Annotated in this window: 61 protein-coding genes, 1 tRNA gene, 1 pseudogene and 1 riboswitch (1 of these 64 cut by a window edge); of the genes and pseudogenes, 19 read left to right on the top strand and 44 right to left on the bottom strand. The window is 43.1% G+C overall.

Annotated features, from left to right (window positions below; genetic code table 11):
- A protein-coding gene (gene msrB / locus SLH55_RS18170) for a peptide-methionine (R)-S-oxide reductase MsrB (RefSeq protein ID WP_320324194.1) crosses the window boundary here: on the bottom strand, nucleotides 1-652 show its 5' portion. It extends 287 nt beyond the left edge of the window; the window shows 652 of its 939 coding nt (coding positions 1-652); it begins with the start codon at nucleotides 650-652; its stop codon lies off the left edge, out of view.
- Between the two features lie 39 nt (nucleotides 653-691).
- Entirely contained in the window at nucleotides 692-1,021 is a 330-nt protein-coding gene (locus SLH55_RS18165; protein WP_320324193.1) for a CHY zinc finger protein, read from the bottom strand.
- A 138-nt stretch (nucleotides 1,022-1,159) separates the two neighbouring features.
- Here SLH55_RS18165 and SLH55_RS18160 point away from each other — a divergent pair, with 138 nt between their 5' ends.
- Nucleotides 1,160-1,774, top strand: a complete 615-nt coding sequence (locus tag SLH55_RS18160; RefSeq protein WP_320324192.1) for an SDR family oxidoreductase — start codon at nucleotides 1,160-1,162, stop codon at nucleotides 1,772-1,774.
- Nucleotides 1,775-1,825: 51 nt separating this feature from the next.
- On the opposite strand, the gene SLH55_RS18155 is transcribed toward SLH55_RS18160, so the two are convergent.
- Nucleotides 1,826-2,494, bottom strand: a complete 669-nt coding sequence (locus SLH55_RS18155) for a haloacid dehalogenase type II (protein WP_320324191.1) — start codon at nucleotides 2,492-2,494, stop codon at nucleotides 1,826-1,828.
- Between the two features lie 159 nt (nucleotides 2,495-2,653).
- On the opposite strand from SLH55_RS18155, the gene SLH55_RS18150 reads away from it, so the two are divergent.
- The 7 genes from SLH55_RS18150 to SLH55_RS18120 all read left to right on the top strand — a co-directional run bounded on the left by SLH55_RS18150 (nucleotide 2,654) and on the right by SLH55_RS18120 (nucleotide 12,205).
- A complete protein-coding gene (locus SLH55_RS18150) occupies nucleotides 2,654-3,997 on the top strand; it encodes an MFS transporter (protein ID WP_320324190.1) in 1,344 nt (447 codons plus the stop codon).
- 134 nt (nucleotides 3,998-4,131) lie between these two features.
- Nucleotides 4,132-5,601, top strand: coding sequence for a phospholipase D family protein (locus tag SLH55_RS18145; protein ID WP_320324189.1), 1,470 nt, complete (start codon nucleotides 4,132-4,134; stop codon nucleotides 5,599-5,601).
- A gap of 72 nt (nucleotides 5,602-5,673) precedes the next feature.
- A complete protein-coding gene (locus SLH55_RS18140) occupies nucleotides 5,674-5,931 on the top strand; it encodes a GlsB/YeaQ/YmgE family stress response membrane protein (RefSeq protein WP_219169618.1) in 258 nt (85 codons plus the stop codon).
- Between the two features lie 575 nt (nucleotides 5,932-6,506).
- Nucleotides 6,507-7,661, top strand: coding sequence for a CdaR family transcriptional regulator (locus SLH55_RS18135; RefSeq protein ID WP_219165506.1), 1,155 nt, complete (start codon nucleotides 6,507-6,509; stop codon nucleotides 7,659-7,661).
- 134 nt (nucleotides 7,662-7,795) lie between these two features.
- Nucleotides 7,796-8,926, top strand: coding sequence for a glycerate kinase (locus tag SLH55_RS18130; RefSeq protein ID WP_219165507.1), 1,131 nt, complete (start codon nucleotides 7,796-7,798; stop codon nucleotides 8,924-8,926).
- A 20-nt stretch (nucleotides 8,927-8,946) separates the two neighbouring features.
- Nucleotides 8,947-10,302 (top strand): GntP family permease, encoded by a 1,356-nt coding sequence (locus tag SLH55_RS18125; RefSeq protein ID WP_320324188.1) that lies wholly within the window; start codon nucleotides 8,947-8,949, stop codon nucleotides 10,300-10,302.
- A 130-nt stretch (nucleotides 10,303-10,432) separates the two neighbouring features.
- Complete coding sequence (locus SLH55_RS18120; protein ID WP_320324187.1) at nucleotides 10,433-12,205, top strand: metallophosphoesterase family protein; 1,773 nt, start codon at nucleotides 10,433-10,435, stop codon at nucleotides 12,203-12,205.
- Nucleotides 12,206-12,299: 94 nt separating this feature from the next.
- Here SLH55_RS18120 and gvpU read toward each other — a convergent pair whose 3' ends face one another.
- From gvpU to SLH55_RS18030, 18 genes are all read right to left on the bottom strand, one after another.
- Nucleotides 12,300-12,695, bottom strand: coding sequence for a gas vesicle accessory protein GvpU (gvpU, locus tag SLH55_RS18115; RefSeq protein ID WP_219165510.1), 396 nt, complete (start codon nucleotides 12,693-12,695; stop codon nucleotides 12,300-12,302).
- An 18-nt stretch (nucleotides 12,696-12,713) separates the two neighbouring features.
- Nucleotides 12,714-13,511: a YtxH domain-containing protein gene (locus SLH55_RS18110; RefSeq protein ID WP_320324186.1), complete on the bottom strand. Its 798-nt coding sequence runs from the start codon at nucleotides 13,509-13,511 to the stop codon at nucleotides 12,714-12,716.
- 15 nt (nucleotides 13,512-13,526) lie between these two features.
- Nucleotides 13,527-13,856 carry a gas vesicle protein gene (gvpJ, locus tag SLH55_RS18105; protein ID WP_219165581.1) on the bottom strand — a complete coding sequence of 110 codons (330 nt, stop codon included), beginning with the start codon at nucleotides 13,854-13,856 and terminating at the stop codon, nucleotides 13,527-13,529.
- A 22-nt stretch (nucleotides 13,857-13,878) separates the two neighbouring features.
- Nucleotides 13,879-14,163 (bottom strand): gas vesicle protein K, encoded by a 285-nt coding sequence (locus SLH55_RS18100; protein ID WP_034764925.1) that lies wholly within the window; start codon nucleotides 14,161-14,163, stop codon nucleotides 13,879-13,881.
- Nucleotides 14,129-14,395, bottom strand: a complete 267-nt coding sequence (locus tag SLH55_RS18095; protein ID WP_219165512.1) for a gas vesicle protein — start codon at nucleotides 14,393-14,395, stop codon at nucleotides 14,129-14,131. The genes SLH55_RS18100 and SLH55_RS18095 overlap by 35 nt, the downstream gene beginning before the upstream one ends.
- 23 nt (nucleotides 14,396-14,418) lie before the next feature.
- The gene (locus tag SLH55_RS18090) at nucleotides 14,419-15,225 is read right to left on the bottom strand and encodes a GvpL/GvpF family gas vesicle protein (protein ID WP_320324185.1); all 807 of its coding nucleotides are present in this window, start codon (nucleotides 15,223-15,225) and stop codon (nucleotides 14,419-14,421) included.
- Nucleotides 15,226-15,235: 10 nt separating this feature from the next.
- Complete coding sequence (locus SLH55_RS18085; protein WP_044340210.1) at nucleotides 15,236-15,490, bottom strand: gas vesicle protein GvpG; 255 nt, start codon at nucleotides 15,488-15,490, stop codon at nucleotides 15,236-15,238.
- On the bottom strand, nucleotides 15,490-16,254 hold the full coding sequence (locus tag SLH55_RS18080) for a GvpL/GvpF family gas vesicle protein (RefSeq protein ID WP_219165514.1): 765 nt from the start codon (nucleotides 16,252-16,254) through the stop codon (nucleotides 15,490-15,492). Before SLH55_RS18080 ends, SLH55_RS18085 begins: the two co-directional genes overlap by 1 nt.
- 14 nt (nucleotides 16,255-16,268) lie before the next feature.
- Nucleotides 16,269-17,192: a gas vesicle protein GvpN gene (gvpN, locus tag SLH55_RS18075; RefSeq protein WP_320324184.1), complete on the bottom strand. Its 924-nt coding sequence runs from the start codon at nucleotides 17,190-17,192 to the stop codon at nucleotides 16,269-16,271.
- A 29-nt stretch (nucleotides 17,193-17,221) separates the two neighbouring features.
- Nucleotides 17,222-17,488, bottom strand: coding sequence for a gas vesicle protein GvpO (gene gvpO, locus SLH55_RS18070; RefSeq protein WP_034764910.1), 267 nt, complete (start codon nucleotides 17,486-17,488; stop codon nucleotides 17,222-17,224).
- 80 nt (nucleotides 17,489-17,568) lie between these two features.
- Nucleotides 17,569-17,829 carry a gas vesicle protein GvpJ gene (gene gvpJ, locus SLH55_RS18065; protein ID WP_034764908.1) on the bottom strand — a complete coding sequence of 87 codons (261 nt, stop codon included), beginning with the start codon at nucleotides 17,827-17,829 and terminating at the stop codon, nucleotides 17,569-17,571.
- Nucleotides 17,830-17,850: 21 nt separating this feature from the next.
- Nucleotides 17,851-18,324, bottom strand: a complete 474-nt coding sequence (gene gvpQ, locus SLH55_RS18060; RefSeq protein WP_320324183.1) for a gas vesicle protein GvpQ — start codon at nucleotides 18,322-18,324, stop codon at nucleotides 17,851-17,853.
- Between the two features lie 24 nt (nucleotides 18,325-18,348).
- Complete coding sequence (gene gvpT, locus SLH55_RS18055) at nucleotides 18,349-18,840, bottom strand: GvpT/GvpP family gas vesicle accessory protein (protein ID WP_320324182.1); 492 nt, start codon at nucleotides 18,838-18,840, stop codon at nucleotides 18,349-18,351.
- A gap of 50 nt (nucleotides 18,841-18,890) precedes the next feature.
- Nucleotides 18,891-19,151 carry a gas vesicle structural protein GvpA gene (gene gvpA / locus SLH55_RS18050; RefSeq protein WP_219165518.1) on the bottom strand — a complete coding sequence of 87 codons (261 nt, stop codon included), beginning with the start codon at nucleotides 19,149-19,151 and terminating at the stop codon, nucleotides 18,891-18,893.
- A gap of 340 nt (nucleotides 19,152-19,491) precedes the next feature.
- Nucleotides 19,492-20,085 (bottom strand): hypothetical protein, encoded by a 594-nt coding sequence (locus tag SLH55_RS18045; RefSeq protein ID WP_320324181.1) that lies wholly within the window; start codon nucleotides 20,083-20,085, stop codon nucleotides 19,492-19,494.
- 9 nt (nucleotides 20,086-20,094) lie between these two features.
- Nucleotides 20,095-21,273, bottom strand: coding sequence for a ParM/StbA family protein (locus SLH55_RS18040; RefSeq protein WP_219165520.1), 1,179 nt, complete (start codon nucleotides 21,271-21,273; stop codon nucleotides 20,095-20,097).
- Nucleotides 21,274-21,834: 561 nt separating this feature from the next.
- The gene (locus SLH55_RS18035; RefSeq protein WP_320324180.1) at nucleotides 21,835-22,611 is read right to left on the bottom strand and encodes a 3-hydroxybutyrate dehydrogenase; all 777 of its coding nucleotides are present in this window, start codon (nucleotides 22,609-22,611) and stop codon (nucleotides 21,835-21,837) included.
- 19 nt (nucleotides 22,612-22,630) lie between these two features.
- On the bottom strand, nucleotides 22,631-23,917 hold the full coding sequence (locus SLH55_RS18030) for a GntP family permease (protein WP_320324179.1): 1,287 nt from the start codon (nucleotides 23,915-23,917) through the stop codon (nucleotides 22,631-22,633).
- A gap of 182 nt (nucleotides 23,918-24,099) precedes the next feature.
- Here SLH55_RS18030 and SLH55_RS18025 point away from each other — a divergent pair, with 182 nt between their 5' ends.
- Together SLH55_RS18025 and SLH55_RS18020 are read left to right on the top strand one after the other, a co-directional pair.
- Nucleotides 24,100-24,975: a LysR family transcriptional regulator gene (locus SLH55_RS18025; RefSeq protein ID WP_320324178.1), complete on the top strand. Its 876-nt coding sequence runs from the start codon at nucleotides 24,100-24,102 to the stop codon at nucleotides 24,973-24,975.
- 103 nt (nucleotides 24,976-25,078) lie between these two features.
- Nucleotides 25,079-25,480 (top strand): carboxymuconolactone decarboxylase family protein, encoded by a 402-nt coding sequence (locus SLH55_RS18020; RefSeq protein WP_320324177.1) that lies wholly within the window; start codon nucleotides 25,079-25,081, stop codon nucleotides 25,478-25,480.
- A 340-nt stretch (nucleotides 25,481-25,820) separates the two neighbouring features.
- Here SLH55_RS18020 and SLH55_RS18015 read toward each other — a convergent pair whose 3' ends face one another.
- A complete protein-coding gene (locus SLH55_RS18015; protein WP_320324176.1) occupies nucleotides 25,821-26,831 on the bottom strand; it encodes an NADP-dependent oxidoreductase in 1,011 nt (336 codons plus the stop codon).
- A gap of 183 nt (nucleotides 26,832-27,014) precedes the next feature.
- Between SLH55_RS18015 and SLH55_RS23285 the strand changes: the two are divergent.
- Nucleotides 27,015-27,137 (top strand): annotated as a pseudogene (locus SLH55_RS23285) (VOC family protein); the annotation flags it as partial.
- A gap of 62 nt (nucleotides 27,138-27,199) precedes the next feature.
- Here SLH55_RS23285 and SLH55_RS18010 read toward each other — a convergent pair.
- Nucleotides 27,200-27,829, bottom strand: coding sequence for a hypothetical protein (locus SLH55_RS18010; protein ID WP_320324175.1), 630 nt, complete (start codon nucleotides 27,827-27,829; stop codon nucleotides 27,200-27,202).
- Nucleotides 27,830-28,005: 176 nt separating this feature from the next.
- On the opposite strand from SLH55_RS18010, the gene SLH55_RS18005 reads away from it, so the two are divergent.
- The 4 genes from SLH55_RS18005 (at nucleotide 28,006) to SLH55_RS17990 (ending at nucleotide 32,490) form a co-directional block, all read left to right on the top strand.
- Nucleotides 28,006-28,692, top strand: a complete 687-nt coding sequence (locus SLH55_RS18005) for a response regulator (RefSeq protein ID WP_413787117.1) — start codon at nucleotides 28,006-28,008, stop codon at nucleotides 28,690-28,692.
- A complete protein-coding gene (locus tag SLH55_RS18000; RefSeq protein ID WP_320324173.1) occupies nucleotides 28,689-29,693 on the top strand; it encodes a sensor histidine kinase in 1,005 nt (334 codons plus the stop codon). The genes SLH55_RS18005 and SLH55_RS18000 overlap by 4 nt, the downstream gene beginning before the upstream one ends.
- A gap of 99 nt (nucleotides 29,694-29,792) precedes the next feature.
- Nucleotides 29,793-30,554, top strand: a complete 762-nt coding sequence (locus SLH55_RS17995; RefSeq protein ID WP_219165530.1) for an ABC transporter ATP-binding protein — start codon at nucleotides 29,793-29,795, stop codon at nucleotides 30,552-30,554.
- Nucleotides 30,544-32,490, top strand: coding sequence for an ABC transporter permease (locus SLH55_RS17990; protein ID WP_320324172.1), 1,947 nt, complete (start codon nucleotides 30,544-30,546; stop codon nucleotides 32,488-32,490). The genes SLH55_RS17995 and SLH55_RS17990 overlap by 11 nt, the downstream gene beginning before the upstream one ends.
- Nucleotides 32,491-32,540: 50 nt before the next feature.
- Here the strand turns inward: SLH55_RS17990 and SLH55_RS17985 are convergent, their stop codons facing one another.
- On the bottom strand, nucleotides 32,541-32,666 hold the full coding sequence (locus SLH55_RS17985) for a hypothetical protein (RefSeq protein ID WP_268788410.1): 126 nt from the start codon (nucleotides 32,664-32,666) through the stop codon (nucleotides 32,541-32,543).
- Between the two features lie 30 nt (nucleotides 32,667-32,696).
- A complete protein-coding gene (locus SLH55_RS17980) occupies nucleotides 32,697-33,164 on the bottom strand; it encodes a hypothetical protein (protein ID WP_320324171.1) in 468 nt (155 codons plus the stop codon).
- Between the two features lie 277 nt (nucleotides 33,165-33,441).
- Here SLH55_RS17980 and SLH55_RS17975 point away from each other — a divergent pair, with 277 nt between their 5' ends.
- Nucleotides 33,442-33,897 (top strand): hypothetical protein, encoded by a 456-nt coding sequence (locus SLH55_RS17975; RefSeq protein ID WP_320324170.1) that lies wholly within the window; start codon nucleotides 33,442-33,444, stop codon nucleotides 33,895-33,897.
- A 74-nt stretch (nucleotides 33,898-33,971) separates the two neighbouring features.
- Here the strand turns inward: SLH55_RS17975 and SLH55_RS17970 are convergent, their stop codons facing one another.
- Both SLH55_RS17970 and SLH55_RS17965 read right to left on the bottom strand, forming a co-directional pair.
- Entirely contained in the window at nucleotides 33,972-35,255 is a 1,284-nt protein-coding gene (locus tag SLH55_RS17970; protein WP_320324169.1) for an ammonium transporter, read from the bottom strand.
- Nucleotide 35,256: 1 nt separating this feature from the next.
- A complete protein-coding gene (locus SLH55_RS17965; protein WP_320324168.1) occupies nucleotides 35,257-35,652 on the bottom strand; it encodes a hypothetical protein in 396 nt (131 codons plus the stop codon).
- A gap of 152 nt (nucleotides 35,653-35,804) precedes the next feature.
- On the opposite strand from SLH55_RS17965, the gene SLH55_RS17960 reads away from it, so the two are divergent.
- The gene (locus SLH55_RS17960; protein WP_320324167.1) at nucleotides 35,805-37,271 is read left to right on the top strand and encodes a L,D-transpeptidase; all 1,467 of its coding nucleotides are present in this window, start codon (nucleotides 35,805-35,807) and stop codon (nucleotides 37,269-37,271) included.
- Nucleotides 37,272-37,662: 391 nt separating this feature from the next.
- Nucleotides 37,663-38,856: an MFS transporter gene (locus SLH55_RS17955; RefSeq protein ID WP_320324166.1), complete on the top strand. Its 1,194-nt coding sequence runs from the start codon at nucleotides 37,663-37,665 to the stop codon at nucleotides 38,854-38,856.
- 41 nt (nucleotides 38,857-38,897) lie between these two features.
- On the opposite strand, the gene SLH55_RS17950 is transcribed toward SLH55_RS17955, so the two are convergent.
- From SLH55_RS17950 to yiaA, 3 genes are all read right to left on the bottom strand, one after another.
- Complete coding sequence (locus SLH55_RS17950) at nucleotides 38,898-39,884, bottom strand: HAAS signaling domain-containing protein (protein ID WP_320324222.1); 987 nt, start codon at nucleotides 39,882-39,884, stop codon at nucleotides 38,898-38,900.
- The gene (locus tag SLH55_RS17945) at nucleotides 39,884-40,222 is read right to left on the bottom strand and encodes a PadR family transcriptional regulator (protein ID WP_219165538.1); all 339 of its coding nucleotides are present in this window, start codon (nucleotides 40,220-40,222) and stop codon (nucleotides 39,884-39,886) included. The genes SLH55_RS17950 and SLH55_RS17945 overlap by 1 nt, the downstream gene beginning before the upstream one ends.
- A gap of 430 nt (nucleotides 40,223-40,652) precedes the next feature.
- Nucleotides 40,653-41,123, bottom strand: coding sequence for an inner membrane protein YiaA (gene yiaA, locus SLH55_RS17940; protein WP_219165539.1), 471 nt, complete (start codon nucleotides 41,121-41,123; stop codon nucleotides 40,653-40,655).
- A 328-nt stretch (nucleotides 41,124-41,451) separates the two neighbouring features.
- Here yiaA and SLH55_RS17935 point away from each other — a divergent pair, with 328 nt between their 5' ends.
- Nucleotides 41,452-42,447, top strand: coding sequence for a tRNA dihydrouridine synthase (locus SLH55_RS17935; RefSeq protein ID WP_219165540.1), 996 nt, complete (start codon nucleotides 41,452-41,454; stop codon nucleotides 42,445-42,447).
- Between the two features lie 147 nt (nucleotides 42,448-42,594).
- Here SLH55_RS17935 and SLH55_RS17930 read toward each other — a convergent pair whose 3' ends face one another.
- From SLH55_RS17930 to SLH55_RS17865, 14 genes are all read right to left on the bottom strand, one after another.
- A complete protein-coding gene (locus SLH55_RS17930; RefSeq protein ID WP_320324165.1) occupies nucleotides 42,595-43,575 on the bottom strand; it encodes a Gfo/Idh/MocA family oxidoreductase in 981 nt (326 codons plus the stop codon).
- Between the two features lie 51 nt (nucleotides 43,576-43,626).
- Nucleotides 43,627-44,967: an amino acid permease gene (locus SLH55_RS17925; RefSeq protein WP_219165542.1), complete on the bottom strand. Its 1,341-nt coding sequence runs from the start codon at nucleotides 44,965-44,967 to the stop codon at nucleotides 43,627-43,629.
- A gap of 120 nt (nucleotides 44,968-45,087) precedes the next feature.
- A riboswitch (glycine riboswitch) is annotated at nucleotides 45,088-45,168 on the bottom strand.
- Between the two features lie 384 nt (nucleotides 45,169-45,552).
- Entirely contained in the window at nucleotides 45,553-46,215 is a 663-nt protein-coding gene (locus SLH55_RS17920; RefSeq protein ID WP_320324164.1) for a DNA-binding response regulator, read from the bottom strand.
- Between the two features lie 103 nt (nucleotides 46,216-46,318).
- Entirely contained in the window at nucleotides 46,319-46,780 is a 462-nt protein-coding gene (locus SLH55_RS17915; RefSeq protein WP_320324163.1) for a hypothetical protein, read from the bottom strand.
- Nucleotides 46,781-47,085: 305 nt separating this feature from the next.
- Nucleotides 47,086-47,565: a 23S rRNA (pseudouridine(1915)-N(3))-methyltransferase RlmH gene (gene rlmH / locus SLH55_RS17910; protein WP_320324162.1), complete on the bottom strand. Its 480-nt coding sequence runs from the start codon at nucleotides 47,563-47,565 to the stop codon at nucleotides 47,086-47,088.
- 95 nt (nucleotides 47,566-47,660) lie between these two features.
- Entirely contained in the window at nucleotides 47,661-47,819 is a 159-nt protein-coding gene (locus SLH55_RS17905; protein ID WP_320324161.1) for a CxxH/CxxC protein, read from the bottom strand.
- Between the two features lie 122 nt (nucleotides 47,820-47,941).
- The gene (locus tag SLH55_RS17900; RefSeq protein ID WP_219165547.1) at nucleotides 47,942-49,183 is read right to left on the bottom strand and encodes a S1C family serine protease; all 1,242 of its coding nucleotides are present in this window, start codon (nucleotides 49,181-49,183) and stop codon (nucleotides 47,942-47,944) included.
- A gap of 368 nt (nucleotides 49,184-49,551) precedes the next feature.
- On the bottom strand, nucleotides 49,552-50,346 hold the full coding sequence (locus tag SLH55_RS17895) for an MBL fold metallo-hydrolase (RefSeq protein WP_219165548.1): 795 nt from the start codon (nucleotides 50,344-50,346) through the stop codon (nucleotides 49,552-49,554).
- Between the two features lie 11 nt (nucleotides 50,347-50,357).
- Nucleotides 50,358-51,161, bottom strand: coding sequence for a two-component system regulatory protein YycI (locus SLH55_RS17890; RefSeq protein WP_320324160.1), 804 nt, complete (start codon nucleotides 51,159-51,161; stop codon nucleotides 50,358-50,360).
- Nucleotides 51,162-51,164: 3 nt separating this feature from the next.
- The gene (locus SLH55_RS17885; protein ID WP_320324159.1) at nucleotides 51,165-52,481 is read right to left on the bottom strand and encodes a YycH family regulatory protein; all 1,317 of its coding nucleotides are present in this window, start codon (nucleotides 52,479-52,481) and stop codon (nucleotides 51,165-51,167) included.
- Complete coding sequence (gene walK / locus SLH55_RS17880) at nucleotides 52,478-54,304, bottom strand: cell wall metabolism sensor histidine kinase WalK (RefSeq protein WP_219165551.1); 1,827 nt, start codon at nucleotides 54,302-54,304, stop codon at nucleotides 52,478-52,480. Before walK ends, SLH55_RS17885 begins: the two co-directional genes overlap by 4 nt.
- A 6-nt stretch (nucleotides 54,305-54,310) precedes the next feature.
- A complete protein-coding gene (gene yycF, locus SLH55_RS17875) occupies nucleotides 54,311-55,018 on the bottom strand; it encodes a response regulator YycF (RefSeq protein ID WP_098351380.1) in 708 nt (235 codons plus the stop codon).
- A 216-nt stretch (nucleotides 55,019-55,234) separates the two neighbouring features.
- A complete protein-coding gene (locus tag SLH55_RS17870) occupies nucleotides 55,235-56,713 on the bottom strand; it encodes a M23 family metallopeptidase (protein ID WP_320324158.1) in 1,479 nt (492 codons plus the stop codon).
- Between the two features lie 353 nt (nucleotides 56,714-57,066).
- Nucleotides 57,067-57,139, bottom strand: a tRNA-Phe gene (locus SLH55_RS17865).

Here is a 57,139-nt window from a genome sequence, read left to right as displayed (position 1 = left end):
GCGGCTCCCCTGATACGATGTCCACATATAACCCTTCTTCCTTGTTATCCCAGTATGCGTTTTCGTAAGGTGGCTCGGTTCCATCTTCCTGTGTCACGTAATATTGCAAGTCCGTCAGCTGTCCTTTTAGATAAGACCGGTCTTTGGGCCAATACTTCTTCAAAAAATCTTCTCTGCTGCGCTTATACAAAGCATACCGGAAAGCGTTTTTCTTATGGAATTCCTGGTGATATTCTTCTGCTCGATAAAACGTGCTGGCAGGCAGGATTTCTGTCACGATGGGATCTACAAATATTCCACTTCGCTCTAATTCTTCCTTAGATATTTCCGCCAGCCTTTTTTGAGTGTCATTATGATAAAAAATCGCCGTACGATATGAACTTCCCCGATCTTTAAACTGCCCGTCGGGATCGGTGGGGTCAATTTGTTTCCAGTAAAGATTAAGGAGTTTCTCATATGAAAATAAAACAGGATCAAACGTAATCTGCACCGCTTCATAATGCCCTGTTGAGCCTGATGTCACATCTTTATAGGATGGATCTTCTGATTCCCCTCCCGTATACCCGGAAACGATCCCTTCAATTCCTTCTTGATTCTCAAAGGGTTCCACCATACACCAAAAGCAGCCTCCGGCAAACGTTGCTTTCTCCATTTCATCATTCCTTTCGTTTCACGTGAAACATATCTAAACTCACCCTTGAAAATACAGGTGATAATGACTTTGACACCCAGGGTTAAAAGAAGACTGGCAATGGGGACAGACCGATTGACAATTCATATATTGTAAAATGGTTAACTCATTCTTGCATTCTCCGCAAAGAACCGCTTTCGTATTCCATTCCTCCGGGGACCATAGAACGGGATCATGATCAGCGATTTCTTCATGGCATGTATGACAAGGATAATAGGTATTACAGCATTTAAATTTAATGGCGATAATATCCTTCTGCGTTCTATAATGCTTACATTTTGTTTTAGAATCTACATCTACGCCAGATACCGGAATCAACTTTTCAGTCATGTTCTTCCTCCCTAATGAGTATGTAGTAGTTTTCGATATTCATGGTTCGTATCCCTACCAAGATCTAAAATGAATAACTAGTCTAATGATCTAACTGTACTATACAATGAATAATAACAGAAAGGGAGGGGAAGATTCTTGAAGGTAATCGTATTCGGAGCAACCGGTGGTACAGGCAAAGAAGTCATCAAGCAAGCTTTGGCTGATGGCCATGAAGTCACAGCTTTTGTAAGAAACCCATCTAAACTAAATGGAGATGACCCACTATTAACCATTATTCAGGGGGATGCTTTAAACACTAAAGAAGTGGAAGGGGCATTAGCGGGACAGGAAGCCGTCATATCCTGTCTTGGTTCGGATGGACTGAAGGAAACAACCATCCTTACCGCGATGACAAAGAATATCCTGACAGGCATGAACACCCATCATATCGATCGCATCGCATACGTTGCATCTGCAGGGATTCACAAAGAAATACCCGGCCTTCAGGGTAAGCTTGCACAATTCATCCTGCGCAATGTATTGAGGGACCATAGAAATGCGGTAGAAGAAATAAAGAAACATAACGTTCGATACACGATTGCAAGACCTATGCAATTGACCACCCAGCCACTGTCAAAGACGTATCGACAAGATCCAGATTCTATCCCGGACAAAGGCCGTAAAATAGGACGGGCAGATGTCGCTCACTTTCTATTACAAAGTGTCCTTCAAGGGAAACACATCAATGAATCTATTGGCTTAGCTTATTGAAAAGGTAAAAAAGAGGCTCGGCATTCGTCCATATGCCAGCCCCTTTTATAATCATTTATGCTCTAGTATCCCCTTTAAATCCTTATAAACAAAATGAGGTTTGACCCCAAGCTCATCCATCACCTTATCCTGCCGGTTGATCCAAGCCGTATTGAACCCAAAGTTGGTGGCTCCAGCAATATCCCATGGGTTCGAAGACATAAACAAGACTTCTTCCCTTCTGACCCCAAGCTTCTTAAGGACAAGCTGATAAGCCATTGGAGTCGGCTTGAACTGCTTTACTTCATCGACTGTTAACACCTCATCCAGCAGGTGCCCGAATGCAGACTGCTCCACGAGCGGTGAAAGCATATCAAGAGAGCCATTTGAGAAGATGGCGGTTTGATAAGATTTCAGTTCTCCGAGTACACTCTCTACTTCCTCATAGTGAGTTAATTCCAGGTAAGCATCCAACAATTCCTTCTCTTTGTCATCGGAAAGATCGACTCCCACATTGACACATGCGTAATGCAGGGCATCCCTGGTGATAGAGAAAAATGTCGTATACGTTCCCATCAGCTGACGAAGAAAGCTATATTCCAATTGTTTCTGACGCCACACCTGACTGATTTCCTCCCCTTTATCGGGAAAGAGTTCATTACATTTTTCAATGACGGAATGGACATCGAATAACGTGCCGTACGCATCAAACACGAAAGCTTTTATTGTATGATTTGACATACTTATCCCCCTTATAGATTCTCCTTATATAATAGACCATTTCCATAATCTTAAACTTTCACAAGCCCACCCGAAAAGCAGGCACATTCATTTTCAGTACGTCTTTGTTTATGGTATAGTACTTCGAGCATCAACATCTATCATGGAGGTGGTCAAAAAATGACTGGTGAACAACATGTACAGGCATCTCCTTCACATACAAAGACGATTCTTTTTCTAAGTTTGACGATTTGGCTCGTGGTGATGAATACGACCATGTTCAATGTAGCCCTTCCGAATGTATTGAAAGATTTCTCCTTGGCTCCTTCCGAAGGAGCCTGGATCGTATCGGGGTATTCAATCGTACTTGCCATTTGTACCATTACGTATACCCGCTTGGCTGATTACATCCCGATCAAGCGGTTGCTTATCATTGGGATTACCATCTTCGGCATAGCCTCATTAACTGGCTTCTTTGCCAATACGTTTGCGTGGTTATTGCTTTCCCGGTTATTTCAAGCGGCTGGGGCAGCAGCCATCCCTGGTCTATCCATGGTGTTTGCCGGACGTTTTGTCCCTTTAAAAAGGCGTGGCCGTGCTCTTGCGATGATCGCTTCTGCTTCTTCCCTTGGATTTGGCTTGGGTCCTGTTGTGGGAGGCGTCATCACGGATTACCTGAATTGGAATTATTTATTCTTGATTACGTTATGCGTACTTGGGATGATTCCCGTATTGTATCGCTTTCTACCAAATGAGACGACAAGAAAGGGATACTTCGATGTTTGGGGAGGCTTCCTGACCGGAATCGGGATCACCTTCTTCCTGCTATTCATCTCGACGTTTCATTGGTACTATTTCGCAGGTGCCGCCGTTTTCTTCGGTGGATTATGGATTCGGATCCATAAGATTGAGATTCCCTTTATTCAGCCCAGCTTGATTCGGGATAAAGGCTATCGGCAGATTCTCTATATGAGCTTCCTTGGCTTCGTCACCCATTTCGCCATCTTGATCGTCATGCCCCTCATGCTACAGCATGTATTCGGCAAAAACCCGACGGCTGTCGGATTCATCATTTTCCCAGGTGCGATGCTCTCTGCCGTCGCAGCCATATTTGTAGGAAGACTGATCGACCGATACGGGAATATCAGAGTGATGTTTCTCGCTCATATTCTTCTCATCGTTTCGACTGTCCTTTTTTATCTTTTATCACCGCACAGTGAGTACATGATCATGTTAGCCTATATGTTTACAAGTTTCGGTTTCTCCAGTCTTTCTTCAAGCTCGACAAACGAAGTCTCCCGTGTCATGAGCAAGGAATTGACTGCCTCAGGAATCGGGATGAAGCAGTTGATTCACTTTGTCGGGAGCGCATCCGGCTCTGTCCTTGGCGGAATCATCGTGGAAATGGGCGGAGCAGATTTCCCGGTTAGCTCCTTTCAGATTACTTTTTTGGTTCTGATTGGAATTATGACGGTGTCTCTCTTACTCTTACTTATATATCGCAGACATGTTCATCCATCGTAGTCAAGGAGTCCAGGCAGGTTTTACTGCCTGGACTTTTTTAATGAACTTTTCCCATCAGATCCCGTTGTATGTGGATTTCCCTCCTGCCATTAAGGGTATAGTAAGAAAAAAAACAATAGAACAGGGGAATTCATTTGGAGACCAAGAAAAAGTGGTATAAAAAGAAAAGCTGGTGGATCGGCGGTGCCATCATTTTAATCCTGACGGCGGTCATGATATATAACCGCATAAAGCCTTTGCCTAAAGGGATTTCCTACGCCAGCGACACCTATGCCATACCGGAGAGTGACGTGGAATTCTTATACGACCTCACCTATCAGAAGGATGGAAAAGAACATTATGATCAGTCGATCTTTGATGAAGTCTATCAAACCATTGAAGAGGCAGATGATTTTCTTATTTTGGACTTATTCTTAGTAAATGGCTATACAAAAGGGGATCGTGATTATCCTAAAATTAGTGAAACATTATCCAGGAAGATTGAAGAACAAATGAAAAAGAAGCCCGATCTGAAAGTGGTCTTCATCAGTGATGTCGTTAACACGACTTACGGCTCCCATACAGCGAAACAAATTGAGCCTTTAGAAAAGCTTGGAGCTGAAGTGGTCTTTACCGACTTAAATCGTCTTAGAGATCCCAACCTCTTATATTCCGGTGTGTGGAGGACTGCCTTTGGCTGGTTTGGGCAGGAAGGTACCGGCTGGCTGCCCAATCCCATGGCACCCTCCGCACCTAAGGTCACAATGAGGTCATATTTGAAACTATTGAATATCAAAGCGAATCATCGGAAAATCGTCATAACGGAAAAATCCGGACTCATCCTGTCCGCCAATCCCCATGACGCCAGTGGTTTCCACTCGAATATCGCATTCAAGGTGAAAGGAGACATCCTGAAGGATATGGTAAAAGCCGAAAAAGCGGTAGCGGCTTTTTCAGGCGGAAATGTAAATGCCTTCCCTTCTGAAGAAGAGGTCAATGATTCCGTCAAAGCCCTTCCACCCGGCGAGTCGACTGTCAACGCTCAGATCCTGACGGAAAGAGAAATTCAAAAAGGGGTGGTAAAGGCATTAGATGACGCGGAAAAAGGAGACGAAGCATGGATCGGCATGTTTTATCTGGCGGACCGGGATATCATCGATGCCATTGAAGATGGGGCAGAACGCGAAGTGGACATTCGTTTAGTCCTAGACCCGAACCAGAACGCCTTTGGACAAGAAAAAATCGGTCTGCCGAATCTCCCCATTGCAGCCGAGCTTCATAAACTCGAGAACGAACATATTACAATCAGATGGTATAACACGAATAAAGAGCAATATCATACGAAATTTATTTATGTAAAAGGAAAAAAGCAAAGTACGGTAATTGGGGGATCCGGCAACTATACGTCCCGGAACATGGATGATTATAATTTGGAAGAAAACGTGAAACTGACGGCCCCGGCAGACAGCAAAACCATGAAGGAAGTCGATGACTATTTCGACCGGATTTGGAACAACAAGAACGGTACATACACCGTGGACTATGAAAAATATCAGGATAAACTACCGGCTTTTAAATATGTAATGTATATCCTTCAGAAAATTTTTCAAGTGACAACATATTAGGTTTTGACTTCTGAAAAAAGGGGAATTTAACTTGTAACAACACAAATAAAAAACATTGATGGAGGTAAAGAAATGGGTATTATTTTGTATTTAATTGTTGGTGGAATCATTGGTTGGTTAGCCGGTCTTATATTAGGTAAAAACGTCCCTGGTGGAATCATCGGAAACATCATCGCAGGTATCATCGGTGCATGGATCGGTGGAGAGCTTCTTGGCAGCTTCGGCCCGTCCCTAGCAGGAATCGCCATTGTCCCGGCATTGATTGGAGCGATCATCTTCGTATTCCTATTAAGCTTACTACTAAGAGGTATGAGAAGAACGTCTCATTAATAACGAATACAGAAGAGGCTGGGACAAAAGGGCTTCTGATAAAGAGAAATCCGAACGAGTGATTTGATAAAAATCTAACTCGTTCGGATTTCTAATTTTCAGTGCTGAAGTTTTTTTAGCAGATTCCAGCTGTTGATTGGAGTGCAAGACGAAGACTCCTGCGGGAAAAGCGGAATAGGTGAGACCCCGCAGGAGCGACAGCGACGAGGAGGCTCGCCTTCCGCCCGAGGAAACCGAAGTCTTGCACGGAATCGGGCAGCGGTGTAACACGTAATCTTATTGTTCGTCTCTAGAGTATATAGATTTAGTTATGTCCCAGCCTTTTTTTATTTGCTCATTTATAAAATAAAAAAACAGCCCACGCAGGCTGCCCTTTTAATACGTCATCGATTTCTTATGTCTTCTCTTATTCCGATACTTCTTATAAATCGGGTAAATGATAGGTCCCCATTTGATCAGTCTTCCGATTAATCGTTTCATAACGGTAACCTCCTTTGTATACGTATCTATACCCGAATAGGCAGAAAGAAAACATGTGCTAGAATGAAGGCAAGACGAATAATGGGGTGTTCCACGTGCATATTACAGAAGAATTAGCTTATCCAATCATTGCGAAATTGAAGACGATCGTGCATTACAATATCAATATCATGAACGAGTCCGGCGTCATAGTGGCCAGTACAGATTCCACTCGCATGAATCAAGTTCACGAGGGGGCTCTTTATGTCCTTAAACAAAAAAGTTCATTGATTATTTTTGAAAATGACCTGGATAAGTATCATGGTTCTAAAGAAGGCATTAACCTACCTATTGAGTTCATGGGAGAAATCATCGGGGTCGTTGGGGTGACCGGTTCCCCCCTGGAACTGGATCAGTTTGTGAAAATGGTGAAGGTCACCGTAGAAGTAATGCTTCAGCAGGTTCATTTCCACAATCAATTGCAGCATCAAAAAACATTGATGGATAATTGGCTGCTTGATTTAGTACACCCCCATTATTTTGATGAAAGAAAAAATGAAGCGTTCGCTCATCATTACATACATCTAGAAACCAGCCAACCTGTTCACGTGATGTTGGTTCAGTTCGCCAACTTATTCACCCACTCTACCACCAACATGCCTTTATCCATGGTCAAAGAAGATCTTCTGAGGAGAATAAAGCTTCAACTACCAAAGCTTCACTTTCAATCTTTTATCAACGACTCCCAGTGCGTCGTCGGAATCCCTACAAGCGTCTGCCCCACTAAGGGTGAAGTCATTACTTTGGCCAAGCGTTTGCAGCGGCATTTACAGGAGAAGGCTTTCATTGTAAAAACAGCAATCGGTCATGTCTACCCAGGCGTCGTCGGGTATAGAAAATCGTATTTGGAAGCACACAGTTCCCTGGAATTACAAGAAAGCTTCCCTCAGTTTTCCGATCACATTCATATACAGGATTGGGGCATCATGGATTTTATCAAGCGGATCCCCCTCGAGATTCGCCAGGAGTTTATGAATCGCTATCGTGAACAGACTCTTCAGCTAAGCGACACCTTGCGACATACCCTTCAACGATTGTTTGACTGCCAATTGAACATGAAAGAAACGGCGAACGCTTTACATATTCACCGGAATACCCTTCTTTACCGGCTTGAAAGTGTTGAAGAACTGACAGGTCTAAGCCCCAGAACATTTGATGACGCGATGATACTGCGTTTTATCTTATTGATTGATGACATGAATAATAAATAACGTAAATATGATTGTGCACATGCACAATCATTTTTATTTTCACCGGAAAATGTTTAGGAGAATTCACATTGTAACCGCTTTCTTCACTTGGTTAAATAGAGTAATAGATTATATTTTCTGAAAAAGGAGCCGCTATGAATATTCTTATTGCCCCCGATTCATTTAAAGGTAGTTTAAGCTCATTAAAGGTTGGAGCCATTATGGAGAAAGCCTTTCTGGATGAATCACCAAGCTTTCAAACGAACGTCATCCCCATGGCTGATGGTGGAGAAGGGACTTTGGAAACCCTCCTTTACGCAACTGGAGGAAAGAAAGTACCCTTAACAGCCACCGGTCCTTTAGGGGAAAAGGTCTCTACTGTATATGGTGTTTTAGGAGATAAGAAAACAGCTGTCATTGAAATAGCTTCCATCGCCGGGTTACCTATGGTGCCTGGTGAAAAACGCAATCCATACCATACCACTTCCTATGGCATCGGAGAAGTCATTACAACAGCGATAGATGACGGGTTCCGAACGTTCATTATTGCCCTGGGCGGGAGTTCGACGAATGATGGTGGATTCGGCATGCTTCAAGCACTCGGCGTTACCTTTCAGGATGAAGACGGAAACGCTGTCGGGCCATTTGGAAAGGACCTCGAGTCCATTGCAAAGGTGGACTGGAGCACCCTCCATCCCCTAGTAAAAGAATGCACCTTTCACATTGCTTCCGATGTTGAAAATCCTTTATGTGGAAAGACAGGGGCATCTTATGTATTCGGCCCACAAAAAGGGGCCACCGAGGAACAGGTGAAGGAGCTTGATCAACAGCTATATCACTATAGTCTATTGCTTCAAGAAGAAAAAGGAGTTGATTTTCAACACACGAGCGGTGCCGGAGCAGCCGGAGGACTTGGCTTTGCCTTCTTGCATCTGCATGGAAAGATTGAATCAGGAGCCAAGCTGGTTGCTGAAGCGACGAAGCTTCCAGATGCCATTCGTCAGGCTGATTGGGTCCTCACCGGTGAAGGTCAGAGCGATTATCAAACATTGTTTGGTAAACTCCCTTCTTATATCGCAACCATTGCTAGTCAGCACCATACTCCCGTATCTCTTATCGCAGGGAGTTTAGGAGAGGGGTACCAACAATTATACGACAATTTCTCCAGCTGTCATTCCATTAGCATCGGTCCGATGGCTTTAGAGGAGAGCATCAGTCGTGCAGAAGAACTGCTTTACCATGAAACAAGGAATATCGCACGAATTTTACATTTAACAAAGGGATAAACATAAAGGGGGAAATTCTTATGTCAGGAATTTGGTTATTTACGGTCATTGTATTAGGGGTAGGATTTATCATTTTCACCACGGCAAAATTAAAGCTTCAGCCCTTTTTATCATTATTGTTTGCCGCTTTCTTAGTCGGAATATTTGCCGGCTTGCCACTGAATACAGTTGTAGAGGCTGTCAACGGCGGATTCGGAGGATTGATGGGGTATATCGGGATCGTCATCGTAGCAGGTACCATTATCGGGACGATTTTAGAGAAATCAGGTGCCGCCCTCAGGATGGCAGAAGTGGTTCTTCGATTAGTTGGGGAAAAAAGACCACAGCTGGCCATGTCCCTGATTGGGGCCATCGTCAGTATCCCCGTCTTCTGTGACTCCGGATACGTGATTCTCTCAAGCCTCAAAAAAGCATTGGCCAAACGGGCAAAAGTGGCTCTCGCATCCATGTCTGTTGCACTTGCCACAGGTCTTTATGCCACACATACCCTTGTGCCGCCGACTCCGGGTCCCATTGCCGCAGCCGGGAATATCGGGGCGAGCGACTATTTGGGAACCATTATTTTAATCGGGATGATTGTCGCCATCCCTACAATTCTGGCAGGTTACCTTTGGGCCACTAAGGTTGCAAATAAAATTGAAATCGAGGGAGAGGATGAGCTCGATCTGGATTATGAAGAGATCGTCAAATCCTTTGGGGAGCTTCCTTCAACGTTTAAATCATTTGCCCCGATCGTCCTTCCGATATTCTTGATCGGTACAGGATCTGTCGTCAGCTTCTTCCAGTGGAAAGGGGGAGCCGCAGATGTTCTCTTATTCATCGGTTCTCCCGTTGTTGCTTTACTGATTGGTGTCCTTGCTGCGTTTGCCCTTCTGCCAAAATGGGATGAAGAAACCCTTAATGGCTGGGTGAGTCAAGGGATGAAGGATGCTACCAATATCTTATTGATCACAGGTGCAGGAGGAGCATTCGGATCCGTCATCAAGGCGACTCCCGTTGCAGAATTGATTCAAGGAATCGCAGACGGGGGATTACTTTCCGGTGCACTCGTCCTTTTGATTCCATTTATTGTGGCAGCTCTATTAAAATCGGCTCAAGGATCTTCTACAGCTGCCCTTGTCATTACCTCTTCCCTGATTGCTCCCCTCCTTCCACAGATGGGGATTGACGGTGCCGTCCCCCTTGCGTTAGTGGTCATGGCCATCGGTGCAGGAGCGATGACGGTCAGCCATGTCAATGACAGCTACTTCTGGGTTGTGACGCAATTCAGCGGCATGAAGGTCACAGATGCTTATAAGGCACAGACTGCCGCTACGCTGGTTCAGGGATTAACCGCCCTTGTCTTTACTTTATTATTATGGATGATACTTGTTTAACTGAAAGTGGGTGTCCCTTATTGGGGCACCCTTTTCTATGTAAATAGCAGAGATACTATTTTGTAAACAAGGCTCCACACTGCCTTTACATTCGGCTGATACTCTTGAGGCAGAAAAGGAGGTAAGCATCATGAAGAATTGGTTAAACAAAGGATTCATACTACTATTGATATTTTCTCTTTCCCCACTTTCAGCCCAGGCACTGGACAACCCTTTCAGCTCTGCCGGCGAGCGTGATGGAGGGATCGGAAACACTACTCATTACGTAGATGAGTTCCCAAATATCTCACTTGATGAAAAAGTGAACCAGATTATTTACCCATTATTTGCAACACCCGCCATTAAGAAGAAAGGCGAGTCCCTCACCATTCAGGTTGATACCCAAGGAAAGGAAACGGGATCTTGGTCTGTAAAATTAAAGCAAACCAATCACTCTTCTCTCACCAGTGATTACGAATTACCAGTCAAATCGGTACAACCAGGGAAATCCCATTGGAAGGACAGCTCTTCCATTGTCGATGTAACAGTCTCCATTCCAGAGGGGACTCCACAGAGATTATATGATCTCGTGGTGACCTATACAGGTAACGGAAAAAGGATTACCGATGAGCAGCCTCATTCCGTCAAAGTAGTCGATGAATATAAGAAGAACTTTTCCTTCTTACATTTGACCGATACTCACATAGGTTCTCCGCGTAACCTTGGGAATACCGATGATCCTTCCTCCTTCACGCCTGGACGTGCGAAGGAAACGGGCATGTGGGATCCAGATCCAACTAAACGCTGGTTATACCTGCAGAAATCCATTAAAGAAGTCAATTTAAAAAATCCCGATTTTGTTGTCATTACAGGAGACCTGATGTTTGGTCAGCTTAATCCTCTCGAGTATATTTATGAATACGAAGAAACCTATAAAATGCTACAAAAGCTGAATGTCCCTGTTTATATCGTCCCTGGAAACCATGATTACTACGCCCAGGATGCGACACTGACAGATGGAGCAAAGTACTGGGAGAAGTACTTCGGTCCACAATACTTCTCGTTTGATTACGGCCCATATGCCCATTTCATCGGGTACAACTCGTTTGATTGGAATAAATTCGACCGAAGCGGAACCGGTACGGTTTCTGTACCAACATGGGGCGGCCAGATCCGGGAAGAACAGTTGAACTGGGTGAAACAAGATCTGCAGGAGAATGCCAAAACCGCACAAAATGACCAAATTCGCGGCCTCTTCTCACACCATAATCCATTATGGCGCGACAGAGATATTTGGCCACAAGACGACCCTGACGTTCAAGAATACTGGAAGCAATATGATGAACAACATGACCCTCAACGTTTGTGCACACTCATCCTTGGTGAAAAATTAGGGATTAAATATGATCAGCAGTGGCATGGGGAAAACGCCAAAGAATTAATTGATATCATGAAGGCGAATGATGTGACTATCAGTCTCCATGGACATACTCATATTGACGATGTAACAAAGCAGGATGGTATCTTATATACAACCACCACGGCCATCGAATTATCCGGTAAGCCATGGGTTGGCTTCAGAGACTTTTCCGTTCAAAACGGGCAGATCTCATCCTACAATTACGATGAACCCGATCGTTCTATCCCAGTTTACCAAAACGGCGACACAGAAGGTGGCACCATGTCCTTTGACGCCGATTATCTGACAGAGAACGATGGAAGTGCAGAATCTCAGCAAGTGGATATAACCAATCGTTTAAACAAGCCACTTCAGGTGACGATCCCCATCTATATGCAAGAGGGGGAGTATAGTATATCCAAAGGAAGCATTACACAAAACTATACTTCAGATGGTAAGCAGTATATTGAAGTGCAGATAACTATAGAGCCGAACAGCAGTGAAGTAATCCATGTTCAAAAATAGGATAAATCGACTTTAAGAGTTGATTACTCCCCGGGAAATAAATTTCCCCTTACTATAACAAAAAGCGACTGAATCCAAGCTCAGTCGCTTTTTGTTATTTACTGCTCTTCGATTCTGCAATCTTTCCCAAGAAAAATCCGTCTACCTCGCTGATTTTCCCCCTCCACATGATTTTCCCTTTGGAAGGGGTCGGCTTACTGTCACCACAATATACCTTCGTGTTTTTCAAATGAATGAAATTGGCTTCAGTACTTTGGTTTTCTTCTACTGACTCGCCTGCCTTGGCGAGCTCCTCACTCAGCTTCTGAGCCACGTCACTGCCGTCCTCAAAGGTTTCGCTTAACGAGTCGAAGTATTCCTTTGCGGAAACGAGAGTACCCGTGATAACGGCCCCAGCGACGTTTAACGTGATATCTAATGAAAAGTCATGTTTGTTTGAAGCTTGCACAAAAAATTCTAAGATGCTGTCCTTTCCTGGTCCTGAACTCATGTTCACATCTCCCTTTCGTTAAGCTACTGTGTCATCCTCCGTAGAAAGTGTTGTGTCTTCTTCTTGATCTTCGTTTGTATCATCTTCTTTTTTGGATGACTTTTTACTTTTTGCACTAGTCTTGCGTGTAGAACGTTTCTTCCCTTTTGTTGACTTGCTGTTGGATTTTTTCTTGCTTGACGCTTCATCCTCATCGTCGCTATCTTCTTCGTCATCATCTTCTTCTTCTTCTTCGTCTTCGTCATCCTCTTCATCTGCAGCCGTTTCATTGGATTTCTTTGACGTTTTCTTTCTAGAAGAAGTTTCTTTTTCCTCTTCCTCGCCTTCCTCTTCATCACCTACATCTTCACGGGCTGCTGCAATTTGATTCATTTTCTCTTCTAATTGCTGCAGGCGATTCTGAAGCTCTTCATTTTCTTGTTTAAGAGCTTCATAGTCTTGGTTGGATTCTTCTTGTGACTCGTTTGTTTCTGTTGTATTTACAGCTGTTTCCGTATCTTCAGAAGCTTCATCATCTCTATCACGCTTAAATAGGCTGGCTGTAGATGATTTTAGTGAGACAGCGGCTTTTCTGGATTTTTCTTTTGCCGCTTTCCCGAAGTCCAGGCTTTTGCTTTTAATTTTTTCCTGGTCGATACGATCCAGCAGTTTTTTCCCGTTTTCAGGTGTCGCTAAATAGCCAACCGTTGCTCCAAGTAGGCTTCCTGCAACGGTCCTCTTGATCGGGCCGCTTCTTCTCGTTTTGTTCTCATTCGTCGCATTCTTTTCTTGTCCTTGATTCTCAACTGTTGTTTGCGTATTATTTTTTTCTGCCATGTGTAAAACCTCCAATTAGTTTATATCCGCCGGATTAAGGCGGTTCGTTTCCAGTTTCTTTTCAAGTGATTCCAATCGTTCCTGTAATTTCTTGTTTTCTTCCTCAAGGGCTTTTGTGTTGTTATCCGCTGCTTTTGAACTTAAGTAAGGGTCATTTTCCCACCAGTCCATGCCGATTTCCTTCGCTTTATCGACAGAGGCAACAATTAAGCGGATTTTGATCGTCAAGAGCTCGACATCGGCAATTCCCACCGTAATATCTCCTGCTACAACAACCCCTTTGTCTAATATTTTTTCTAAGACATCCACAATTGTATTGGATTGTACCGGATGCTCCATTCCCATCATGTAACCTCCTTAACCGCTATTACATCAAGCTTCCTAAAGGGCCAAGATCTATGTTCAAGTCTTCTGCATCCAGACCGAATACCTCTTTTAACTCTTCCATTTTTTCTTCGAGATTCATAAGGGCAATCCCCAGATTCTCCACTTGTTCATCCGTTAACGTACCGCCTTCGACACGGCGCATGGCGTGTCGTTCGACGATTTGCCTTAATAGCTCCACGACGGTCAATACAAGCTGTGCCAAGCCTTGTTCCGCTTTTTCCGGGTCGAAATTAATCCGCCCATTTGTCCCGCTGGCCTGTTGCATGAATCAATCCCTCCCTTTCTTGATCGAATTGATCGGATGTACGCGTTCCCTGCTTATGCTGAACCAACGTCTCAACAGAAGAGATCAACACCCGCAAATCCAGATACACGAGATCTACCCCTGCGATGGATATAATCAAATCTCCCTTTATTGCCACACCTTTATCGAGAATGACATCTAAAATATCTATAAGGGCTATATCTTTATTCTCGATCGATTCTCTTACGGTCATATTTCTCATTCCTTATTTTGTGATTAAGAAAAACTAGAAAAATGATAGGGTGGCCAAGGGCCGGATGCTTCAATTTTCCAACCGGCGTGTCCCAATTCTTCTTCGTATTGCTTAATTTCCTCTACAAATTCATCCACATTGGAAACCGGCAGGAGAAACACACTGTTCCAAGCCATATGTTCTTGTCTGCCTGTGACATCCTTACTCCAATTTTTCTTGACGTTTCCGTGGAGAGAGTGCTCTTTCAGTTTTTCATGCACCTCTTCACAGAGGCGGTTTTTTTCGTTTTCCAGTTCCCGGTCAATCAGCTGATCGATCTTTTTCTTTTCAAAGAACTGCCTGCCCTTTGGTAATTCACTGATTTCTTTCCTTTTGGCTTCAATGGACGGATTGCTTTCGCTTACTTGCTTCTTCAACAGCTTATCGTCACAGTAAATTTTGACATTCCATTCTTCATTGCCATCGAGTTGTTGAAAGGTCGTTTCAAGTTTATTTCGATTGCCTTCGATCGTGTTCTTCAGACTTTCCTCATTTTTGTACAATGTACAAAACTTCAGGGGAATGATGGTATAGAGTTTCGACACCATCAACACGGTTTCATGATGATGGAACGCCTTTTCCTGAAGCCAGTCCATGTCGTTATCGACTTTTTCCTTGATCGACTCCTCTGAGTAATCATCGGCTGGCAGATCACAGACAATGGCGGTCACGGCTCCGATTTGAATCGTATACAGTTCATCTTCCCCATCAAATCCTTTCATGGGGGGAAGGGTTTCTTTATTTGCTTCTTCTGTCGGGATTAAGCCATATAGATAAAGTAAATCTCTCATCTGATCACCCTTATTTCTTTTTCGTTAGTTCTTCCCATTGCTCCATTTCCATCTGTTTCGCTATTTCATATCTTGTTAAGAGCTCATCTTCTTTTTCCTGGAATGCTTCCTCGGGGATTTCCCCTAATTCATACATCATTTGAAGCTGAATCAACTTTTGTTGAATGGTAGGAAGGTCGTATAATTCTTTATCCGCTTCTTCTTTGATCTTTTCACCGACTTTAATGACCAGATTAATTGGTGCGCTCACCAATTTATGGATCATCAGCCTTCCTCGACCTTTAATCGGATGTTGACGAAATTGTATGCCGGCCAAGGGCCGCTGTAGTTGAATTCGACCTTATCCTTCCACTTTTCATGTGCCTCGTTAACCTTTTGATCAAACAATTCTTCCTGATCCCGGTCAATTAAGAATGAAGCGTTGAGAAGCATTTTCTCACTTGAAGGATCATTTGCCTTTGCTGACACGGCTGATTCCTCAAGGGGTGCATAGACTTCCTGCTTAATCTCACTTTGCAGGGAAGCAAATAGCTTCTGAGCCATTCCGCCAAGCTGAATTCGGTCATAATACGCGGCCGATTCTGATTTCCCTTTAACGGCTGAGGCCATTTTTTCCACCTGCGGGTTATCCTTCACCATGGCTTCAAGCCATTCCTTTTTACCGATAACCTTTAAGCCCAGCTCGATTTTTCCCTTGATTGCCGGGAACAGAGTTTCGAACTGCGGATAAAGGTTTTCAAGCAGGGCCTCAACATCATCTGTCGACTTAAAGACATTTCCGAAGCTGATCGGGATGACCGTATCCTTTTGTTCCATGACCCGGGATACTGCACCTTGGTGCATCAACAAATTCTGCTTCTTTGGATGATAGATTTTCATCGGTACTTCTGCCGCTACCATCGCGGCATCTTTATATCTGATTGTGAACGTTTCGCGTTCCTCACCCTCTATTTCAATGGAACCAAAATGATCTTCCTGTTCCGTTTGAATGGCACAAAATATATATATCCCCATTTCTTCCTGACTCATTTTAAAACTCTCCTTTATTCCTCAGATACCCTCATTTTTTTACATTCATCTATAATCAATTGTTCTGCTTTTTCTTGTGAGTTTTCTCCGTCGATACATCGACTGACGCTGTGTGCTGCTATATCAATACATAGACGTTGAAAATCTGTATCCTTACCGTCTATGGGAATGTCTGATTCAATGGCGAGTCTTGCAATCATTAAGGAAGCACGCAAGCTCGGTCCGTTCATTTCGTTTGTACATTGATCGCGTAATGTTGAGATTAGTGTAGTAATCGCTCTTGCTTCACTCATCACCAAGTTAGCTTTTTCTGATACAATCTTCGCCTCTTGTTCTGCTCCCTTGTAATCTACGTTAATGGTGATTAACCGATCCAGTAGAGCATCCTGTGTTTGATAAACCCCTGCATACTCTGCAGGATTACTAGTAAAAATGATGGCAAATTCCGGATGTACTCTAATAAAGGGCTCAGTGAGCTTCGAACCATACAAAGGAATGATTCCTTCTTCCAAAATGGATAGGAAGATATTATTCGTCGTCGGCTGTGATCGTGTAAATTCATCGTATACAAGGGTATAACCATTCTTGACGGCTTCCAGTAAACGTCCGTCTCTCCATGTCTCTGTGACGCTTTCGTCCTTTTTATAAACGGATCGTACATATTGATCGACGACCTTTTTACTTGTATAACCCGTAAAATCACCGATTAAGTCTTTATTATTCAATTCGTGATTACCGTGCATGAGCATAACCGGTCTTTTTCTCTTTTTCGCAAGTGCGAGTGCAAGAGATGTTTTCCCGGCCCCGGAAGGACCTGTGAAATGCACAGGATATCCAGCTTTAAGGTACTGCAATGAGCGCGAAAGCAATTCTTTCGTTTCATCATCTTGTATTAATGCCCTGCTATCCTTTTTGATCCGTTTAGTTAAGACCGTCACGTACAATTCCCTCCTACTCGCTCAGGACACTACATTTCCTGTCCAATGGCACTTCTGTAACGGATATCCCTTCGTTTAAATGACGTAACTTCCTTTTCTTTATTAAGGAGAACATCATATGTTCCAAGCATTTCGTCTTTCGCATATTTCTTCATATATTCTTTTTCTTCAATCACTTCGACTTGCAGCTTCCAGCCTTCGTCTTCTGTCAGTTCCACCGACGTAATCTTATGGACCGGAGCTACATGTTCATTGAAGAAATCCGTCACACTGTTCATGATTTCTTTGATTACCATAGTTGCCTCCTACTGTAGATGAAGGGGAGGGTGCCAATAATGGCCCCCTTCATACACATATTCTTTTGCTGGCACTCCATTTAGATGCTGAACTGGGAGCTTCTTTCATTCTGTTGTGTAGCAAGACCGTTTTCCTCTACGTCATCCCGTAAGAGACCTACTGCCTCTGCATAACGCAACCATGTATCGACGCTTGCAATGACAACCCTTGCTTCAACTGTCAATATTTCAATTCCAACGACAGATACTCTTGCAAATGCGTCAATGACGATCCCTTTGTCTAGAATACGGTCGATGACTTCTGCTAAACTTGAACTGTTATTACTCTTTTGAATAGCCAATTGTTATTCTCCTTCCGGTGTTTAGGAACAGATTGTCTTAATGTCTTTTGAAGATTTAATATTTTCTGAACTTTTTATTTCAGTGGAACTCTTAATGTTAAAGGAGCTCTTGATGTCACTTGCTCCCTTAATATTTCCCACGCCTTTGATATTTGTTTGTTTATCATTTGATGAAGAAATTTTCTTTTGAAATTCTTCTCCTGCTTCTTTTGCATTCCCTAACTTTTCCCTTACGGAAAGCAGGACATCCTGTACTTTTTCCTTTGCTTCTTCTGCTTTGGTATGAACATTATCGGCATTTTTCTCTTTTGCATTCTCTAATTTCCCGGATGCTTCGTTGGCCTTTGATTGAATACCATTTTCCACACTGTTCACAAAGGTTTCTTTCGCTTTCTCTTTCAATGTATCTTTCACTTTCTCTTTCACAGGCTCCGGAGCATGGTCGTATGCTTTTTTAGCCATCTTCCCAACTGCTTTTTTTACAGGCTTATTCATGTAATGCCCCCTTTAGGGATGCGATTATTTCTTAGACTCCACCAGGCTGTTCAACATTTCTTCGATACGTTCTAAACGCTCATTCAAATTCTTGTTTTCTTCCTTGATCTCTTCTAATTCTTCTGATTGATTCGAAGAATCTTGATTGTTATCAGCTTTGGCATCAGCGTTTTCCGACGCCTCTTCTTTTTTCTTCTTAGGTGACAGCAATCCACCTTCGAGCCTGCTCATGTATCCGGTAGCGGATTGTCTAAGGGTGATGATAGCCTGCTCTGTCAAGAATTCCTGAGCGGACCTTCGCAGTTCTTTACTTGCCGCTTTCATCACATCTGATTTCCCTAGACTGTCCACTACTTTTTTTCCTGTACCAGGATTCGAAAGTAAGCCAATTCCTGCACCGACTACTCCACCGATAATCGCATAATTCATTGATTGTCTGTTTTCATTGGATTGTCCTTTCTTTTCATCAGTGCTCTTCGTTTCTTCTACCTGTTGACTGCTTTTCACTTCTGCCATATTCATCCTCTTTTCTATTAAAATAGTAAAACTATATTTCATTTACTTGTTTAAATGCTGAATGCTGTTCCTCTTTCATTTGACTGCTTGGTGAGACCTTCTTCCTGTACTTCGTCTCTCAGTAGCCCAACTGCTTCTGCATATCGTAACCATGTATCCACACTCGCAATGACAACCCGTGCTTCAACTGTCAGAATCTCGATCCCTACTAAGGAAACTCTGGCAAATGCATCAATGACGATTCCTTTATCCAGGATTCTATCGATTACTTCCGCGAGACTTGAGCTATCATTACTTTTTTGAATACTCATCGAATCTCTCCTCTATAATGGTTTTGCCAATGACGTGCTTCTATTCTGTTTAATCGGTGTTTACCTCGATTATGGCCCTGCATAAACTAGGTCATGGGAATCATTTGAAATAAACTGCCATTTTTTATACATGTTTTAATCAACGCAAGGCCCTCTGTAACATTTTTTTCTTAGAGATATATAAGATTGTGGGGTTGGAGTAGAAAATATAATTCAATTAAGACAAATTGATTACAGTTTCTAACTTTATTAGATGGTTGTATTTAAAAGGGAAGTGTGCTTTGAATCGGTCGCAAAAACCAAAAAAGAACCTGAAGCTTCATACGCTTCAGGTTCTTCTTTATTTATTCATTTGAGCAAGGAAGTCACCCAATAGATCGTCCATCGATTCTTCTTTGGGCTCTTCGCTGACCGTTTCCTGGGGTTTCATGGCACTGTCCCAGTCAAAGTTGTCCAATTCTTCATCTGTAGAGTATGAGCGCTCATCCACTACTTCTTCAGGTGAATCATCTATCACGTGGTCAAGGGACCATTCCCGCGAGGTATCGTGACTTGCTGCCGATTCTTCCTGAAGATAGAGAGCTTCATCGATATCTAATGAGCTACTGCTTATGGAAGCAAGCAGGGAGGCTGTACGCACCGGGTTGGAAAGCAGCTGGTACACGATACTCCCTAAGAGCGCTTCTGAATGTTCATGCTTTAACCAATCACGTTGGGACTTGTCCAGGCCCTTCGGAAGGGGGATCGTAATGGCTTCCCGCTGCTTGGAAATTGTATCATTCACACCGTTCAATACAAGCTCTGCAATCTTGCTTGAGAAATTTCGTTTTTCTGTTTCCTTCAGCTTTTGCAGATGCTTTAATACATGGTCAGGTGTATCAGAAGGAAGCCGAAACGTAATCGGCTGTCCCCTCGACATCCCTTTTTCTTTCATACCATCACCCTATTTGGTTTTCGCTAATTTTTGTTCGTCTTTCTGGGCTTGTTGTTGTTTTTCATTCTTTCTTGTGAAGTCCCCAATCAGCTTGTAGTAGGCATTGGCCATCATCCAGATGCTTTCCTTCTCATCTTCAAAGAAGTCGATATTGTACCCATCAAGATTATTATTAAGCGTTTTGATATATTCTTTCAGGACGCTTGATCCACCACCTATGAAGTAGCAGATTTCCGTTTGAGAGTTCTTTTGCCACATATTACGAAGGTGGCGGTATTGCTTCTTAGCCAGTTCAAGCATGATACGGTCCACAATGTCATGGACGCTTGTACGACTTCCTTTGACCATGATATGATTGCGATCATTTTTCTTCGTGATGATTTCCACCACATCGCGTCGGCTATCCAGCTCAATGCCGTGTCTTGAACGGATTTCTTCACGGATCAATTCTAGGGATTCAGAAACACCAAGGTTAAAGCCTTGAGCTTTATCATCGTCTACTTTTCGATCTTTGATGACCGCGATATCTGTTGATAATCCACCGATATCCTGAATCAAAATGCGCTTATCAATCAAATCTTTATTGATGATATTTGAATTATTATCCATCACAAGGTTGATAAAAGCAGCAAATCCTTCAGGATACACCTTCACTTCATCAAACTTGATATTTACTTTGATTCCTTGATAGCGGGGAGTGACAAGGAACTCGACCTGGTGAACAGAACCTAATAATCTTGAACGGTATCCAACATCTTTTCCTTCCTTCACCTCGCGAAGGGGAAGACCTGTTCCGAGCGTATAGTTTGCTTCTATTACATTATTATTCTTTTTAAATAGATCGTTGCGCGCTGCATCTAGAGCGATCGAAGCAAATAGCATAACCAGTGTTTGATCTTCTTCTGATTTACTGCTGCCCGGATCAAGTTCAGTTGAGTTATTACTCTTCGTTGCAAGATTACCGACACGGTAAATCGCATTATTGTCTTTCAAAGCAGGGGAGTGGACACGGATATGTATGCCGTCTAGTGGGTCTTGTGTATCCAGCTCCTCGATTCCGATGATCGGACGATCTTCAATATCCCTGGCGATGACGTTCGGAATATTCACCTCAGCGTCCATTTTTCCAAAAATACCTTTTAAAGAATCATTACCAACATCAATGGCTGCAATTCGAGAATTTGTCATTAAAATCATCCTTTCATACATGAGTAAGAATTTGTCAAAAAATTTCAACTCTTACTTTCAGATTAAACAATTTCTTGTCTCTGGTCAATCCTACTTTTCTATCGAAATTCAAAGAGACAGAACGAGAAATTGTATACGTTTTTGTATCGTTGTACACATATTTTGTACACATCCCTTTAAATTAACATGTGTACTAGTTTGTTTACATGTATACATTTTTGTCTACATTTGTATACGTTATTGTTTACTTGTATACATTTTTGTAAACTTTATGTTTTTTACATAATCTTACTTCGATTGGTGCTCATTCTACTACTCTATAAAACCAGGAAACTACCATATTTTTTACAATTGGAGATCGAGGGGAATGAAACTGGTGATTTAAGGAAACAGCAATGCACAAACAAAATAGGGAGAGTCGAATAGAGAAGAGGGAGAAAATTGTCGATTAAAGAAGAAATGTGAAAGAAAGGAATAGCTTTCTAGGGTGAGAACCTAGTAAAAGAGTATAAAAAGACTCCGACACTCCACGGTGCCGAAGCCTTCTGACCAATCATTCCATTATTGAGCTGTATATCCACCGTCGATGACAACGGCCTGCCCTGTCACGCTACCAGCTTTATCACTGGATAGGAACATGGCATAATCCGCAATCTCACTGACATCCAGTAAACGTTTTTGAGGGACTAAAGGATAAATGACTTCTTCCAGGACTTTTTCTAATGGAACATTGCGTGTCGTGGCAATGTCCTTAAGCTGTCCTCTGACGAGTGGAGTATCCACATAACCCGGGCAAATGGAATTCACTGTAATGCCAAATGGAGCAGTCTCAAGTGCCGCTACTTTCGTTAATCCGATCACACCGTGTTTAGCACTGTTATAGGCAGCTTTCCCGGCAAAACCTACTAAACCGTTGATGGAAGAGACATTGATGATACGGCCGAATCCTTGTTTCTTCATGATAGGAAGAACATGCTTGATGGCAACGAAAGGAGCCGTAAGCATAATCTTGATCATGAGCTCGAATTTCGCTGTCGGAAACTCTTCAATTGGTGACACATGCTGTAATCCTGCATTGTTCACGAGTACATCGATGCGTCCATATTGTTGGTAAGCTTTATCGATCATGTTCTGAATATCCTCTTCACTTGTTACGTCCGCTTTAAGGCCGATTGCTTCATATCCAAGGTCTTTAAGGTTTTCAGCTGCTGCCTTAACGCCTTCTTCATTCAGATCCGTCAGTACCACTTTACTTCCGTTTTCTGCATAGGATTTCCCTAATTCGAAACCAATGCCGCTTGCTGAACCTGTTATGACTACTACTTTATTTTCTACCATTTCCAAACACTCCTTTAAATTATATTAGACCGATGCTTGCCATAATGATCCCTGCTATCACTGCGATCGTAGGGATGACCAGGCCGACAATGAATACATCTTTATAACAGTCTTTATGGGTTACATTCGTTACGGCCAAAAGCGTCAGTAATGCTCCATTATGTGGCAGGATTGATGCACCTGAAGCAATCGATGCCATGCGGTGAAACGCTTCTGGGCTTATGCCCGTTGTCTGTGATAAGTGGTAATAGGTATCGCCAAGTGCCTGCATGGCAATTCCCATTCCACCTGAAGCAGAACCGGTGATCATGGCAAGGATCTGTACGATCAATGACTCAGAGATCAAGGGATTTGACGAGATTCCCAGTACTAGATCCGTGATGCGGTCAAAATCAGGTACACTCGTCACGACTGCACCGAAGCCTACTGCGGCACTTGTATTGATGATAGCCATCACAGAGCCTTTTGCCCCTTCATTGATGGAAGAAATGAATTTCTTGTATCGACTCACATTCATAATGAGGATCAGGACAATCCCAGCCAGTAAAGAAGGAATGGCATCTAATTTAATTCCGTTTAATAACACCACAACCAAAAGCAGTGGCAGGAGAGAAATGATCCAATTAGGCAATACTTGTTCCTCATTTTTCTCCTCAGATCCTGAACGATTGATTTCTTTGAATGTATCCCCTTTGGCTGCCATCTTTTTCTGCCTGCCGATAAGCCAGAGGTATCCCCCGATAGCCATGATGACGGATGCCACAACCCCCATCCACGAACCGGCCATGGGTGTCGTATGGAACGTCTTCATGGGAATTAAATTTTGGATTTGCGGTGTTCCCGGAACAGCCGTCATGGTGAACGTGAATGCACCAAGTACAATGGTCGGTGCAATAAGCTTCCTTGAGATATCCGCATTCCTGAATAAAGCCAAAGCGATGGGATAAATCGCGAACACCACGACAAAGAGACTCACGCCACCATAGGTCAGAACAGCCGAAGCGACTAGTACACCAAGAATCGCACGCTTCTCACCAATCATTTTAGTGATTTGGTAAGCGACGGATTTAGCAGCCCCCGTATCTTCCATCAGCTTTCCAAATATGGCTCCCAGTAAGAAAATCGGAAACCATTGCTTGGCAAAATTCACGAATCCCGCCATATACGTGTTCGTATACGCATCCATCAGATCCATACCGCTCATCAGCGCGACAATGCCTGCGACGATCGGTGCGATCCAAATAATGGACCATCCCAGATAGGCAAAGACCATCAACAGGATCAATCCTATTAAAATACTAAACAACTTCTTTCCACCCTTCTAAAGAAAACAGAACGAGAGTACACAACTTCGCTCCCCTCTTCCAACGTTTAAATAGTAAAAATTTTTGACGTATGAAAGTTTACTCCTCTCGTATTAATAAGTAAAATGAATTTAAACTATATTTACCATGCAAAAAAGTTATAGATTAAAAGGGAGAGATTCCATTGGATATACGCCAGCTTACTTACTTTAATGAAGTGGCAAAATATAAAAGTTTCACGAAAGCTTCAAATGTACTGCATTTATCACAGCCTACTCTCAGCAAAATGGTCCGGAGCCTTGAGGATGAGTTGGATATGGAACTGATCGACCGTTCTGCCCGTCAAATCGAACTGACGGAAGCGGGTGAAATCGTCTATGAGCAGGGTCAGGTTATCCTTGAATCTCTGGATCATTTATCCACTCACCTATACGATTTAATGAATTTAAAAAAAGGAAAAATCAAAATCGGGATTCCCCCTTTGATTGGCTTTTTGTTCTTTCCAAGTATTATAAAAAAATTTAAAACGTTATACCCGGACGTCCAAATACAGCTAAATGAATATGGGGCAAATAAGGTGGAAGAAGAGGTGGGAGGAGGAATACTCGACCTTGGGGTAGTAGTACTACCGATGGATGAAGAACAGTTTGATGTTGTCCCTTTCCTTTCCGAAAAGCATATGTTATTTGTCCACCACTCTCATCCATTAGCAGGAAAAGAGTCGGTGGAAATGAAGGAATTACATGATGAGGATTTCATCCTCTTCAGTGAAGATTTTGCGCTTCACGACAAAATCATCGATGAATGCAGAAAAGCGGGCTTCTATCCCAATATCGCCTATGAGAGCTCTCAGTGGGACTTTATAGGGGAAATGATCGGACAAAACCTCGGTATTTCGATCTTTCCTCAATCCATCTCCAAAAAAGTCAATCAAGACGTCGTGAAAGCCATCCCCATCATAAATCCAACCGTTCCATGGAATTTGGGGCTCATCACAAAAAAAGGGAGATACGAATCCTATGCTGTACGGGAGTTCAAGAAAATGCTGGATCCCCGATAAACCCATAATATTATTGCATACATTAAATAAGTATTATGTATTTTACGCATAGGTTCTGCAGCGATATAGTATACCTGTAAAACATATTCAGGAGGTATACAAGATGAATGAAAGCAGATATCAACATGGATTAGATAAACTGATGGAATACACACTGACAGAAAATAGGGATATTTCAACCCATCTGAAGATTTCAGAAGCGTTAGAGGATATCGCTCCCGATGTAGGAAAATACATCATTGAATTTGCATACGGTGATATCTATTCCCGTTCTGGATTGACGAACAAGCAACGAGCCATCGTGACCATCTCATCCCTCGTGACACAAGGAACGGAGCCTCAGCTTGAACTTCATATCAATACAGGGTTGACTGCGGGATTAACAGAAGAAGAAATCGTTGAGAGCATTACACATTTAATTCCTTATACCGGTTTCCCACGTGTACTTAATGCCTTGACCGTTGCGAAAAAGGTATTCGAAATGCGACGGGAGGAAAAACACTGAAAGAAAGAGGCTGGGACATAACTAAATCTATACACTCTAAAGACGAACAATGAGATTACGTGTTACACCGCTGCCCGATTCCGTGCAAGACTTCGCTTTCCTCGGGCGGAAGGCGAGCCTCCTCACAGCTTGCGCTCCTGCGGGGTCTCACCTATTCCGCTTTTCCCGCAGGAGTCTTCGTCTTGCACTCCAATCAACAGCTGGAACCTGCTTAATACATGGATTAAGCTCTAGCACTAAAAATTAAAAATCCGAACGAGATGGATTTTTTCAAACCACTCGTTCGGATTACTCTTTAGCTGAAACCCTTTTGTCCCAGCCTCTCACTTTATCAAAACGGTTACAAGGGCTTTTTCACCTCTAACACTACCTTACCCTTAGCTCTGCCCGTTTCGACGTACTGTATGGCCTCCTGAGCATCCTCAAGGGGGTAAACTCTATCCACCACAGGTCGTATTCTCCCTTTTTCCACAAGATCTTTGATTTTACTCAGCTGTTCCCCGCTCGGTTTCATAAACAAGAAGTGATAGTCTACGTTAAACTTCTGTTCAAGAGCGGTTATCTTTCTGCTCACAATAGAAAATACGATGCGTTTCAGTAAACCCAAGTTGTTTTCTACAGCGAATCTCCCATTTGGCACTGCCGAAACCGACACGATTTTACCGTGTGGTTTCACTACCCGGAACGAACGGTTCAAGGATTCTCCTCCGAGCGTATCAAATACCGCATCGAATCCCTTTAGAACTTCCTCAAATGGTTGTTCCCTATAATTGATTACCTGATCCGCTCCAAGGGATGAAACTAAGTCGTTCCCTTTTTCACTTGCCGTAGTCGCTACATACGCTCCCATTTCCTTCGCAAGCTGAATGGCAAATGTACCGACTCCCCCAGCACCTGCATGGATAAGGATTTTCTGATTTGGTTTAAGTTCGAGAATATCATGAAATGCCTGCCATGTGGTCAGACCTACCAGTGGAAGGGAAGCTGCCTCTACAAACGTCAAGCTGTCAGGTTTCAGCGACACATCGTCTTCATGAACAGAAAGATATTCAGCGAACGTGCCGATCCTCTTCTTCCGCGGCCTGCCGTACACTTCATCCCCCACCTGAAACTTATTTACTTTTGCGCCCGTTTGAATGACTTTCCCTGAGAAATCATTCCCCAGAATCAGCGGCATCTTATAGCTCAACAGCATTTTCACCTTTCCATCCCTGATCTTGAAGTCGATCGGATTCAGACTAGCTGCGTGAACCTCCACTAAAACATCATATTCTCCCACTTCAGGAACAGAAAGCTCCGTCAGCTCTAAAGGAGTGTTCTTTCCATACTTCTTTATCGTCATAGCTTTCATATACATCCTCCTATATAAAGTTTAAATGTTTAATCATATAAACGTATTATGTATAAATGAACTTCATCAGTCAATAAAATTGCATAGATAACTGTTCCCAATATTTTGTATAATGGTAGACATGACGCATTCGGGAGTAAATTGCATGTGAAAGATATTCATGTCAGTTACAAAGAATTGAAGGAAAAAGGAGTTTCATTCGTGGACGAGCCTCATCTAATTGCAAAGATGGATGACACGGAAACCTGGATGGTGTTCTTTATGGATACGGAGGGGAATACACAGGCGTTGGTGAGCGAAATTGAGGAGCTAAAAAGGAAAGAGGAAACCGTTAATAAGACGGAATCCTCTCTCTTTCAAATGGGAGATCACAAGCTATCTGTTTCAACGTTCTGTTCATCCACCTCATACGTTACATCATACTCCTCTGCTAGGACCTTCATATCCGCATGATACGCTTCCACAAGCCTGTAATACTCATCGACTTTTGCATTGGATTCTTCGATCAGGCCTTCATCCTGGTCTCTAATCGCCTTCTTCTCAAGAATAAGAGCATCATAAAAAGTCTGGGTCGCTGTCACAATCCTGTTCTTCATTTCTTCAAGCTCAGGAGTTCCCGCCTCAATACCCTTCGCTTCTTCCAACGCTTTCTCATAGGCAGGAATGGTGGTAGTGGTCAGCTCCTTATAAAGGGTTGGATCATCGATATAATTAACACCTGAGACAGTCGCCAAAGACTGAATAGCGGCGACTTCATATTCTGCCACCTTCTTGATATCTTCATTGATGAATTGAAGGATCGCTTTCTGCTTTTCGGTATCCGACATCTTTTCATTATCCTTTTCATCACTGACCAGCTCCACCTTTTCACTTTCCTTCTTCTTATCGGTGTCCTCCACTTTCTCTGATCCATCATCTTTATTGATTGAAATCTGCACATCACCACATCCACTTAACAGAACGCCTGATATGACTGCTAACCCAAGAAGATTCTTCATGATTTAATTCCTTTCTTATGCAATCTGGTCAATTGCTTTTAGAAATTAAATACCCAACTTTTGTAAAAATAATCTATATTTTTCTAAATGTTAGTGTCCCTTTCTTATGTCATATGGCAAACACACGCGATTTCCTATACAATTTATGTAAACAGCAAGATTGCGTGGTGACTGAATTGAAATTATTACTAATCGAAGATGATACTTCCCTGTTCAACGAAATCAAGGAAAGGCTCTCACAGTGGTCATACGAAGTGTATGGCATCACCGACTTCAATCATGTGATGCAGGAGTTCGCCGAAGTGAAGCCAGATCTTGTCATCATCGATATTCAACTGCCTAAATTTGACGGCTTTCACTGGTGCCGGATGATCCGCACCCATTCCAACGTACCGATTCTGTTCCTGTCCTCCCGCGATCATCCGACGGATATGGTCATGTCCATGCAGCTCGGGGCGGATGATTTCATCCAGAAGCCCTTTCATTTCGATGTGCTGATCGCAAAGGTTCAGGCGACCTTAAGGAGAGTGTATAACTATAACACGGAGCAGGTCAGCATCAAGACATGGTCCGGGGCAACCGTTGATTTTGAACGGAACACGGTGTCCAATGAATCGGGATCCGTAGAACTGACGAAGAATGAAATGTATATCTTAAAGCTTCTCATTGATCAAAAGAATAAGATTGTGAAGAGGGACGACCTTATCAACAACCTGTGGGATGACAAACGATTCATCAGTGATAACACGTTGACCGTCAATGTGAACCGCCTCAGGAAACGTCTTGAAGAAATCGGCTTGGGCCGCTTCATTGAAACGAAAGTCGGCCAGGGGTATATGGCCATTGAAGAGGATTCACCATGATCCGTACATACATATGGGAGCGGATAAGCTGGATATCGTTCGTGTTGATTCTTCATCTATTCTGGATCTTTATCGCCTTTATCGATACAGCCATTCCCTTACAGCCGATTCTTTACATGGTGTTTCTTTCCCTGCTCTTTTTTTCCGTGTTTGTTTTCATCCGGTACCAGAAAGAAACCCGTTTCTTCAAACGCCTGAAAGATTGGGACCATAATCTTCATATGACAGGGGTGGATGCCCCGGATTCCCCATTTGAAGAAATCGTCTCGGATAGTTTGTCTGAGCAGGCCTCCCTCCTTAGACAGGCTGCTTCCGAGAATCGAGTGATGGTCGAACAGGAAAAGGATGACCTGCTGTCCTGGATTCATGAAGTGAAGACCCCGCTGACGGCGTTGCATCTGATGATTGAGCGCGTGCAGGATGAGTCTTTAAGGTCTCCATTAAAATATGAATGGCTCCGGATCCACCTTTTATTGGATCAACAGCTTCATCAGAAGCGGATGACGTTCATGGAGAATGATTTATACATAGAGGACACGGATCTCGAGTGCGTTATTTTTCAGGAAATAAAAACGCTGCAGTCCTGGTGCATTCAAAAGGGGATCGGGTTTGATCTTCAACTGGGTGTCACGAACGTACTCAGTGATGCGAAATGGCTGGCGTTCATGATCAGGCAGCTATTGACCAATGCCGTTAAATACAGCACGGCATCGGACATTGTCATATCAAGTGAACTGCGGGATGGAAAAGTGACACTCACGATTCAGGATTCAGGCAGGGGGATCGACCCTCGGGATATGCCAAGAATCTTTGACAAAGGCTTCACCTCGACCCTCGACCATCATGATCATGCTTCTACCGGAATGGGGTTATATTTAACCAAACGGGTTTCAGAACCTTTACTTATTTCTTTGGGGCTCAATTCCAAACGGGGTGAAGGCACCACGGTCACCCTTACCTTCCCTGAGAAAAATGATTTCGTCCAACTTACCGGCGTGTGACAAAAATGTCACATGCTTTTCTATTTTGTTCGAACAATAAAAGGAAAAGAATCTTCCTGCTTTTTATAATAAAGGTATCAAATCAAAGGAGTTTTCGGAATGACCATATTAGAAGCAAGCAAACTTCATAAAAGCTATGGAAATAAATTTAATAAGCAGGAAGTGTTAAAAGGAATCGACCTCTCGATCCAAAAAGGGGAATTCGTCAGTATCATGGGGGCGTCAGGTTCCGGTAAGACCACCCTATTAAATGTTCTTTCCTCTATAGATAAAGTGAGTGAAGGATCGATTAAGATCGAGAGTAGTGAAATGACGACCATGAAAGAAAAACAGCTCGCACAGTTCAGGAAAAACCATCTGGGATTCATCTTTCAGGATTATAATCTCCTCGATACCCTGACTGTGAAAGAAAATATCCTACTGCCTTTATCCATCACGAAGACCCCTAAAAAAGAAGCTGACCAGAAATTCAATGACCTTGCTTCAGAGCTGGGAATTCTTGAGCTAAGAGATAAATATCCAAACGAGATATCAGGCGGTCAAAAGCAGCGGACATCAGCTGCCCGTGCCTTCATCCATGAACCAAGCATCATATTCGCAGATGAACCGACAGGTGCCCTGGACTCGAAATCAGCATCGGATCTCCTGAACAAGCTGAGCGACCTCAATCAAAAGCTGAAGGCGACAATCGTCATGGTTACACATGATCCCGTTGCGGCCAGCTACTGCAGCCGCGTTGTCTTCATTAAAGACGGGCAGATCTATACTCAGTTAACAAAAGGGGACCAGGAGAGACAGCATTTCTTCCGTGACATCATGAAAACACAAGGCGTACTCGGTGGTGTGCAGAATGAATCTTAATACCCTGATCTTCAGGAATCTGAAGAAGAACCTGAAGAATTATTACCTGTATGTATTCGCCCTCGTATTTAGTGTCGCCCTGTATTTCGCATTCGTGACCCTGCAATACGATCCATCCATGGATGCAACGAAGGGAACCATTAAAGGCGGGGCTGCAGTAAGGGCAGCATCTGTTCTGTTGGTCGCCATCGTCTCGATTTTCCTTTTATATGCCAATACCCTTTTCATCAAGAGAAGAAGTAAAGAAATTGGGTTGTTTCAGTTAATCGGTATGACAAAGAACAAAATCTTCCGTATTTTAAGCGTGGAGAATTTCATCCTTTATTTCGGTTCTTTGATACTTGGTATCCTGATCGGGTTTTCCTTCTCCAAGTTAATCATCATGATTTTGTTCAATATAACCGGTGTTAATGCGATTGCCACACTTCACTTCTCCACCAAGGCACTCATCCAGACCATTATTGTGTTCTGTGCGATTTACCTGTTGATCATGTTGATGAACTTTGTGTTCATCAAAAGACAAAGCATCTTATCACTATTCAGAGTCCGTTCTTCAACGGAAACGAAGGTGAAAAAAATGTCCAAGTTCGAAATCGTCATTGGGATTTTCGGTATCCTATTGATTGCTTCCGGATATTATGTCTCTTCCAAATTGTTTGGCGGCGACTTCTCGACCATGCCAGAGCTGTATGGTGCCATGCTCTTTATACTCGGCTCGGTGATTCTTGGTACCTATTTATTTTATAAAGGGTCCGTCAGCTTTATTTTCAATGTGATTCGTAAGAAGAAGGATGGTTACCTGAACATTAACGAGGTTCTGTCTCTTTCATCTATCATGTTCCGGATGAAATCCAACGCATTGCTTTTGACAATCATCACCACTGTATCCGCTCTCGCTATTGCTTTATTGTCTTTGAGTTATATTGGGTATTACTCAGCTGAGAAAACCGCTGAGAACAATGTACCGGCAGATTTTTCTTTAATAAACAAACAAGACTTCAATGATTTTAAAGACGCCCTTTTGAATAAAGGGATTGAATTCAAAAAAGAGGAAATCGAAGTCATCAGAGTTCTCGTCAACCTCGAAGACATTACGGACTCTGAATTCGGTGAACTGAACGGTTCACTGGACGCCATGCCTACTGCTGTCATCAGTGAAAAAAGTGTAGAAGGGATTGACGTAAAAGAAGACGAAACAGTCTTTACAGGCTATAGCGACTTACTTCAAAAGCTGATGCCACTAAAGGATTCCGGCATGACAGAGCTGAAAGGAAAAACGAAGAACATAAAGCTAGAATACATGGGAATGCAGGATGAATACCCGATCTCAGCGTGGTTTACAGGATTTGGTTCATCTGCGGTCATTGTCGATGACCATGTTTTCCAACAGCTAAAAAAAGATCTGGATCCAGAAATCCAGAGAGAATCCTCCCTTCATATCGGTGTGATCATCGAGAAGGAGAACGACTTAACGCAAGCTAACAAGCTCTTTCACGATTTAAATCTTGTGGAAAGATGGGGGAACGCATCACAATACGACATGAAAGCTGATCAAAAACAAAGCATGGGACTCACTATGTTCATCGTCGGATTCCTCGGCCTCACCTTCCTGATCACATCAGGCTGCATCCTGTACTTTAAACAGATGGATGAAAGTGAAGATGAGAAGCCGAACTATACGATTTTACGAAAGTTAGGTTTCACTCAAGGCGACTTGTTGAGAGGCATTCAAGCCAAACAGTTATTCAGCTTCGGGATCCCTCTCCTCATCGGACTTCTGCACAGCTACTTCGCGGTCCAGTCCGGATGGTTCCTGTTCGGGGCCGAAGTCTGGACGCCGATGATCATCGTCATGGTTTTATATACAGTGTTGTATTCAATCTTCGGTATTTTATCGGTGTTGTATTATAAAAAAGTGATCAAAGCATCACTATAATGGAAAGAGCCGTCCCTGTTATTGGGCCGGCTCTTTTATGTAGTGCGGGATTACTTCCTTTTCTGGCTCTTTTCTTTATTCATTTGCAGCTCTGCTGCATATTCTTCCTGGGATTTCCCTTGCTTAAAGCTCTCAGACTGGATTTTTTTGAATTTGTTATCGTTTTGATTTGGCATTTTTGTACACCTCCCTGCAACAGGGATAGTTTATCCTTTTGGATGAATATTATGCCCCCCATCATGCTCTTCAGCCATTTCAATCCCCTTCATATATTCAATCACCTCTTCAATATGATGAGTATACAGAAGGGTGGTTCGAAAATCATACATCGCCTCATCTTCTACTTTTAAATATTCCGTAATGGGGATAGTATTAAAGAACTTCCTCCATTTATACTTGCTTTCCATTTTCTTTGTTTCTTCCTGAATCCTTTCCCGGTCAATTTTCAGAACGGCAAAGCTGACGGCTTTGACTTCAGCATCCGGGAATATTTCGTGTAAAGGCTCGATCATTTCGTCAGATAACGTCGCTTCAGAAATCACCCCGATGTTATCTACTTCATACAAAAGCTGATCGGTAAGTCTTTCGTATACTCCCTCTTCCGTTTGTTCGTCGACAAAAATGGCTACGCAGTAATCCGCTTCTTTTTCCTTTGGCTTCTTCTTAAAAAACATCATTGCCGCCCCCTTTTATAGATCATTTTCCTGGTATTCTATTAAAATATCACATTAATCAAATGACAAAACCTGTCATGAACACATTTACCAAAAATAAACAGACGATGACCTTTCTATTTTGAAAGGATTATAAAAGAGGTAAATCTAAAGGCATACCATACGTTCTAAAAACCCTGTCCATCTCATGGGAAGGAGAAGAAGTAATTGATGGCGAATGAGTGATTGTAGTAAGTTTAACCACTTCCCACTCAATACTCACGTAAGGAGAACCGATATGGAAAATTCAATATGTACCAAACGAGAATGGCATAAGAAGCAAGCAATTGAAAACTTTAATGACTGCTGGAATTTGATTGAGAAAACGGACCGATCTCAAGATGATGATCTCAGAATGATTCATACCGCTCATGCCTCACGATTTCATTGGGGAGAAGTAGGGACTCCTGTCGAGTTTGCCAGAGGAGAATGGCAAATTTCGAGGGTATACTCTCTTCTTGGTATGTTCGAGAGTGCACTGTATCACGCAACCGTTAGTCTTAATTTCTGTAAGGAAAATAATATCCGCGACTTCGATTTGGCATTCGCCTATGAAGCGATTGCCAGGGCACATAGCATTGGAAATAATCTTGAATTACAGAAAAAATATCGTCGATTAGCTGACCAATCTGCCAAAGATATTGAAAAAGAGTCCGATAGAAACTATTTTATGTCTGAATTACAGCACCTGTAATTCAGACATAACAAAAAACAAAGCCAATGCTGGCTTTGTTTTTTGGTTCTCTATTATATGATTAAATCCAAAGATCATTCACGGTCAACTTTCTCTTCAATTTCGTCATACTGGTCCTCATAACGAATAAACTCATGCTCCTGATAAGCCGCCATCACCCCGTGATAACTGATGTCGAGGCCCATTTCTTCTTCCTCTTCAGTAGAACGGACAGGTATCCATAACCGGATAAGAGAAAGACCCAGCCAAGTCATGCCGAAGCCCCATACACAAAGGACGATCAAGCCCAGTAATTGGACACCCAAGAGCTCCCAGCTTCCGCTTGAGAAAAGGCCGCCATCTGTTGAGAATAAACCGACCGCAATGGTCCCCCATATTCCCGAAACACCGTGAACCGGAAACGCTCCAACCGGGTCATCAATCTTCCTTGCATCCAGCCATTCTGTAGCAAACAGCATGAGAAGTCCCGCTACGGCTCCGATGAAAATTGCCGCCTCATCACTGACAAACGCGCAACCAGCGGTGATTCCGACCAGCCCTGCCAGTGAACCATTGATGACGGCAGCGGCATCGGACCGTTTATAGCGGAATAACGTGTAGAGAAGGGTTGCAGCTCCCCCTGATGCAGCTGAAAGCATGGTCACCACGGCAATATGACCGATCTTCACATCCGTCGCGCTCAGCGTACTTCCGGCATTGAAGCCGAACCAGCCAAACCATAATAAGAACGCTCCGACAGAAGCGAGGGGCAGATTACTGGGAAGAGCAATGGTGCTGGTACCAAGTGATGTGTATTTCCCTTTGCGTGGACCGATGAACATGGCCGCTGCCAACGCGGAAAACCCGCCGAGGGCATGGATGACCGCAGATCCGGCGAAGTCCATCATCCCAAGGTTTCCAAGCCATCCGCTCCCCCAAACCCAGTGCCCGCCAATGGGATAAATGAAAGCCGTCATCAGGACAGCATACAGAATATAGGCGCGGAAGTTGATCCGCTCAGCAACCGCTCCCGACACAATGGAAATGACCGCAATGACAAACGCCGCCTGGAACAACCAGAAGGTATCAAGAGAAATAGTGAAGTCCAGATGACTCAGATCCCCCTTCAGCGTGAAACCGCTCGTGCCGATCATCCCGAGAACATCACTTCCATACATAAGGCCGAATCCAATGAAATAAAAGCACAGTGCCCCGATCGTGATGTCGACAAAGACCTTCATGATGATATTGACATTATTCTTATGCCTCACAAACCCTGCTTCTAAAAGGGCAAATCCACCCTCCATCAAGATGATCATGGCTGCCGTCAAGACGACCCAGATTGTATCCATTCCAGCATTTAGTGTTTGAATCGTCATCTTAAACCTGTCCTTTCCGGTATTGAAGTATCTCTTCCGTCATCGCACTGGACACTTCCAATTCTTCAGAGGAATGGTCCCTGCACGAAGATATGATTCCTTCAATCTGCTTGATGCGGTTCTTGATCCCATTAATTTGTTTCAATCGATCCTTCACATGTACCATATATTCCACGGCCTGATGATGATTGGGGGGACGACTTGCAAAAAACTTCCTGACAGGTGATAACGAACGGTAAAATGTTTCTTCAGCCCGCTTTTTTTCTTCGTATTTCCTGATTTTTTGTTTCAGCTCATCGATCTCTTGCTCTCTATGATTCTTGATATCTTGCAGCACATCTATAAGTTCATCACAAGCAAAATCCAACTCCCGATTTAATTCATCACGGATTTTCATGTAAACTCTCCTTACAAATCAATGTTATGTTTTCTAACATAATATCAATTTACTGAAAATTTGTACAGATAAAACCATCCTGGCTCACGTTCTTTTTTCCTATTCACCAAAATATAAATGAATGGAGGCAAACCAGAATGAGGAGGGGAAATATGGAACGGTTTGACAGCCATCTAAAAAAGAATCTGTTGCATATCCATAAGAATGTTTACCTATCGAAAAGCGATGAACAGTATCACGAGAAGATTCTTCGTTATCATGACCCTTCCTCTCCGGAAGCCCATTATCTCCTGGGACAAAAAATGGAGCAAAAAGGTCTGTTGGTCAAGGCATATAAACATTATCAGGCAGCAAGCGGGGTATATTCCCCTTACTACTTTAAAGCCAAACAGGCATGCAGGCTTCTTGAGGATCAAATCAGCGGGGAAATGGGACAAGTTCAGAAACCAGACAAAGCCATTCTTCCCCTTTATGTAAAGATCATATTGTGCACGCTTCTTTTCATCAATGTGTGTTTATTGATTCTGTTATTTTTATTCCCTTCATTGAGCAGTACCATTTCATCCAGCCTAAAAGTGTGGAGTACCGGAACAAATGTCGTGTACGAGACAGAAGAAATTCCTTATGTCATGTACTTCCCGATAGACACCCCAAAGGATGAAATCGAACAATCCCTCCATGACGAGTCGATCCGTATTGGCAAGAATGAAAAAAACAAGACCATTCTACTTTATGGTGTTAAAACGACTGATCCAAAGCTATCCTTGAAAGTCCTTCCGTTAAAAAGCGACTCGGTTAGGGAAAGTTCCTTCGTAAGGGCAGAGTACAATTCAACGTTAAACGAACCGGTGAATATACGTTTTTTTAATCAAAGCAAGGCAGCATCCGCAATCGATCCATATCCCCTTCAATTGATCGGTGCCAATTTAGTTCGAACTGCCTTGCAGTCCTATATGGAGGACAAGGGGTCTCCTCCAGAAAGCATCGATCAACTCGTCTCAGATTACCCTCATAATTACCTGAGCTTTATTCCGAACGAGTTCAGAACCGGTTCAAACGCAATTTCCAATCGTTTTTCAGGTGCGGGTGGTTGGGTGTACAATCATGAAGCAGGGACCCTGGCCGATATGTTTTATCCAAATATCCCTGTTTCTACACCTATTCCCTTCACCCCCGTAAAAGTAGACATCAACAAACGAACATTTTCACTCGTTGTCAAAGCTCCGCCGTACATTGTCTCGTCACACTCAATCGGGATCGGAAAGCACGACTCCACTCCCACAGGACATTTTCCGATTCGTAACCGCGTCCTGGAACCATTCGGGGAACATCCCGACATGTTCGGTTCCGCTGCCCTTGGAATGGGGGATATCGCCATCCACGGGACCCTTGATGAAACGTCTATCGGAAATTCTTTGTCACATGGATGTATCCGCCTTGTGAATCCAGACATTGAAGCGATATTTGACTTCGTTCCTAAAGGGGCGGTTGTGACAATAGATAACAAATCGCTGGATCGTGACCTGAAACCTATGACGGACAGCCTGGATCCCCTATATCCCGATGAACGTCCGTTAAATAAACAGTCTACGACGACAATATTTGACTGGGCAGGATGATCAATCTTGTCCCTTAAGGCAGTTACAGAGATAAAACCCAAAGACCATACTCTATTGATTTGGTCTTTTTCCTATGAAAGGATAACGAGGTATTACTCATACTTGAAAAAGGTAGAATCTATTCACTGTCCTTGTTGATAGATACGTATTTTCACAGAGATGGACATGCTGTCTTTGCGTAAATTGGAGTATAACATCGACCAAAAATATTCACCTGAAATCTTTTGTTATTAAGCTTTTCAAACATGACAAACAAAACCTGGTTTCACCAGGTTTTGTTTGTTTTTACCTTTTTTCATGCGGGCTACCTGTTTAAAAATATTTTATGGTATGATGATTAAATTGTTTGCCCATTCATTCCATTGGTATTCAACTAAGAAAAGAGGTAATTATGAAAGAAACATCATTATCCAAACAACATTGGTTTCTCATCTTTACACTTACATTGTTAACATTTGTTCTCGGGACAAGTGAATTTGTCATCGTCGGGATCTTAACGGAGATTTCTTCAAGTCTCCATATAACGAATGCAAAGGCAGGAACGCTCGTTTCAGCTTTTGCCATTACATTTGCCATCGCCACCCCCATCGTGATGTCTGCAACAAGTCATTTTCCTAAACGGAAATGGATGTTGTTTCTGATCGGATCATTCATCGTTTTGAATGCCCTATGTGTGATTTCGACAAGCTACGTCATGCTCATGGCTCTACGAATGCTCACGGCCATTGTGACAGGCGTATTGATCTCCCTTGCCATGACCATTGCCAGTGAAGCCATTCCCGTCACGAAACGAGGAGTCGCCATCTCATTCGTTTTCGGCGGATTCACCATGGCCAACGTGGTTGGAGTACCGATCGGCACGGTCATTGCCGAATGGTACAGCTGGCACGGCACATTTCTATTAACAACGTTACTTGGTGTAGTGGCCTTTGTGGCATCGTTCTTGAATTTACCGGGTAAGCTCAGTCAATACCGCAGCTCCATGCGCGATCAATTCTCGTTATTGACCCATCCGCGCATCCTGATGGCTTTCTTCATTCCATCCCTTGGATTTGGTGCGACCTATGCTGTGTTTACGTATCTCGTACCCATTTTGAACATGATGGAAGCCCCGGGCAGCTCCATCAGCTTGATCCTGTTCGCCTACGGTTTCATTTCCATTTTCAGCAACATCCTTGCTGGGAAGATTGCGAGTCACAATGCCATCGGGAGACTTCGATTCGTTTTCCTTATTCAGGCGTCGGTCCTGTTCGCCCTGTACTTTACGACGGATCATTTCATTATCGGTTTAATCAACATTGGCTTGATGTCCTTGATGGCCATCCTCCTGACGACATCAACCCAGCTCTACTTGATTGACCTCGCAGGTGTGTATCAGCCGAAAGCGACGGGACTTGCCGCTTCCCTGATGCCCGTTGCAAGTAATGTCGGCATCGCCATGGGATCGGCACTCGGTGGCCTTGTCTATCATCAAGGGCCATTGATGAATGTGACACTCGTCGGTGGTGTTGTGGCCATATGTGCGAGTCTGCTGACATTCTTGAGTTATCGTTTGGACCAAAAGCAGGGGACATTGGCATCATAAGCGTAAAAAAAGGTTCTGATCAACGGATCAGAACCTTTTTGTCATTTATAAGCTTTTTTAAATCCTTCGTAACTGTTAATCACCGCAGATACCAATAGGGCAACCGAGATAGTGAGATATAGCCACTGGAAGTTGAAGGACTCGTTGGAGATTGTCTGTATCCTATCCATAAATTCAGGGTTCAATACATCCATATTCCTGAACATGAACATAAAGGCCGCAACGGGAATGAGCTGAAATACTGCATTCATGGCAGCAAGCTTTCTTGTCCAGACACCATCTTTCCATTTCCTTAGAAGCAGGAAAAGTTCCAAGACAATCAGGAACACAACCAACGGCCAGTATCCGATAAGGACATCCTGGTCAAAGATGGGGGTGAACCCTCTACCGTTGTCACCCTTTTCATATAATCCCAGAACACTCGCAGCCTTAAAATAACAAGTTGCCCAAATGACCGTCCAAATCAACCCGCCGAATATCTCCAATTTGGAAATGCGTTTTTCTTTTGGGATATAGGGGATGTCTTTTAAATCATCCGGCGTCCACTCCTTGCCTTTGATAGTGAGCGGTACCTGGCTGTCAGTAGTGACGGTCCTCTCAATGACGACAAACGTGATGGTGAGCCAAAAGAAGACCTGCATTCCAGTGCCGATGACCTCGACGATCCCATTTCCTGCAATGGAGAGGACGACCTCGACGGGATTAGCTCCCCCGGAATAGTCCAAAATGGAGGATGCTGCTAACACGATGAAGGTAATGGCTGCGGAAATCGGAAGGATTATTTTCAAAAGGCTGATGTACAGGTCATAATATCTCGGTCCGATCAGATGCATCGGCCTGTCTTGATAATTCGATGCTAAAACAGCAGGGTCCCCGAGAGATACCAGTACCTCTCTCACATCATTTTCTGTATAATCCTCCGGCAGCATATCCTCAATCGAGGATTTCAATTCCAGGGCAATATCCTCCCGATTCTTCTCGGGCAGCCTTCGCATCACTTCTTGAATATAAAGCTCAACAAGCTTCATCATTCCTCTTCCTCCTTTAATAATATCGCCAATTCCCCGTACATTTTTTCCCACTCCGTCTTTAACTGGGCCAAAATTTCGGCACCATATTCACTCAATACGTAATACCTTCTCGGCCGGCTTTCCGTCCGGTCCCAGCTGCTTGTGACCAATTCCTGCTTCTCCAAACGCCTCAGGAGCGGATAAAGTGTACTCTGCTCCATTGAAATCCCGCTTTTCTCCAATAATTGGACGAGAGAGTACCCATACTGCGGTGTCCGCAATTGACTCAATACGGCCAGGGTCAATGTTCCCCTCCGCAGCTCCGTCGTCAAAGATGTCAGCAGTGACTTATCCATATGTTCACCTCATAGTTCGTTTTATACTGTGTGTCGTACACTATATGCTTTATACTATGTATCATACACTATGGACGTGTATGAAAGAAAGATAATTTTGAAATGTTCATACTAAAATATTCAATCTGACCGCATTCTACTGCTTTAATCAGGCAAAGATAGGTATTATTCAGCTCTGTGTGAGGTATGGTTCACCTCTCTACTGCTAGTTGAGCTAAAAATGGGAAGGGATTGCGTCATTTTCCTGATGGATTGCGTCATTTTTTTATTATTTGCGTCATTTCGGCCCTTAATTGCGTCATTATTTATTTCATTGCGTATTTTTACATATATTAGGGAAAGTTTCATTCATTGGAGTTAGGCGAAATGTAGATTTTTACATTTATTGAACGACAAAGGGCAGTACTGCAATCAGTACCGCCCCTCATGATCAATCTTTATCTCTAGCCACCTGCGTATCACGAATGTTCTTCTGAATCGTGATGGCCGCAAATAAACTAAGCACAAATGACATGGCATAAAATCCTTTTTCACTTAAAATGATGCTTCCGGCATTATAAAGACCGATGGCCATCAAGGCAATCGCGACAATGACGGCGAACCAGCTGAGACCGTAGTAGATACCGGAAACAGGAATATCCTCTTCCTTATCCCTAACCGCTTTTTGCAGGGATACAGCTGCGTAAAGACCGAATACCAATACGGCAAAGTAATACCCTTTTTCATTCAGCTCCATTCCGGCATTGAATAAGCCGATCAGATAAGCGGAAACACCTACCACCAAGGCCGCCCAGCTCGCTCCTTTAAAAGCCGCCGTCGGTTCCCCTTCTTTTCTCTCTACTTTGATCTTTGGTTTCTTGTCTTCGTTCTTGATTAATGGATTTTCATTGTAATCAGACATTGACCGCTCCCCTTTACTGTCGTATATTGCACTCCTCTACAAAAAACATTATAACAATTTTTTACAGAATATACTTACATTTCTTGAAACGGCTCTCATTATTCCATCTTCTACGTTACCTTTAAGACTACAAGAGAAAAACACTTAGGTATGCATGATAGACTTCAAATATTTCCCTTACATCAAAACGTCTCGTTCCCTTGCACTTTTTGCCTATTACCATTAAAGTATATACTGGTTGGAATCCATCCTGATTGGATAGAACTGAAGTATGTTACTTTTTAATTTTGGGAACATGTTTCCCTAAAGGAAAGGGTTTAAATAGAGTATGAAAGATAATTTTTGGCATGAGTTACCTCGGCCGTTCTTTGTTCTGGCACCGATGGAAGCCGTGACCGATGTGGTTTTCCGTCATGTTGTCAGTGAAGCGGCAAGACCAGATGTGTTTTTTACAGAGTTTACAAATACAGAAAGCTACTGTCATCCGAAAGGAAAGGACAGCGTACGCGGGCGTCTGACCTTCACGGATGATGAACAGCCGATCGTCGCCCATATCTGGGGGGACAAGCCTGAATACTTCCGTCAAATGAGTATCGGTATGGCTGAAATGGGCTTCCGAGGAATTGATATCAATATGGGCTGCCCGGTGCATAATGTCGCAGCCAACGGGAAAGGCTCCGGTCTGATCCGCCGTCCGGATACGGCAGCGGAGCTCATCCAGGCAGCGAAAGCGGGAGGCCTTCCCGTCAGCGTGAAGACACGCCTCGGCTATACCAAGGTCGACGAATGGTACGACTGGCTGAAGCATCTTTTGGAACAGGACATCGTCAATCTTTCCATCCATCTCCGTACGAAAAAGGAAATGAGCGATGTCGATGCTCACTGGGAACTGATTCCTGAGATCAAGAAGCTCCGTGACGAAATCGCTCCTCATACCCTTCTGACGATCAACGGAGACATCCCTGACCGTCAAAAGGGACTGGAACTCGCAGAGAAATATGGAGTGGACGGCATTATGATCGGACGTGGGATCTTCCACAATCCATTCGCCTTTGAAAAAGAGAAGAAAGAGCACACAAGCGGGGAGCTTCTCGATCTTCTGCGTCTCCAGCTTGATCTTCATGACCAGTACTCTGAAGAACTTGAGCCGCGTCAGTTCAAACCGCTTCGCCGCTTCTTCAAGATCTACGTGCGCGGATTCCGTGGAGCGAGTGAGCTCCGTAATCGTCTGATGGAATCAGAATCCACAGATGAAGTCCGTGCTCTGCTTGATGAATATGCAGATCGAGTCAAGGAAGATGAAGGGTTTTCAGTAACGAAATAAAGTCAGAGAGAGGGGAGCTTCGAAGGCTTTCCTCTCTATTTTTAACACCGACTTGTTCACCATTTCACAAATCTCCATTTAAAAAGTGCATGTCCTGCAACACCTAAACTGCAAGAAACATGCACTCTTCATAGAATAAAACATCCTTTATTTCCCGACAATCGAATCCATCACCCAGTTCGTCCGCGCTCCGGAATCTCCCGTGCTCGGACATTCACCGCCACCGCCGGTTAACTCTTTCACAATCGTTTCCACCAATGGCTGATGTACATGCATCGGTCGTTCAAAACTCCACTGTTCTTGACCTTCCGCTGTTTTCAGCGTGACCGGATCATCACCAAAAGTGGAAAAGCTGATCTTCCCTCTACTTCCGACAATTTCATTCCTATCCACATCTTCAAAAGCCGTGAAGCACCACTTTCCGACCCCTTGAACGCCCGAGGCAAACCGATACGTTGCTGTCACAATGTCCTCTGCCTCATAATAACCTGCCTGATTGGAAGCAAAGCCCTTTGCTTCTTGAATAGGTCCGAGGAGAAAATCAAGGATATCCAGCGTATGACTGGCCAAATCAAAGAATAACCCTCCACCGGCGACATCAGGCTGAACCCGCCAAGGAAGATGATCACAATCCATTACATCGTCTCTTGCCTTCTGATATTGAGTCGAGGAGACAAATCGAACGTCACCAATGCTGTTTTGATCCAGCAGTTCTTTTATTTTCAAAAATCGCTCCTGCCCCCGACGGTAATAAGCGACATACAGCGGAACGCCCGCACTCTTACAAGCTGCCAACATCTCCGTGCATTCCTTGAAATTCCGGGCCATCGGCTTTTCCACATAAACCGGCTTACCGGCAGCCGCCGCCTTAAGGGTATACTCCATATGCGAGCCTGGAGGCGTGGCGATATAAACCGCATCCACCTCCTGATCGTTAATCAGCTCATCGGCATCATCGTACCACTTCGGAACCCCATGTCTATCCGCATAATCTTTCGCAAGCTTCCCCGTCCTGCGCATAACCGCTACCAGCTCGGAATATTCGACTTTTTGAAAAGCCGGTCCACTCTTCCGTTCCGTCACATCTCCGCAGCCGATGATTCCCCAACGGACTTTATCGTATGTCATGATCTCGTTCCCCCTAATGGATTCGTCTCACTTCCATTGTAACAATGAGTGCTACCTTTTGCTCCTCATCCGATACAAAATAAATAAGACAATAAACCATAGAGGAGTCAACAGTAAGGCCGGCCGTGTCGCATCCGAAAACAGCATAATCACCAGGATCGCTGCAAACATTGTAAGCACCACGTAATTGATGAATGGTGTAAACGGTGCTTTAAATGTGGCTTTCTCATGTAAGTGCGGACGGGTTTTTTTATACCTGATATGACAGATCAGAATGATGCCCCATACCCAAATAAAGCATATGGCACTGATGGTCGTCACAATCCCAAAGGCCTGTTCCGGTATAAGCTTACTTAACAATGCCCCCACTGATATGACCAATGTGGAAAGGAATAATCCGTTACTCGGTACATGGTTTTGATTCAATTTGGAAAAATGAGACGATGCCTGATGATCCTTACTCAAATGATAAAGAATCCGGCTCGTAGAAAACATTCCACTGTTACAAGCGGAAGCGGCTGACGTCAACACGACAAAATTAATGATTCCTGCCGCCAGCGGAATCCCGACCAGGCTAAATGTTTTCACAAACGGACTTTCCGCAGCATTCAGCTCCACCCATGGATTGATGAACAAGATGACGGCCAGGGCTCCCACGTAGAAAAATAAGATCCTTAAAGGAATTTTATTGATGGCGGAGGGGATATTTTTCTTCGGATTGGATGTTTCCGCTGCCGATACGGCGACTAATTCCACACCGACATAGGCAAAGATGACCATTTGGAAAGAAAGGAGGAACCCTGACATTCCATTCGGGAAAAATCCTCCATGGTCCCACAAGTTCTGAACCGTAACCGCTCCAGCATCTGTCTTAAACCCAATCACCAACAAAATGACACCAAGGACGATTAACCCAAGGATGGTGATGACCTTGATTAAAGCAAACCAAAATTCCAATTCCCCAAATAATTTGACCGTTAATAGATTGAGTCCCAACAAAATGATGACACAGATGAGGGCAGGGACCCACTGTGGAATGTCAAACCAATAGTTCACATACACACCAACCGCGATCACATCGGCCATCGCCGTCATGATCCAACAAAACCAGTACGTCCAACCCGTGACAAAGGAGAACCGGGGTCCAAGATACTCCTCCGCAATGTCTGGCAGCGATTGAAACCCGTCTTTCGATAACAACAGCTCCCCAAGTGATCTCATCACGAAAAACAGGGCAATACCCACAATCAAATAAGCAAAGATGATAGAGGGACCGGCAAGCTGTATCGCCTTACCGGAACCTAAGAACAGCCCCGTACCAATCGTACCCCCGATGGCGATCAGCTGAACGTGCCGGTTTGATAGATCCCTCTTTAATTCTCGTTGTTCCAACCTTAACTCCTCCTTACAACCAGTAAAAATAAGCACAAAAAAGAGATTGGATGGGCTCCAATCTCGTGGTCATAAGAATAACAAATATCAATTGGCATGAGCGCACACCAAAAAAATATCCGATACTCTTCTGTCCTTTTGCCTGAGATAATGAACCCTTCGGCGCCGCGGAATCCCCACGGTCTCTCCAGAAGCTGCTCCTGCCATGGGATGATCCATGGCAATCATAGCTTTCTATTAAATAATTTTTGATCGTAATAACTTCGTTGAATAGTTGATAATTTTAAGGGCTTGTGGAGGTTTTGTCAACAGAAGGGATTACATACTCAACATGATGTTCTCTTAGATTTCCTGTTTCTAATTTATCACCGTTGATTTTAATCAGAGGATTTAAATTAAGCGGAGATTTTCCGGTTATATATAGGTTGAAGCTCATTTTGAGGGTATTTAAGCGGAATTTTTCCGTCTAAGCAAAGGACAATTCTCCATTTTGACGTTATTTGAGTCAATAGACGGAATTTCTCCGTTTATTTAAGCTATTTTAAGTTTGATTTAATAATTAAGCGGAATTTTTCCGTCTATTTATCAGATAGAGTGTTTAACCTGCTCCCCTAAGCGATAAGAGCGGATTCTCTTAACCCCAGATGCGGGAATCAACATCTTTTTCTCAACAAGTTGAGAGAGTAATCTTTTTACCGTCTTGTCTGTTAGGTTCAAATACTTCCCAACTTCTATAGGGGAGATCGATTTTCCTTTTCGGATCGCTAGCCGGAGCACTTCCTTTTCGGCATAGGTTAGAGTGGTCTGCTCCAGCCCATCACCTAGCCATCGGCCAATCACTTGCTGTACAACCTGCTGACATCGACGAGGTTTTTCTTTCACTTGGTCATAAGAAAAGCGGATGACAGTCCATCCGTCCATCACTAACTGGTTTTGACGTTCCAGACTATCGGAAAATTGCCACCTGCTTATATTTTTTAAGTGAGGACCATAACCGTCTATCTCAAAGCAAATCCGGATGGCTGGACGAATGTAAGCAAAATCTAAATACCGTTTTCCATCCTTAAAATCATTGATTTCAAATTCTGGATGAAGATATTGAAAGTGATAAAATGAAGGCCACCAAACCTGTTTCAAAAACAACATTTCAGCCTGACTGTGACCTTCTTGTAAACGCCTCAACCGTTCCCCGTTTCTTTTCTGAGCATGTACATTCAAAAAACTCTGGTATTCTGCTTCAAATCCCATAGCAATCCTCCTTACTATCCAACGAGTTTTAGCCTGTTTTTCAAAAACATCCGATAAACTAATTGAATTTGAAAACCGTTCTTTCCTCAATTTTTCCACTTAACTATCCATCAATAGGAACCATAAAATCATATTCAGGAACTCCATACTTGGCAATCATCCTTTTCCGATACGCTTCAAATGATAAATAAAAATGTTCCGGTGGGTTCCCAAATAGGATGGTAAACACTCCGTTTTCAAAAGAAATTAAGTAGCTTTTCTCCTGGTTAACATTCGTATCCTTAAGGGATGCTTTTAACTCTTCTAATTGCGTAACTGTTAGACTATCGTTCAACATCACTTTTTTGCAATTCCCATCATTATTTTCCAATACAAACATACCGTGACCTTTACGTTCCTCTACCTTGTACTTAATAGAGTTTTCGGTATACTTTTCTATTGTTTTAGTGAAGTAATAACCGCACACCATACAAAAGATGTACTTCTCATCCGTTTTGTAATAATCATCAACATAAGCAGTACGTTCACAACAGGGGCATTGAATAGCATACATAATTGATGCCAAGAATGAATCATCTCCATTATTGAATTAAATTTTGGAAAGATTTTTTGAAATTTATGAGTGTAAAGTCTAGAGGAGTAAAGATATGTGGTTTCAACTAGAGAGAAGAAAAAAGCAAATGAAGAATTACAGAGTAGTTAGTTTGAAAGGAATTTTTTCAGAGAAATTTGAGGAAAGAACTACTTTTAGTCTAAAAGAATTTTCTTATTTGTCAATCTATATTCTTGTCACTTCTATTTGTCCTTAGAAAACTCATGATATTTTCGCCTCCCCTACAATTAGGAGAGGCATTTGGCTAACAGACTCAGTTATTTATGATACGGTTCCCCCCGATTTATCCGAAAAGCCCGATAAATCTGCTCCACCAATATCAACCTCATCAATTGATGAGGAAAAGTCATCTTCGAAAACGAGAGAGTCTCATTTGACCGTTTGATCACGTCATCACTCAAACCCAATGATCCTCCAATCACAAACGCCACTTTGCTTTTCCCGTACGTAGCAAGCTTGTCCAGGTTATCGGCAAGCTCTTCTGAAGAGCGCATTTTCCCCTGGATGGCCAGGGCGATGACGTGGTGATCGGGAGAAATTTTGGACAAAATCCGCTCTCCTTCTTTATTTTTTACCTGCTCCATTTCAGAATCGCTCAGCACTTCAGGGGCCTTTTCATCCGCAAGCTCAACAATATCGATTTTTGCATACGCACCAAGACGCTTCACATATTCGCTGATGCCCTGCTTTAAATATTTTTCTTTCAACTTTCCAATCGTTACTATGGTGATATTCACACATCCACACTCGCTTTACAAACAATTTACAAACACGTTATCCACAGAAACTATCCACATATCCACAATCCGTTTCTTTATATGGTATGGGAATATTAGTTCGCCACTATATATACGGCGTTATTCCCACAATATTCACAGGTTGTGGATAACTTCACTTCTTCAGACAGCTCTGTTAATTGAGGCGCTACCTCATGCTCATCTACGACAATATCCATGGCTAATTCCACGTGGTCTAAGCAACAGTAAATCATGTCGTTTCCTCCTCATCATACTTTTAAAGTCATGTATATATACTTATCCACAATTATCATATCATGTAAAGAAAAAGCAGGAAAGGGCACGTGCCATTCCTGCTTTTCGTTTTATCCACATTCTATAATCGCGATTCGTCCGTTAATTTCATCGTGACTTCTTGCTTCTTACCATCCCGGTAGATGGTGACTTTCATTTGATCGTTCACTTCTTTTTTATTGTATAGATGCTTCCTGAGATCAATTACATTCTGGATCTTCTCACCGTCAAGTTCTGTGATGACATCAAGCTCTTGCAAGCCAGCTTGAGCAGCAGGTGAATTCGGGACGGTTTGTCTGATCATGACACCATAATTGATATCCTTCGGCAGTTTTAAGGTTTCCTGCTGGTGGTAAGCAGAGATCTGATTGACGTCTTCAAGGGTGACACCCATTGCCGGACGCTTCACTTCACCGTATTGTTCAAGGTCTTCTATGATTGGTCTGGCTGAATTGATTGGGATGGCAAGTCCAATACCTTCTACTGCTTCCTGGGCGATTTTCATGGAGTTGATGCCGACCAGCTGTCCGGAAATATTAATAAGCGCTCCACCACTGTTACCCGGGTTGATGGCTGCATCGGTCTGGAGAACCTCTGCATTCCAATCCTCCATACCATCCTGGTTGATATCGACGGGTATCGTTCTCTCCACACCTGAGACGACTCCTTGCGTCACAGAACCTGAGAATTGCAGGCCAAGGGGATTCCCGATGGCGATGACAGGCTCTCCTGCTTTCAGCTCGTCTGAATTTCCAAACTCGGCGATATCGTCCTTCTTGATCTTGCTTCCGTCGATTTCAATGACGGCAAGGTCTGTCCAAACGTCAGTACCGCGAAGCTTTGCCGGAACCTTTGTACCGTCAGCAAGGGTAACCTCCAATTGATCTGCCCCTTCGACAACATGATTATTGGTCACAATATAAACGGTATTTCCTTCTTTTTTATACATGACACCGGACCCTGTCCCTGCCTGTTGATCCTGGGTCTGTCCACCACCCTGACCCCAGAAGCTTTGGGATTGGATATTCGTGATTCCTACTACAGAATCTCCCGTCTTTTCTACTGCTTTCGTGACATCCGTTGTCACATTGACTGAAACATTCTGAGTGGTGCCGTTATGGTAAGCCTGATCGGTTTCTTTCAGATCCTGATCCGGCTGGACCGAATAGGGTAATATATCAAAGTTCGTCAGCTGCGGGATGGCTACGACTACGAGGATTGCACCGAGGATGACTCCCAATAACCCTGCAAGAAACATCCCGCCCCGGTTTCCCTTTTGTCTGCCTGTCCTGCCTTCAGAATGATTACCGTCATAATATCCCATATATCTTCATCCTTTCTACCAGCTATTCCTTTTGTTATTTTATCTTTCCAAGCCCGATTATAGTCAGGTTAAATTAAAAAATGATGAAAAAAAGGTAAGAATTTCATAATCAAACCCAAGAGTGGAGGGGAGGTTGCTTACGGCAGGATATGGACGACACAAAAACGCAGACGCAATGACCAGAGGTAAATGCATATGACGAGAACATAGAAAATGCGCTCATGAAGTTCTTGGCATATGATCTCATGCCTCTAGCCGACGGAGCTGGACGACACCCGTGTCATTCTATGTAAACACAAAAAGGTGAAGACAATAGTCCTCACCTTTTTCATACCTTCATAAGAGACATCGTAAACATTTGAACCGGCTTAAATGGCAACTAAAGGCGTTGGAACTTTAGGGTCCGTATCAAATAGATCAATTTGTTCTCCTACTATGATTCCTTGGGACTCGAGTGTCTGAGTGACGCTCATCCTTGCCAGGTCTTTCATATTATTATCCAGACTCAAATGGGCCAGGTAGATTCCTTTTGTGTTGTCTCCCATCACTTCACTCATGGCAATGGCCGCATCTTCATTGGACACATGGCCATAGTCACTGAGGATCCGTCGCTTGATATTCCAAGGATAACGGCACATGCGAAGCATCCCGACATCATGGTTACTTTCGAACACATAGGCATCGGCATTCGAGATGATCCCTTTCATCCGGTCACTTACATAACCTGTATCCGTGACCAGAACCAGCTTCTTATCCCCATGATGGAAGATATAAAACATCGGTTCAGCTGCATCATGTGATACACCGAAGGACTCGATGCTCAACCCCCCAAAGTGCTTGGCCGTTTCCATATCAAAGGAGAACTTCTGCTCCGTATCGATTTTCCCCACTAAGCCGTCCATGGCATTCCAGGTCTTATCGTTCGCATAAATCGGAAGCTTGTACTTCCTTGCCAGGACACCGATTCCCTTAATATGATCACTATGCTCATGAGTGACCAGAATCCCCGACAGATCTTCTATCTTCCGGTCTATCTGACTGAACAAACCTTCCATCTGCTTGCCGCTTAAACCGGCATCGACAAGGAAAGAGTGCTCCTCTGACTCGACAAATATTGCATTTCCTGTACTGCCGCTCGCAAGTACACTAAAATGCATCGTCATAACGCTCACTCCTATGTTTCTTTTTCTGGATTGGTGATTTCTACGATCTGTGCCTCAACGGCATTAATAAATACATCTTCTTTTTTGTCATTTTTTTCGACGACGAAATGCCAGGTAGGGGCCAATACCTGATATTCATCGATGGGTCCGAAGGTTGAATACCCAAGGCTCGGTACACCGACAATTTCACTGCCATTTTCAATCTCATTGTTTTCCACCAGGAACCTGAGGGCATCAAAAGGGGTAACCAGCTGTTTTTTCCCCGTAGATTCTTTCAGGTTATCCAACAATGTTTGTTTATACGAAACGATTTCGCGGTCTGTATTCAAATAGAGAATCAATTTCCCATTGGCATTATTGAAGATTTTCCGGTCTTTAAACATCTGAAAATAGACAATGGTCTGTTCTTCTTTACTATATTTCCAGAAGCTGTACTGCTCTCCATTTAGGATGTGCTTTTTTAGAAAATCCTTTAATTCATCCGGAGAAAAATTTTCACTTATGGAAACAGGTTCTTTCAAAGTTGAATTGATTGTATTGTCATTGACGGCATTCACTTCTTGATCCTTTAATTTTTCCAGATCTTTTTCGCTGATTTTTTTCGTGCTGGCACTGATGATGGCATCTTTCACCGGTTCTTTGGACAACTTTGGAGGGTACTTGATATTGGCCGCTTTTAACGTTTCTTCAATTGTGGTCTGCCCTAATGTATCGGGATTGCTTTCCCTGATTTTATTCATGAATATGGTCAGGAGAAATATATCCAGAACCAAAAAGACGATAATGAAAATGCTCTTTGTTTTACTCCAATCCATCTGTTAGAACGCCTCCAATTCTTCCAGCGGGACCCTTATCCAGTTTCCACTAAGCTTATAGTACCAGGAAGGTTCGAATAGTAAGAACTTCTTGTTGGATTCATTTGTATCCCTGGTCATCTTGTATCCGACGACAATATCCTCTACGTCTTCCAGTTCTTTCGAGCTGTTCTTCAACGCATACAGGACAGAGGCACCGGAAGGAAGCTGCACGTCTCTGATTGCATTTTTCGACACCATGTCCAGTGTAAAGTACGGTCTTTCATACTTACTGATGGAATTCGTTCCCCACTCTTGAATGACCTCGGCCATATGATTCTCGTTAAAGACCGGATGGTTTTCCATGAACAATCTGTAGACAACCTTATTTTCAACGGTGCTGCTGGAAAAGTAATGATAATCATCCGTCCACCCACCATGATCATTCACAAATTCCATGCTTTTTTGCAAGAGAGACGCTGGAGCGATGGCGGAATCGCTATCGACAGATAAATTGATATACGAAAGAGTGCTGTATTCTTCATCCGTCTTCATGAAGCTTGGTATATTGATAAAGGTATTCTTTTTGACTTCCACGTTGTTGGGGTCACTGAATAGTGCTTTCTTAAAATCTTCCAACGATAGAGTATCAGCGTAGAATCGATAGCTCTTATAGTCTTTCGGATACTTTGGAAGAAAGATATTTTTGTTGGAATTCAGGGGCTGCTCTATATATTCATCATAAGAAGCAACCTTTTTCAAGAACATTTTCTCGAATTTTTGTAAGCTTTCCACATTCACCCGGCATTCATAAAAATATTTCTTACCGGAATCAAGGGAGGCAAAATAGATGGTTCCTGCATCCGAGTTCACCGTGTTCAAATCAATGACGATTCGATCGAACGAGGCCGTCGGAATATTTTTATCTTCGAAATGGATGACGCGGCTATAGACGGAAAATGGCACATTATCAGGAAATACAATCTCGACTTTCTTTTCACCCTGAGTGATGGCTTTCATCTCGTCTTTCGTATATTGATTTGAGTAGTCTTTCAAATCAAACAGTGTCCAGCTGCTCAAACCTTTTATCACATTGTCCATTGCTTCTCCATCAAGCGTCCCGACCGTCTTATTGCCTGCATGATAAAAAAGCTCGTATGGCTTGATCAATATCTTTGAAAGATTAGGCTCCTTCATCTTTTCTCCTACTGATACGTCAAAGGTTTCATTGCTGTCGATTGTGTCATATCCCGGTTGATATGTCCAAAGGTTAAAGGTCAGGAAGATACTGATGCAAACAAGTAAGGTTAATATAATCGATTTTATTTTTTCGTATTTCATGACCAATCATCCTCTTGTCCGACGTCATATGGGAGAGTAAAGATGATCGTTGTACCTTTCCCTTCCTTACTTGTCGCCCATACGTCACCGCCGTGTGCTGAAATCATTTCTTTCGCAATCGCAAGACCGAGACCCGTACCACCCATTTGTCTTGTTCTGGCTTTATCGACACGGTAGAAACGTTCAAAGATTTTCTCCAGATTTTCCTTGGGAATCCCTAACCCTTGATCTGATACGCTGATTTCAATATAACCATCTTTTTCTTTCACTTTAAATGTAATCGTTCCACCCTCAGGTGAATATTTCAATGCATTTGAAATGATATTGTCCAACACCTGGGTGATTTTATCCTGATCCACTTCTACGAATAACGCCTTGTCCGGTAGGTAGCGCTCGAAGGTCACATTGATGTTTTTCGTCATTTCAAAACGATCAATGATTTTATGGAAGAATAGAATAAAGTCGACCCAGTCTTTATTAAATCGATAGTCTTTGCTATCCATTTTAGAGAGTTGTAGAAGATCATTGACCAGCCTGATCATTCTTTCCGTTTCATTTTGCGTGACATCCAAGAATTGAGGGGCAATTGTTTCATCCTGCCAGGCACCTTCTGCCAATGCCTCGAGATAACTTCTCATCGTCGTCAGCGGCGTTCTGAGCTCATGGGATACATTGGCTACGAATTCCCTTCGCTCAAGGTCGATTTTCTCCTGTTCCGTGATGTCATGTAAAACGGCAATCAGACCGTTCACAAATCCAGTCTCTTTTTGAATGATAGAGAAATTAGCCCTCAGGATATAGGGTTTATCCTTTGTGCTGTAATCTAAAATGATGGACTCCTGCTCATTGGACAAGTCATCGAACGTATACTCCTCATCCAATCCCAACAGTGAAATGATCGGTTGGGAAACGACTGTTTCACGTGAAACATTCAGCATGCTTGCCGCGGGATCATTAATAAGGATGACCCTTCCTTTTCGATCGGTGGCAATAACCCCGTCGGTCATATAGGAAAGAACGGATGATAGCTTTCTTCGTTCACCTTCTGTCGTAGCCTGCGCTTCCTGGAGGCGCTTTGTCAGATTATTGAACGTGATGGCCAGTTGACCGATTTCATCATACCCATACACTTTAACCTTTCTGGAGAAGTTCCCTTTCGCCATGGCCAGTGCCTGTTTTCGCATATCGGATATCGGCCGGGTGACGGTTTGAGCGAGTAAAACCCCCAGGATAGCCGTGATGACGAGTGCGATGATGGTCCCGTTGGTGAAGATTTTATTAATATCGTTCATTTGATCATATACCCGCTCGATTTCACCAACGATATAGATGGCCCCGATCACTTCATTATTGGATTCGATCGGTTTCGCATGGACCCAGATACGGTCATGTGTCCGGTCGTCAAGGTACGTATTTTCAGAAGTAACACCGAGTGCAAGGACCCTTTTTATATCTTTATCAGACGTCACCCTGTTGACAAGCTTTTGATTATTCGGATCAGAAGTACCGATGATCCGCTTTCGATTATCGATGACCCTGATTTCGGCAATATCTGAATTCTTGCTGCTGTCTTCTAATATTCTTCTAATGTCTTCTTCCTGTGTGGGATCATCGTCCTCACGCTCTTTGATCATTTCTTCCTTGATGGTGTATTCTAATAATTCCACTCGATTCGTAATGGAAGATTGGAAGTTTTCCACCAGCTTCTGCTCAAGTTCCCTCACGAAATAAACCCCGATGATTTGCATAGCGAGAAGGATGAGCAGAACGTATATCAGAACAAATTTCAAATGAATCGAACGGGTTAAACCAACTTTCTTCATTCCATATTACTCCTGTTCAGGATTTCGTAAGTAATAACCGACTCCTCTACGTGTTACGATCCAGGTAGGGTGACTTGGATTATCTTCAATTTTCTCACGGAGACGTCTCACGGTCACATCGACGGTACGCACATCCCCATAGTAATCATATCCCCAGACCGTCTGAAGCAAATGCTCCCGGGTCATGACTTGTCCGATATGTTTTGCTAAATAGTGAAGAAGCTCGAACTCACGGTGCGTCAGTTCAATCGTTTCTCCCCTTTTTGATACAACGTATGCATCGGGATGAATCGTTAAGGAGCCGACGGTGATTTCATTATTCTCATCTTCAACATTTTGCTGTGCTCCATGCTGGTGGCGTCGCAGGTTCGCTTTCACCCTTGCAATCAATTCCCGTGTACTGAAAGGCTTTGTCACATAATCATCCGCTCCGAGCTCAAGACCCAATACTTTGTCGATTTCAGAGTCTTTCGCCGTCAGCATGATGATCGGCATTTCATACTTCTTCCTGATTTCACGACACACTTCCATCCCATCGCGATTTGGAAGCATAATATCAAGAAGGACAAGATCCGGCTTGATTTCCTCTGCCATCTTGACGGCTTCATCCCCATCATACGCGCAGTGAACCTCATATCCTTCTTTTTTCAAATTAAACTGTAATATATCTGCAATTGGTTTCTCATCGTCAACGACTAATATTTTCTTTTCCATATCGTTTGATCTCCTTTAGAAAAAAGTAATGTATCATATAAAGTTGTGATTAGTATAGGATTCTTCCTTTTAATTTATCACTTTCTCCATATTAATTCATCTTTAACTCTATCATACCCTTTATTCCCATGCTTGTTGACTACAATCTAAATATAACAAAGGGGACTGACAAATAAAATGATTGTGTCAGTCCCTTGCTTGATATCCTCTATATCATTATAGTACATCCAATGGATTAATCAGCGATCCGTTCTTGTATACCTCTATATGAAGGTGAACACCCGTTGCTTCACCTGTTTCTCCCATAATTCCAAGTTTTTGTCCTCTCTCGACCGTTTGACCGGCAGAAACAGAAATGGAATTCAGATGGGCATAGATGGTCTTATAACCATTCCCATGATCGATGACGACTTTATTTCCATAACCACCATCATCCCATCCGGCTGAAACGACTCTTCCGTTATCAACGGATTTAATGGTGCGGTCACTTGGACGTGCGATGTCGATCCCTTTATGCATTTTCCCCCAGCGAGGTCCCTGCTTGGAAGAAATGTAACCGCCATTCGTCGGCCATGCAAAACTTCCAGAACCCCTGGACGGAGTGGCTTTTGTTCCTTTAATCAGGATGTATTTCACTGGATCTTTCAGTTTTTTCTCTTCTTTAACATTTTTATCGGTTTGAGAACCGTTTACCTCTGTCGTTTCAAACGTAACGGATTTCTCTCCATCTTGACCTTCCTGCTTCACTTTCGTATCGCCTTTATTCATTGAAGAGTCTTCCTTGACTTCTTTTTCGTAGGCGATTTTTTCAATTTTATTGGCTTCCTTCTTAACGAGAACATGAACAAGAGGCTCATACACAGTTACATTTACCTCTGTACCTACTTTCAAAGCACCGTCCTCTTTCAAATCTTCATTTAACTCCAGCAATTTACCTGTCGTTATAGAATGATCTGCAGCAATCGTGCTCAACGCATCGCCTTCCTGGACTTTATACTTCTTCTCTTCCGCTGTTCCTTTTTTAAGAAGCTCAGCAGCTTCCTTCGGAGACTTTAACTCTTCCGGCTTCACTTGTGCCTTCTTCGTTTCCACATTCTCTTTAAATGAAACATCCAACAAACGGGTTTCATTTTCTTTCAATGGGGGTAAAGAAGTAGATGTAGAATCCTTTGTGCGATCTTCATATTCATTAAGCTCTTCTTCAGAAACATAATTAAGCTTAAACGATTTTAGCGCTTCTTCAGCCGCCTTTTCGTCCTTTACATAAGCAACTGGTTTATCGTTGACAACCAAAGCAAACGCATTCGCTTCAATTGATACAGATGAATTTAAACTTTCGATGACTTGCTGATTATTGGTTTTAACCGTTTCGAATACATTCTCAGGTATGTATGTTATGTCTTGATTAAAATCAACCTGATAATCACTGTACTCCTTCTGTGCCTTCTCAAGCTTCTCTTCTAAAACGTCCTTCACCTGTTCCTCATTTGTAACAGCCCCTACATACTCATCACCCATGTACACATGATAGATGGTTTGCAAGTCGTTTTCGGACCCGTTAGACGCCGTCGCTGAAGAAAACGTTAAGGTGGAAAGTGCGAGTGTCGTTATTCCCACTCGTTTCACAAATTGATTTGATCTATGTCGAATATTAAGTTTTTCTAAAAAGGGTGATAACTTCTTTCCAAAACTCATTGACTTGCCTCCTATAAACTAAAGCAAAAATCCCGGTTAACGGTAGTTCATTATGCCTAATTTAGTCAAATTCTATAAAATTCGTACTTTACTAATTTACCATAATTCGACGAAAACCGGGACGCAGAATGATGATTGTAATATAACTGTATAATTTGTCAGTTCATATCCTTTTCGTATATAGCGAAAGATCCTTGTCATAGTGGGAATCAAATGGGTCAAAAGGTGGATTTGTCATTGAAATAGTGCTGGTAATAATTAGAGGAAAGCGGGGTTGAATGTTACATAAGTGTTACAGAACATAATAAAAAAGTACTACGAGAGTCAAAGTCGTCGCAGTACTTTTTGTAAGATGGCTCAGGACGGAATCGAACCGCCGACACATGGATTTTCAGTCCATTGCTCTACCAACTGAGCTACTGAGCC

Origin of the sequence: Rossellomorea sp. YZS02, assembly GCF_033963925.1 — a bacterium.
Taxonomy (GTDB): Bacteria; Bacillota; Bacilli; order Bacillales; family Bacillaceae_B; genus Rossellomorea.
Note: the sequence above shows the minus strand (reverse complement) of the source record. Positions and strands in the feature narration are given on the sequence as shown.

Excerpts from the sequence above, each read along its gene's own strand:
- SLH55_RS18165 (WP_320324193.1), bottom strand. The coding sequence starts at position 1,021 with ATGACTGAAAAGTTGATTCCGGTATCTGGCGTAGATGTAGATTCTAAA.
- SLH55_RS18155 (WP_320324191.1), bottom strand. The coding sequence starts at position 2,494 with ATGTCAAATCATACAATAAAAGCTTTCGTGTTTGATGCGTACGGCACG.
- SLH55_RS18150 (WP_320324190.1), top strand. The coding sequence starts at position 2,654 with ATGACTGGTGAACAACATGTACAGGCATCTCCTTCACATACAAAGACG.
- SLH55_RS18140 (WP_219169618.1), top strand. The coding sequence starts at position 5,674 with ATGGGTATTATTTTGTATTTAATTGTTGGTGGAATCATTGGTTGGTTA.
- SLH55_RS18130 (WP_219165507.1), top strand. The coding sequence starts at position 7,796 with ATGAATATTCTTATTGCCCCCGATTCATTTAAAGGTAGTTTAAGCTCA.
- SLH55_RS18125 (WP_320324188.1), top strand. The coding sequence starts at position 8,947 with ATGTCAGGAATTTGGTTATTTACGGTCATTGTATTAGGGGTAGGATTT.
- SLH55_RS18120 (WP_320324187.1), top strand. The coding sequence starts at position 10,433 with ATGAAGAATTGGTTAAACAAAGGATTCATACTACTATTGATATTTTCT.
- gvpU (WP_219165510.1), bottom strand. The coding sequence starts at position 12,695 with ATGAGTTCAGGACCAGGAAAGGACAGCATCTTAGAATTTTTTGTGCAA.
- SLH55_RS18110 (WP_320324186.1), bottom strand. The coding sequence starts at position 13,511 with ATGGCAGAAAAAAATAATACGCAAACAACAGTTGAGAATCAAGGACAA.
- gvpJ (WP_219165581.1), bottom strand. The coding sequence starts at position 13,856 with ATGGGAATGGAGCATCCGGTACAATCCAATACAATTGTGGATGTCTTA.
- SLH55_RS18100 (WP_034764925.1), bottom strand. The coding sequence starts at position 14,163 with ATGCAACAGGCCAGCGGGACAAATGGGCGGATTAATTTCGACCCGGAA.
- SLH55_RS18095 (WP_219165512.1), bottom strand. The coding sequence starts at position 14,395 with ATGACCGTAAGAGAATCGATCGAGAATAAAGATATAGCCCTTATAGAT.
- SLH55_RS18090 (WP_320324185.1), bottom strand. The coding sequence starts at position 15,225 with ATGAGAGATTTACTTTATCTATATGGCTTAATCCCGACAGAAGAAGCA.
- SLH55_RS18085 (WP_044340210.1), bottom strand. The coding sequence starts at position 15,490 with ATGATCCATAAATTGGTGAGCGCACCAATTAATCTGGTCATTAAAGTC.
- SLH55_RS18080 (WP_219165514.1), bottom strand. The coding sequence starts at position 16,254 with ATGAGTCAGGAAGAAATGGGGATATATATATTTTGTGCCATTCAAACG.
- gvpO (WP_034764910.1), bottom strand. The coding sequence starts at position 17,488 with ATGGTAATCAAAGAAATCATGAACAGTGTGACGGATTTCTTCAATGAA.
- gvpQ (WP_320324183.1), bottom strand. The coding sequence starts at position 18,324 with ATGAATAAGCCTGTAAAAAAAGCAGTTGGGAAGATGGCTAAAAAAGCA.
- gvpT (WP_320324182.1), bottom strand. The coding sequence starts at position 18,840 with ATGGCAGAAGTGAAAAGCAGTCAACAGGTAGAAGAAACGAAGAGCACT.
- gvpA (WP_219165518.1), bottom strand. The coding sequence starts at position 19,151 with ATGAGTATTCAAAAAAGTAATGATAGCTCAAGTCTCGCGGAAGTAATC.
- SLH55_RS18045 (WP_320324181.1), bottom strand. The coding sequence starts at position 20,085 with ATGAAAGAAAAAGGGATGTCGAGGGGACAGCCGATTACGTTTCGGCTT.
- SLH55_RS18040 (WP_219165520.1), bottom strand. The coding sequence starts at position 21,273 with ATGACAAATTCTCGAATTGCAGCCATTGATGTTGGTAATGATTCTTTA.
- SLH55_RS18035 (WP_320324180.1), bottom strand. The coding sequence starts at position 22,611 with ATGGTAGAAAATAAAGTAGTAGTCATAACAGGTTCAGCAAGCGGCATT.
- SLH55_RS18020 (WP_320324177.1), top strand. The coding sequence starts at position 25,079 with ATGAATGAAAGCAGATATCAACATGGATTAGATAAACTGATGGAATAC.
- SLH55_RS18015 (WP_320324176.1), bottom strand. The coding sequence starts at position 26,831 with ATGAAAGCTATGACGATAAAGAAGTATGGAAAGAACACTCCTTTAGAG.
- SLH55_RS18010 (WP_320324175.1), bottom strand. The coding sequence starts at position 27,829 with ATGAAGAATCTTCTTGGGTTAGCAGTCATATCAGGCGTTCTGTTAAGT.
- SLH55_RS18000 (WP_320324173.1), top strand. The coding sequence starts at position 28,689 with ATGATCCGTACATACATATGGGAGCGGATAAGCTGGATATCGTTCGTG.
- SLH55_RS17995 (WP_219165530.1), top strand. The coding sequence starts at position 29,793 with ATGACCATATTAGAAGCAAGCAAACTTCATAAAAGCTATGGAAATAAA.
- SLH55_RS17990 (WP_320324172.1), top strand. The coding sequence starts at position 30,544 with ATGAATCTTAATACCCTGATCTTCAGGAATCTGAAGAAGAACCTGAAG.
- SLH55_RS17985 (WP_268788410.1), bottom strand. The coding sequence starts at position 32,666 with ATGCCAAATCAAAACGATAACAAATTCAAAAAAATCCAGTCTGAGAGC.
- SLH55_RS17980 (WP_320324171.1), bottom strand. The coding sequence starts at position 33,164 with ATGTTTTTTAAGAAGAAGCCAAAGGAAAAAGAAGCGGATTACTGCGTA.
- SLH55_RS17975 (WP_320324170.1), top strand. The coding sequence starts at position 33,442 with ATGGAAAATTCAATATGTACCAAACGAGAATGGCATAAGAAGCAAGCA.
- SLH55_RS17970 (WP_320324169.1), bottom strand. The coding sequence starts at position 35,255 with ATGACGATTCAAACACTAAATGCTGGAATGGATACAATCTGGGTCGTC.
- SLH55_RS17965 (WP_320324168.1), bottom strand. The coding sequence starts at position 35,652 with ATGAAAATCCGTGATGAATTAAATCGGGAGTTGGATTTTGCTTGTGAT.
- SLH55_RS17960 (WP_320324167.1), top strand. The coding sequence starts at position 35,805 with ATGGAACGGTTTGACAGCCATCTAAAAAAGAATCTGTTGCATATCCAT.
- SLH55_RS17955 (WP_320324166.1), top strand. The coding sequence starts at position 37,663 with ATGAAAGAAACATCATTATCCAAACAACATTGGTTTCTCATCTTTACA.
- SLH55_RS17950 (WP_320324222.1), bottom strand. The coding sequence starts at position 39,884 with ATGAAGCTTGTTGAGCTTTATATTCAAGAAGTGATGCGAAGGCTGCCC.
- SLH55_RS17945 (WP_219165538.1), bottom strand. The coding sequence starts at position 40,222 with ATGGATAAGTCACTGCTGACATCTTTGACGACGGAGCTGCGGAGGGGA.
- yiaA (WP_219165539.1), bottom strand. The coding sequence starts at position 41,123 with ATGTCTGATTACAATGAAAATCCATTAATCAAGAACGAAGACAAGAAA.
- SLH55_RS17935 (WP_219165540.1), top strand. The coding sequence starts at position 41,452 with ATGAAAGATAATTTTTGGCATGAGTTACCTCGGCCGTTCTTTGTTCTG.
- SLH55_RS17930 (WP_320324165.1), bottom strand. The coding sequence starts at position 43,575 with ATGACATACGATAAAGTCCGTTGGGGAATCATCGGCTGCGGAGATGTG.
- SLH55_RS17920 (WP_320324164.1), bottom strand. The coding sequence starts at position 46,215 with ATGGGATTTGAAGCAGAATACCAGAGTTTTTTGAATGTACATGCTCAG.
- SLH55_RS17905 (WP_320324161.1), bottom strand. The coding sequence starts at position 47,819 with ATGATTTACTGTTGCTTAGACCACGTGGAATTAGCCATGGATATTGTC.
- SLH55_RS17900 (WP_219165547.1), bottom strand. The coding sequence starts at position 49,183 with ATGGGATATTATGACGGTAATCATTCTGAAGGCAGGACAGGCAGACAA.
- SLH55_RS17895 (WP_219165548.1), bottom strand. The coding sequence starts at position 50,346 with ATGACGATGCATTTTAGTGTACTTGCGAGCGGCAGTACAGGAAATGCA.
- SLH55_RS17890 (WP_320324160.1), bottom strand. The coding sequence starts at position 51,161 with ATGGATTGGAGTAAAACAAAGAGCATTTTCATTATCGTCTTTTTGGTT.
- SLH55_RS17885 (WP_320324159.1), bottom strand. The coding sequence starts at position 52,481 with ATGAAATACGAAAAAATAAAATCGATTATATTAACCTTACTTGTTTGC.
- walK (WP_219165551.1), bottom strand. The coding sequence starts at position 54,304 with ATGAAGAAAGTTGGTTTAACCCGTTCGATTCATTTGAAATTTGTTCTG.
- yycF (WP_098351380.1), bottom strand. The coding sequence starts at position 55,018 with ATGGAAAAGAAAATATTAGTCGTTGACGATGAGAAACCAATTGCAGAT.
- SLH55_RS17870 (WP_320324158.1), bottom strand. The coding sequence starts at position 56,713 with ATGAGTTTTGGAAAGAAGTTATCACCCTTTTTAGAAAAACTTAATATT.